The following is a 57,671-nucleotide window of genomic DNA, read 5'->3' on the forward strand; positions in this document are numbered from 1 at the left end:
GCACCGCTGAGTGTCAGATTCATAATTATTTGTCGTAATTTCATGTCCTTGCGATGCGTCGCGTGAAGATTTGAATGGATGCGATAAAGAGCCATGCGGTTGCTGATGCGATCGTCTGCTCGAAGTCTTTAGCGAGGCGGCGGTTCCGGTTGAGCCATGCCAGCGTGCGTTCGACAACCCATCGACGGGGCAGCACCTCGAAGCCATTGGCGGTGTCTGACCGCTTGATGACTTCGACGGTCCATTTCCCCATTCGCCGTAAAGCCTCTCGGAGTTTGTCGCCAGCATAGCCGCCATCGGCGAAGACGTGCCGCAGCCACGGAAAGCGCCGGATGATGTCGCGCAGCACCATCGGCGCGCCGTCGCGGTCCTGAATGTCAGCGGTGTGTATCACGGCATGTACCAGATTTCCTTGGGTGTCGGTCAGGATATGGCGCTTGCGACCTTTCACCTTCTTGCCAGCGTCATAGCCACAAGGGCCGCCGCTTTCCGTGGTTTTTACGCTCTGGCTGTCGATCACACCTGCCGATGGCGAGGCCTCGCGGCCGGCCATCTCGCGCGATGCCATAAGCAGAACATGGTTCATCGTCAGCCACAGGCCGTTGTCACGCCAGAGGTAAAACCAGCGACGCACAGTCGAGACCGGCGGAAAGCATGGAGGCAGCATCCGCCATGGCAAGCCACCACGCAGAAGGAACAGCATCGCTTCGACAATCCGCCGCATCGGCCATTTCCGCGGCCGCCCTACATGCGACGCCGGTGGCAACAGCGGTTCCAGCACTGACCACTCGGCATCCGTCAAATCACTTGGCAAAGTCAGCCCGCGTCGCGCATGAAGCGCGCGAGTGGTATCGGTCCACATCGTTGATCCTTGGTCGTTTTTCGCAAAACTCCTGAATCAAAGAGGTGGCCTAGCAAAACTGCACATCGGGATAAGTGGATTTTCTGCCTGACGGCGGCCAGGATGGCCGCGTGACAGGAGTAGAGATGAGCAAACGACCACGCCGGAATCACAGCCCGGCATTCAAAGCGAAGGTGGCATTGGCCGCGGTGAAGGGCGAGAAGACGCTGGCGGAGCTGGCGCAGCAGTTTGACGTGCATCCGAACCAGATCACGCAATGGCGCGGGCAGCTTCTGGAAGGGGCTGCCGGTGTATTCGGGAGCGAGACGCGGAGCGAGGCTGCCGAGCCAGTGATCGACGTAAAGACGCTGCACGCCAAGATCGGTGAACTGACGTTGGTGAACGATTTTTTGTCAGGGGCGCTCGGGAAGGCGGGACTGTTGCCGAGCGCAAAACGATGATCGACCGTTCGCACGCACTGCCATTGGCGCGGCAAGCCCGGGAGCTGGGGATCAGCCGGGGCAGCATTTATTATCTGCCCAGACCGGTGCCTCCTGCCGATCTCGCCATCATGCGGCGGATCGACGAACTGCACCTGGAGTTTCCATTCGCCGGGAGCCGGATGCTGCGCGACCTGCTCCGGCAGGAGGGCTTCAAGATCGGCCGCCAGCATGTTGGCACGCTGATGAAGACGATGGCGATTGAGGCGATCTACCGCCGCCCGAGCACATCGAAGCCCGCGCTGGGGCACAAGATCTATCCCTATTTGTTGCGCAAGCTGGCGATCGTGCGTCCCAACCAAGTCTGGGCGACCGACATCAGTTACATTCCGATGGCGAGGGGCTTTGTCTATCTCGTTGCCATCGTGGACTGGTTCAGCCGCAAGGTTCTGGCCTGGCGGGTGTCGATCACGATGGAAGCCGATTTTTGTGTCGAGGCTCTGGAAGAAGCATTGGCGCGCTTCGGCAAACCGGAGATTTTCAATACCGATCAGGGCAGCCAATTCACGAGCATGGCCTTCACCAGCGTGCTGCTCCGAGAAAAAATCGCCATAAGCATGGATGGCAGGGGCGCGTGGCGCGACAATGTCGTTGTCGAGCGACTGTGGCGCTCAGTCAAATATGAGGAGGTTTACCTCCGGGCCTACGGCGGGGTCAGCGAAGCCCGCGCGTCGATCGGTCGTTATCTGAACTTTTACAATGGAAGGAGGCCACATTCGAGCCTCGCCGCCAGGACGCCGGATCAGGCGTATTTTGACAACCTGCCGGTAATGATGGCAGCATGAATTTGGCAACCAATACGGGGCGTCACTCCGATCGGGCTACGCCCTCCCTGCATGACGCCCCGTATTGGCAAGGCAAGGAACCCGGCAGACGATCCACTTAACAATTGCCGATCCCTGTTCAGACAAACCCGGCCACCTCTCAACGACAGGCATAGCCGTCAAGCTAACCTGCTGATACCACTCACCTTAATTTCGGATCAGACACTGAGATAGTCAGACCCGATAGTCGGTGAACGTTGGCGGCCGATTGGTGTGCAACACTCAGCCCCGCGCGCCTAGGAAGCTTACGCTGACAAACAGCTGCATACCTAAATAAGTCTCGTTTTCGAGTGTAATGATAACAGGAAAGGTGGAGATGATATGGCCAGTGTGGATGTAGAACGCCAAGGCGCAGCTGGAATTATCCGCTTTAGCAACCCCCCTTATGGCGTGATGGCCACCCCCCATGCTCAGGAAATGCTTACCGCTTTCAGGGCGCTCACGTGTGATTCATCAGTGCAAACTATCATCATCACAGGTGGCCAGCCTGGTATTTTCAACCGCCATTGGGATGTCAGCGAATTCGTGGCGATTATCGATGCCGAGGATGCGGGATTGCCTCTTCCCGATATGGGTGGAGCTGCCGGTCATCAGCCATTCTCGCAGCTGATCGAAGAAATTGCAGAAGCTCCCCAGCCCGTCATCGCGGCCATCAACGGTCTCTGCATGGGTGGCGGATTTGAGCTGGCGTTGGCCTGTGACCTTCGCATAGCGGATCCCAAGGTCGAGGCCATCGGTCCAATAGAGTGCCGCGTAGGGACGCACCCGGCTGGTAGCGGGCCTTCCCGGTTGCCCCGTATCGTTGGCGAAGCCAAGGCTCTGAACATCATCCTGCGCGGCCTGACATTCACGGGCGCCGAGGCTTATGAGATGGGCCTGGTGACTGAACTGGCCGACGATCCGGTCGCGCACGCACTCGAGATTTCGCGTGTCTGGGAAGGGCGGGTTAGCGAGGGGCTCGCGAACGCCAAGCGATTGATCCGCTCTGCGTTCGATCGCACGTTGGCTGAAGGAGTGGCCGAGGAGGGTCGCCTTCATGGCGAGGTAATAAGTTCGCCGGCGGTGCGTAAGAACTTGCGCAGGTTGCTCCCTCCAGCAGATATAAGGGATCTGTAACGCTTGCTCGTCCCGCAGCTTAGAGCCGGATGGCGGAGCCGATGAACCGCCGTTGACGATCGAAGTCGACTTCCTATGTCAAAAGCTCTCTGGCGGAGGGCCTACATGAATGCAGACCGTCTAGCTCAGAGACGGTCTGCATTCATGATCCGGAACAGCTAATGCTTCATGGCTGCCCGACGTATGGGATAGTTGGTCAACCGCTGCTTGCATGATGCCCTGCCAATGGCCGATGAAGCATCGCCAAGTTGCGATGAAGATGATTTGCGCCAAGCATGATCTCGCGCTGATACACTTTCGGCCCGCTGGATGGAATCTGAGGCATAGTGGAAGTGGGGGGGGGGGGGCGCTATCCGCTCGTGCATGGATGGTGCCGCGTTGACGCCCGCGCGGATTGCGTACCTTCGCATATGGGGCCAAGCCCTGTTCAAGAGCCATGCTCAGGCCGTTGCAACGGCTCGGTGCTCCGCATGAGACGCCATGGTCTCTTGCGTGAACTGAAGGAAAAAAGCATCGGTGGTTGATTTCGCCCGCACACCGGCGGGCGGATCTCCGATAATCAGAGCATCAGAGTGCTGCACCCGCTCAACATCGCGATGAAAGCATATTGTAGTTATGATCGGAATGTAACCGGATGGATGTCGCATTAGCGATATCCATCCGATCCCCGATCATTACCTCATTTAGAAATTGGCGCTGACCCGAACGCCATATGTGCGTGGAGGATCCACGAAGCCCGAGCCCGGCCCAGGGAGTGCGCCGACATTGAGCGTCTCGAAGGTCTCGGTATCGGTGATGTTCCGGCCCCAGATCCCTATGCTCCAGCTGCCGTCCTGAGGTCCGTAATCCAAATTGGCGTTGAGCTTGTTGTTCGCTTTGAGAAGCGAGCCGTTGGCGTTGGTGAACACCGCGTACTGCGACGAACTATGGCTGAAATTCGCTGTAGCGCGAATGACTTTGTCGCTGCCGATGTCGAACTCGTGGCGATAGTTGACGTTGAATGCACGCTCGGGCGAGAATGGCAGACGGCGTCCGGCGAAACTACCTGCCGGCGTCAACAGCTTCCGGATGTCCCCGTCCAGCAGGACGACGCTTCCGCTCAGCTGACCCTTTTCGCCGACCTTGACGGATGCATCGACTTGCAGCCCCTTGATCCTGACAGATTCAGCGTTGTAGATCTGGCTCTCGGCGGTTGCCAGATTGCGCGAGGCAACCTGATAATTTTTATAGTCGTATCGAAATACTTCGAGGTTCAGCGTCACCATGTTGTCGAAGAACCGGTTCTTCATGCCCGCAGTATATGCGACCAGTTCGGCCGGAAGATAGGTGGCCGCCGCGCCCGAAATTATGGTGGTCGGAGCCGAACTGAACCCGGCCTGGTTGAAACCGGTGGCGACAGACCCATAGAGCAGCGACGACGATGTCACATCCAGTTCCGCCCCCGCGCGCCAATCGACGCGGTCGGTTTTCAACCTGCCCGCGAAAGGAAGATCGACGAGCTGGACGCCGGACCTGAAAACCATGTTGCGGCCGACTATACTCTTCTTGTCGGACGAATAGCGGATACCGCCGGTCAGACGTGCGCCTGGAAGAACCTCGACCGTTGCTTGGGCGAAGCCTGCATAACCCTTCGCCTTCTGATCGAAGACGTTATCGCGGAATACCGGACCGATGAAGGATTGGGCGACAAAGTCGATCGTGCTGTCGTAATAATAGACGCCTGTCACGAAATCGACGCTACCGAACTTTCCGTTGATTCGCGCTTCCTGGGTGGTGAGTTCCGTTTTCTGCGGAATCAGCACACTGAATGTCGGGATACCCGCATTGGGATCTCCAGGATACACGTCGGTAAATTGTGCGCCCTTGAAGTGGTTATACCCTGCCAGATAGGTGAAGGTCAGATTGTCGCTCAGTTCATGCTGCAATTCAGCGCTGGTGAGATAGGTGTCGTAATCGACGAAATAGCCTAAATCACGAGGGCTGATCGTCAGACGCCGGATATCGTTGAACGGGCGCGGGTTATTCTGACTTTGCCCTCCGGTGCCTCTGTTGCGGGCATAGGTGCCTGCCACAGTGATGCGGGTCAAGCTACTGAGATCCCAGCGCGCGGTCACGCGCAGCGCCGACTGGTCCTGATCGTCTCCGTCGCCGTTGAAAAAGCCGTCACGTCGGCTGATAAGGCCAGCTACACGCACCGCGAAGGCGTCCGAAACGGGCAGGTTGACGGCGGCAAAGGCCTGCACAGCGTCATAATTACCATATTCGAGATAGCCTTCGGCCGTGCGCTCGTTACCCGGCTGCTTGGTCACGACGTTGATGACACCGCCGACTGCGTTGCGGCCATACAGCGTTCCCTGGGGCCCAGTGACGATCTCGACCCGTTCCGTGTCGAACATGGCGCTGCCGGTCATTTCGGCCGGGATGTAAACCCCGTTTACGTTGGTTGCCACGGCTGGGTCTGCATTAGGCTGGGTCACGGCCTGGCCGACGCCGCGCAGATAGACGAGGGTCTGCTGTCCTCGTGTGCTGAACCGAACGGAGGGCGAAATGGCCGTCAGCTGTGACACATTCCGGATGCCCAGCGTCTCCAACTGCTCGCCGCTCGCGACTGCCACCGCAGCCGGCACCCGCTGCACCGACTGCGACCGCTTTTGAGCCGTGACGATGATTTCGCCGTTCTCCGGCTGCTCAGGGGCAACTGCGGTTTCCTGCGCATAGGCTGCTTGGCTCGCCAGTATAGCAGCAGTGAAGCCAGCATAAATGATGGCGTTTCTATATGTCCTCATGTCCACCTCCTTGAACTCTAAGCATTATTGGCTGCTCACTGCAGCATGTCGTCCATATGGTCAGGCGTCGCTTCAGATCGTGAGCTGTTCACGCTTCAGCCGTGAAGGGTGCCCACAACCACTCCCTTGTGTCGCAATATCAAGCCCCATCCAGAAACCGCTTCCTGGAACGACGGGTCTCCCAAACCAATATCGATAATATCGATAATATCAACAATCATTTATGCGGTCACGAAGGCGTAGCTGCGTGGACAAGATGCCTTTGCGTTCTGATAGCATTTGTCTTATAGCCAATACCGTGCACAATGTGCAAAAGAAATCTCCGACGCTTTCACAGGATCGCTTCAATGGCTGAAATACTTGGTATCGGCATATCTCATTATCCGCCGCTGAGCGGCAGCGACGCCGACCTGGCCAATATCCTCAAAGGCCGCCTTTCCGATCCGTTGATTCCTGCCGATAAGAAGGATCCGGCCAACTGGCCTGCGCTCATGCAGGCTGAATGGGGAGGGGACAAAGGCCTTGCGGCTGCGGCCCGCCATCGCGCGGACATGCTTCGCGGCCTGCGCAAGGCCCGTGAGGCCATCGACGCCTTTAATCCGGATTTCGTGGTGATTTTCGGCGATGACCAATATGAAAATTTTCGCGAGACGATCATACCGCCATTTTGCATCATGGCCTATGAAGACCGCGAAGTCCGGCCCTGGGCACAGGCCACCGAATCAGCGATGTTCGCCACGGACGATGCGCATGGCAAGGCGGCGCGGGCTAATATTTGGGGCGAGCCGCACGACCACGCTCTTCTGGTACGCGGGCATCGCCAGGGTGCGCGGCATATTGCCAGCGAGTTACTGACTCGCAGCTTCGACGTCTCATACGCTTACAAGCCGCTCCACCATCCCGGACTGCCACACGCTTTCCTGAATTCCATATTATATCTGGATTATGATCGTCGGGGTTTCGACTATCCCGTTATCCCCTTCCAGATTAACTGCTACGGCAGGCTGGTGATCAGCCACAAAGGCTTTCTGTCGGCCTTTTCGGACACGGAAACCATTTTCGATCCGCCATCGCCGTCGCCGCAACGGGTGTTCGAACTTGGCGCGCAAGTCGCGCGGATCTGCGCAGAGAGCGAGTGGCGGGTGGCTATCATCGCCTCATCCAGCTGGTCGCACGCTTTTCTCACCGATCGAACCTGGCGCATGCAGCCAGATATCGACCTCGACCGCGACCTCTATCACGCTATGGTCGAGGGGAATTACCAACGCTGGCCGCAATTGACGCTCGCCGATATCGAGGCGTCGGGCGAACATGAGCTGTTGAACTGGTTCGCGCTGCTGGGCGGCATGGATGCTCTTGGCAAACGCTGCACATGGTCGGACATGGTCGAGACATATCTCTTCAACTCCACAAAGGTGACCGCAGTTTTCGAATAAGAGGCGGACCGGGTCAGGAGGTCCAATGCATCCAGAGGCGTTCGGCGACATCGCCTTCCCAGGTCGCCCGCTTCGTGGCTTCTTCAAAGGTCATGCCGGGCGCGTCGGCACGCCCGGCGTGCAGCACGTCCAGCTCCACCCGCGCTGCATCCTCAAGATTGACTGCGAGCGCCAGTGCGACCTTGACGTCGGACCCCGCGACAACGGCGCCATTCCCGCGCATGATGAGGGCGCAACTCTCGCCCATCGCCGCGAAGGCTGCGTCGGCGGCAGCGTCGTCACGTACCAGTTGCAGGTTCGCAGAAAAGGCCGGACGCGGCCAGAAATACGCGCCGAAGCCGTGCCTGGGCACTGGGACCAACCCCATCGCCGACAATGAGAGAAGCTTGGGGGATATGAAGCGAATGATGGCGGCTGTTTCTGGTCGGGCCGCATAGATTCGCTGATGCAGGCGCACTTCGCCCGCAACCCCGGGCGGCAGCTGGCTGACGGTATCCACCGTAATGCCGTCATGCCGATCGTCAATCGCGCTGAGGGCGGTGCTACGCGTGACGCGAAAATGACGTTCGTCCAGCCGCACGCTGATATGACCGTAAGGGCCACTGAGTCCGGCCCTTACGACGCCGCGAGCAGCAAGCCTCAGAAGTTCATCACAAAAAGCAGGATCAACCATTTCACCTCACAGATTCGTTTGCATATTAGGCCATGGAATGGATAAAGGAATAAACTATCGGTGATCTACCCTGGAGTTTCAAGATGAAGCCCGTTGTTGCAACTGTGATCGGAGATCCTGCGGGCGTAGGTCCAGAAGTTTGCGTGAAGGCGCTCGCGACTGGGGAGCCGCAACAGCTCGGCCGGCATGTCCTGATTGGCAGTGCAAGGCAGATCGAGCACGCAATCGAGCTGTGTGGTTTGGATTTGGCTGTCCGGACGATCAGTTCAGCCACCGAAGCGATCGACGACGTCAAGGTCGTGAACCTGCTTTGTCCGGAACAGGATATAAGCACGCGCTTCGCGTTCGGGCAAATTTCGGCTGACGCGGCGCAAGCCGCGCTGCGCTGGCTGCGCATGGGGATCGATCTGGCTGAAAGCGGGCAGGTGGCCGGGCTGGTCATGGGCCCGTTCGACAGCAGCGCGCTGAAGCTCGCCGGATACGCCATGGACGGTTCCGAATTTGAACCGGCGGGGACCTGGCAATTTCGGATCGGGGGCGGGCTTCGGGTTGTCCCGATCACGGAGCATGTCCGGTTGCGGGACGTTGCCTCTCATGTCACGACTGACAATATAATCGCGCTCCTGCGGGTTTTAAATGATTCCCTTCGAAAATGGGGCATCGCTCGTCCGCGTATCGGGGTCGCGGGGTTAAATCCCCACGCGATGTTCGAGGAAGAGCGGCAGGAAATCACCCCGGCCATAGCGGCGGCGACCGCCGCTGGCATCGATGCGATCGGACCGATCTCTCCCGACGTCATATTCAGGCAGGGTATCGATGGAGAATATGACGCGATCATAACCATGTATCATGATCAGGGTCAGATCGCGATCAAGACCGTAGCGTTCGACCGCTCCTGCACCGTTTTCCTGGGACTGCCCTATATTCGTATCGGCATTCCCCACGGCAGCGCCATGGACATCGCCGGAACCGGACAGGTTCTGGCCGGATCGACGACCGCTGCCATGACCACATTGGGCGCATTAGCCGCCCGGCAATTCGAACTCGCCTCTGTCTGAGGCCGATAACGCAAACAGCGGCCCATTAAGGCGCGCTGTAAAAGGAATGGAAAAATGACCATAATGTCGCCGGCAGACATGGTGAAGAACGGCATGGTTCACGCTGATGTCTATACTGATCCGGACATATTCGAGTTGGAGATGGACCGGCTTTTTCAGAAATGCTGGATGTTTGTCGGGCATGAATCGGAAATCGCCGAGCCGGGTATGTTCCGACTGCGCCAGATCGGGCGTCAGCCGGTCATCTTCGTGCGTGCCAAGGATGGCAGCGTTGAAGTCCTCGTCAATCGCTGCCGGCATCGCGGTGCAGTGGTATGCGAGCAGGAAGGAAAAGCCAGCAGATTTCACTGTCCATATCATGGCTGGACCTACGCCAATGACGGCAAGCTGATCGGCGTACCCGATCAGGATGCTTATGGCGCTGATTTCCGCCGCCAGGATTATGGCCTGTCGAAGATGCCGCGGGTCGAAAGCTATCGCGGGTTCGTGTTCGCGAGCGGGTCGACCCATGGGCCGGGCCTGGTCGAGCATCTGGGCCGCGCTACCGACGGCATCGATCTGGCGATCGATTTTTCGCCGACCGGCGAGATCGCGCTGGACGCCGGATCCTACAAGACATTCTACAACGGCAACTGGAAGCATCTGGGGATGGACGGTTATCATCCCGGCTTCCTTCACCAGTCCGTCCTGGCGCGATACGCAGCGGCGGGCGAGGGGCATTTCGACAATCCGTGGGAGCTGGACGGGCCATCGGTGACTCGGCATTACGGGCGCGGTCATACCATGCTCGACCTGTCGGCCCACCGACTGGAGCGCGTGGAAGAACGCATCGAGTCCTACCGCAAGCTGGAAGGCGGCGAGCAATATGTCGCGGACATGCATGCGGCCTACGGCACGGAGCGCGCCCGGTTGCTGATCGCGATGGGGGGAGACCCCCATATGGGCTTGTTCCCGAACCTTCAGCTGATCGGCACCCATGTTCGTATCATCAATCCGATCGCGGTCGACAAGACGGAGGTTATCATGCTCCAGATCCGTCTTCCTGGCGTGCCGGACGCGATCAACGAGCATCGGTTGCGCCATCATGAAATGTTTTACGGCCCGGCGGGCGCTGGTTCACCCGATGACATGGAGATTTTCGAGCGTGTCCAGCGCGGATTGGCCGGTGCGTTCGATCCGTGGCTCAATATGCAGCGGGGCATGGGTCGTGAACGCGTGGATAGCGACGGGTCCATCATTGCACAGATCGGTGACGAATTGCCGCAACGTGCTCAGCTCGAAACGTGGCTAACCTATATGCAGTCTGGAGAAGGGGCATGAGCGTCCAGAATCCGGCTATCGGCCCCGACCTTGCGAGGTCGATCGAACAGTTTCTGTACCGCGAAGCATTGTACATGGACGAGCATCGCTATCGCGACTGGTTCGACATGCTGCACGACGACATGCTGTACTGGGTTCCGTGCAACGCAGCCGATGGCGATCCGCGCCAGATGACCTCGATCATCTACGAGCGAAAGCCCCAGATCAACGAACGGTTGAGGCGACTGGAAGGGGGAACGGCCTACGCGCAGTCGCCAAGGTCGGCGCTTGTCCGCATCGTGTCCAACATTGTCATCGAAGCATGCGGCGATGACTCCGCCACGGTAAGCTCGACATTTTCACTCGGCGAGTGGCGACCCACGCGGGAGGTGCACTGGTTCGGGCGCACCCGTTACCGACTGACGCGATCGGGTGACGACTGGAAGATATTGGAGAAGAAGGTCGTGCTGATGAATAACGACGCATTTATGCCCAATATGACCTTCCTTGTCTGAAGCTACTGATCTTACGGAGTTGACGATGGACGACAGCAAAAATCCCGAACTGGGCAAGACGATGCAGGCGGCGGGCATTGCGACCAACTATATCGAGGCAGGCGAGGGCCCGCCTGTGGTTCTGATCCACGGATCGGGCCCGGGTGTGACGGCCTACGCGAACTGGCGATTGACTCTTCCCGGCCTGTCCACGCACTTGCGTGTCCTTGCCCCCGACATGGCGGGGTTTGGCTATACAGAGCGCAAGCCGGGAGTTCGGTACGACCTTGATTTCTGGATCGGCCATCTGCTTGGCTGCCTCGACGCATGGGGACTGGAACGCACTCATCTGGTCGGCAACTCGTTCGGGGGGGGGCTCGCCCTTGCCTTCGCGCATCGCTATCCCGAGCGTGTGGACAAGCTCGTTCTGATGGGTTCGGTCGGCGTCAGCTTCGAACTCACCTACGGGCTCGATGCCGTATGGGGCTACCAGCCGTCGATGGAGGAGATGCGCAAACTGATTGGCATCTTTGCCCATAACAAGCAGTTGATCAGCGACGAATTGGTGGCCTCGCGATACAAGGCGAGTGTCCGTCCGGGCTATCAGGAGAGCTTCTCGAGCTTGTTTCCGGAACCGCGCCAGGCCCATATCGAAGCGCTCGCGACCCCGGAACAGGACATCGCCGCGCTGCCGCACGAGGTACTGATCGTTCATGGACGTGACGATCAGGTCATTCCCGTTTCCAATGCGATCCGGCTGAATGGCCTGCTGCAACGGTCGGATCTGCATATTTTTGGTCAGTGCGGGCACTGGACCCAGATCGAGCGGGCAACGCAGTTCAACCGCTTGGTCAAAGACTTCTTGATCGGTGGTTCAAAATCGGATTGAGCGAGCGTCATTTTCGCGGTTCGATAAAAGGCGGTGGATCCAGTTGACGAAGGAAGTAAATACACGACGCGTCATCCAGTCGGTTGGAACGGGCTTGGAGGTTCTGACCACGGTCGCCGCTTTTTCCGGCCCTTGCTCGTTGTCCGCGATCGCCCAGGGCGCTCAACTGTCGCCCAGCCAGACCCATCGCTATCTGGGCAGTCTGATGAGCGCCGGTATGGTCAAGCAGAATGGTTCTGCGGGTCTTTACGAGCTCGACGCGGGGGCGATCAGGCTCGGTCTGGCGGCGCTGTCACGCCTCGACGTTTTCGCAAATGCTGAAACATGCATAGCCGATATGGTCGAGCGGACGCGCCGCACATTTCTGGTCACTGTCATGGGGGCGGGCGGTCCAACGGTTGTGCGCTGGTATCCGGGGTCTCCCCCCGTCATAACGTCGCTGGCGATAGGGGGCGTACTTCCGCTGTTCCGGTCAGCCACTGGACTGATCTTCTATGCGCTGGGCGATGCGGCGGAGATGGAGCGGCAACGCAAATTGCACGAGATGACGGATCCCAGCGCCGTGCCGGTGAACCTGACCGATTGGCGCGCGGAGATCGAGCAGACGCTGGTTACGACGATTTCAGGCGACCTGACGCCGGGGCTACGGGCCGTGGCTTGCCCTGTCTTTGATCTGCAGGGCAGGTTGCCGGTGGTGGTGACAATGCTGGCCAATGGCGCCTTCCCGCCGTCGGACGACACGCACGCTATCAGCGTGCTTCAAGCCGGTTGTCGCAGTCTGACGGAATCGATCGGCGGGAAATGGCCGATTAGTCGTCAGGCCGCCAAGAGAAGCTGAGGTTCGTCCCCGAGGTCATCCAGCGGTCGTGCCGCTGGATGACCGATCCGGACTATGTCAGAACTGGCAGGAAGGTCTCGTTCAGCTTCTTCTCATAATAGAAGATCGCTTTGCCAACTTCTTCCGCTTCCCATGTCCGTAACGGGTTGTCCGGATAGAAGCTGGAGCCGCCGGCAAACACCTCGTTTCGATTGCCGGATGGATCCCAGAAATAAATCGTCTTGCCCCGCGTGATACCGTGGCGCGTAGGGCCGATATCAACCGCAACATTGTAAAGCGCCATCAAGTCGGCAGCATGACCGATTGCCGCCCAATCCTCGACGAGGAAGGATGCGTGATGGAACTTGCCTGGTTCGGGATGTTCCACGATCGCAATGTCATGGGCCTTGGTCGAAATGCTCATGAACAGAGCCAGTGGTTCGCCTGCGGGATTATCAAGCTTTTCCGCCACGACGAAATCGAACACCGTATTGAGAATATGATGAGCCTCAGCGACATTGGGGCCAAAGACGAGGCAATGATCGAAACGGATCGCGCCCGCGCCTGCGGGAGGTTTGCGGTACAGTTCCGGATTGTGCGTCATGGGGCCGACGTCGGACAGTTCAGCGCCCGCGTAGAAGTCCAGCAGGTGACCGGTCGGCATATGAACCCGCAGACGGCGGCCAAGTCCGGGCTGCTCCCCCGCTTCGATCCATTCCGTTTTCACGTTCAGAGCCGCAAGCTTCTCGGCCGACTGGTCGAGATAGTCTTCGCTCTCGCACTTGAAACCCATGCAGTCCATGCCTGCATCGTCATCCGGCCGAAGCACCACAGAATGGCGATCGAATTCATCGAACGCTCTTAGATAGACCCGTCCGTCCGCGTCCCGCGAAACGATCTCGAGGCCAAGAATATTCTGATAATGCCAAAGCGCCTTTTCCATATCGAGGACACGCAATTGGACAAATCCCGGTCGCAATACGCCTTTCATGGCCATCTTTAGATCCTTCCTATACCAATATTGTCAGGGAGGTTTCTTGGACCTCGCCTTTATTCACGCTTTCCGCACAAACCTACCAGCAGGTCGCTTTGCGGATATAATTGGCATGCCAGCGCAAAGCCGCGTGCCTCGTCTTCGGCGGGCACCTGTCGCCGGCTCATCCGATCGCAGCTATACAGTCCTTCCAGGACCTGCACCCTGCATACGCCACATCCTCCGCCACGGCATCCCGATGGAATAGCTGCCGTCCCCTCGCTCCGCCGGCTGGCTTCCAGCAATGTCCTGCCGGCGGGGCAGGGCAGAACGGTGTCCCGGCCCACAAGGCGAATGGTGAAAGTCAGACCTTCAGAGCCGATGCTGTCACGCAGCCCGACATCCTTGTCGGCCAGGATCATAGCCACCCCCTAAAATATAATTTCGACAATTGTGATGTTCAACGATTTTCTACCACTCGGACCCGTCAATGGCAAGCGCCATAATCAGAGAGGCAGGAGGCCATTTAATCTATGACCCCTAATCAAACGGACGTTCGATAACGATTTACCAAAGGCTCGCAAGTCAGGCTAACGGTACCCGGCGCATTTCCGCTTCGATGAGCTGCGCGGTCACCAGCACATGATCTCGCGCCGCATTGGTGGCCAGATCGGCATCACGCGTGAGCGCTGCCTCGCATATCTTCTTATGCTCCCGATGCACTTCGCGGTCCGTCCGATTAAGCCTGAAGGCTGCGGCGCGGTATCGTTCGTGCTGATCGTACAGCGTCCCAAAAATGCTCACCAACTTCTTGAGCGGACAGGCCGATACCAGCGCCATATGGAAGGCGCGGTTGCGTTTTTCCCGTTCCTCGCTGTCGGAGTCGGGGGCCAGTTCGATTTTCCTGAGCGCATGAAAAGCGCCTTCGACCGAAGATTCCCATGCGTCGTCGCCAGCTGCGATACTTTGACGCAGCGCTTCGGTCTCGATTAGGATGCGCGTCTCCGTCAGGTCCAGAAGCTCCGCATGAGAGAGCGGTGGAACATGGAAGCCCTTCTGTCCGATCGCCGCCACCAGGCCGCCAGACATCAACCGGTTGAGTGCCTCCCGCAATGGACTGGCGCCGACATTATAGCGTTCGCGCAGGTCCGACATGCGCAGCTTCGAATCAGGCGCTAGCCTTCCACGAATGATATCTTGCCGAAGCTGGGCATAAACCGCCTCAACCAGCGTCTGGGGGGAATGATCGTCCATATCGAAGACCTTACAACTCGCTCGCACGAATTGTCAAAAATCGACGTATTGACGAAATATCGAAATTGCTTTAGCGCTTCGGTTAATCGAGGAGCCAACATGCGCAAGCTGCTAAACTTCATAAACGGCCGCTCTGTCGAGGGCCGTAAGAACCACTTTTTCAATAACTTGAACCCTGTTGACGGGTCGGTGCTGAGCGTCGTCAGCGAAGCAGCGGTGGAAGATGTCGACGCTGCAGTTAAAGCCGCACGCGAAGGTCAAAAGCTGTGGGCCAAGATGAGCAATGCCGAACGATCGGCCATCTTGCACAAGGTGGCTGACGGCATAGATGCCCGTTTCGACGAGTTTCTAGAGGCCGAATGCCTTGATACCGGAAAGCCGCGGAGCTTGGCGGCTCATATCGACATTCCACGGGGCGCGGCCAATTTCCGCATATTCGCCGATCTTGTAGGCAATGTGGCGACAGAGGCATTTCAATCTCCCACGCCCGATGGTCTGGGCGCGATCAATTACGCGATACGGGCGCCCAAGGGGGTCATCGGCGTGATTTCGCCCTGGAACCTGCCGCTTTTGCTGATGACCTGGAAAGTCGCGCCTGCGCTAGCCTGTGGTAATGCCGTCGTCGTCAAGCCGTCCGAAGAGACGCCTACCACGACAACATTGCTCGGTGAGGTGATGAACGCGGCCGGTGTTCCGCACGGCGTCTATAATGTCATTCATGGCTTCGGGCCAGGCAGCGCGGGTGAATTTCTGACTCTCCACCCCGGCGTGGACGCGATCACCTTCACCGGAGAGACCCGGACCGGCGCGGCGATCATGAAGGCCTGCGCCGATGATATACGGGATATTTCGTTCGAACTGGGCGGAAAGAACCCTGCGGTCGTGTTTGCCGATTGCGATATGGACAAGGCGATAGAGGGGACGGTCCGTTCCGTGTTCGCCAATTGCGGGCAGGTCTGCCTTGCCACCGAACGGGTCTATGTCGAGCGACCTATTTTTGACACCTTCGTGGCGCGGCTGAAGGCCGAGGCGGAAGCGATCAGGATCGGGTCCTCGTTTGAGCCTGGCATCGCCATGGGGCCGCTGATTTCCAAGGAACATCAGCAAAAGGTACTGGGCTATTACCGGCGCGCGGCCGAGGACGGCGCCGTGGTGGTCACGGGCGGCGGGGTTCCCGAGGTGGCGGGCGATCGAACGGACGGCGCCTGGGTGCAGCCGACGATCTGGACAGGCGTCGATCATTCTCACACCATCATGCGCGAAGAGGTATTCGGTCCTTGTTGCGGCATCATGCCGTTCGACAGCGAAGACGAGGTTGTTGCGCTGGCGAACGACACGGAATATGGCCTTGCCTGTTCCATCTGGACGGAAAATCTCTCTCGCGCCCACAGGGTGGCCGCCCAGATCGACTGTGGCCTGACATGGGTCAACAGCTGGTTCCTTCGTGACCTGCGCACGCCCTTTGGCGGGTCGAAAAAGTCCGGGATCGGCCGCGAAGGTGGTGTTCACAGCCTGGAGTTCTACACTGAACTCCGAAATATCTGCATCAAGCTATGACGGGCACCATCATGACATTGTCGAACCATGATATAGAACAAGCCGCAGCAAGGATCAGGGAGGCCGAGCGAAGCGGCGTGGCCTGCCTTCCACTGACGCCCGATTATCCCGGCTGCACCACTGCGGATGCCTATGCCGTGCAAGAGGCCAACACCGTCCATGCCATTGCGGCGGGGCGCAAGCTCGCCGGACGCAAGATCGGCCTGACATCGCGCGCGGTGCAGGCTCAATTAGGCGTCGACCAGCCCGATTTTGGTGTTCTCTTCGCCGACATGGCCATCGCCGATGGCGAAGAGGTGTCGTATAGCCGTCTGCTCCAGCCCAAGCTTGAGGGTGAAATTGCTTTCGTCCTCGGGAAGACATTGGACAGCTCCGATATCACGTTGACGTCCGTGATCGATGCCGTCGAATATTGTCTCCCGGCGATAGAGATCGTCGACAGCCGTATCGCCGACTGGAAGATTGGTATCTTTGACACGATCGCGGACAACGCTTCATCGGGCCTCTATGTCCTTGGCACCACACCCCGCCGGATCGCCCAGGTAGATTTACGGCTTTGCGGCATGGTCGTCGAGCATCGAGGCGAGGCGGTTTCGACGGGCGCAGGCCTTGCCTGCCTCGGCAATCCACTTAACGCAACGCTATGGCTCGCGCGCAAGATGATCGAAGTTGGCCGTCCGCTTGGCGAGGGCGACACGATCCTTTCCGGCGCTCTGGGACCCATGGTCGCCGCAGAGCGGGGCGAGGTATATGAAGTGAGGATCAACGGACTCGGCAGCGTCCGGGCGATCATGTCGCGCTGACCGGTAATTTCAGGAAACGGACGACTGACATGAAAAAAAGCGAGGCTGCGATAATCGTGCCGGGAAATATCGGCACTGGCCTGATAATCAACGGGAGCCAATATCGCCGCAATATGGCGACGGCTGCGCTGGACATCTTCAAGACAAAAATGGAGACTGCGGCATGACGCGCGACTATGCAGCCATTGCCCGGATCGTCGATGACGCGGCGCATCATGCCACGGCAATCCCTCAGCTTTCCACAACCGGTCATGATCTGACATTGGAGGAAGGCTATATCGTTCAGGCCGCATCCATCGGGCGTCGCGAAGCGCGCGGCGAGCGGCTGATCGGTGTGAAGATGGGCTTCACCAGCCGCGCCAAACAAATCCAGATGGGGCTGTCCGACGTCATCTGGGGGCGCCTGACCGATGGGATGCGCGTCGAGGATGGCGGCGTGATCTCGCTGGACACTTATGTCCATCCGAGGGCGGAGCCCGAGATTGCCTTTCTTCTGAAAAAGCCGCTTTCGGGTAAGGTGACGCTGCTTGAGGCAATGTCCGCTGTAGAAGCAATCGCCCCCGCCATTGAAATCATCGATAGCCGGTACGAAGGCTTTAAATTCAATCTGCCGGACGTGGTCGCCGACAATACATCGTCGTCGGGCTTCGTTACCGGGTCCTGGTGCCTTCCAACGATTGAATGTTCGAACCTTGGTTTTGTTCTGGAACTCAACGGCCGGGCCGCGCAAGTGGGCTCCAGCGCCGCCGTCCTTGGGCATCCCGGGCGTGCGCTCGCCGCAGCCGCCCGCCTTGCTATGCAGCAGGAGGTGGAATTGCAGGCCGGCTGGATCGTGATGACGGGCGGGGCCACCGCCGCGATAGCGCTGTCGTCCGGCGATCATGTTCGCTGCAGCGTGCAGTCTCTTGGTGAGGCGAGCTTCAGCGTCAACTAATCACGAAAGCGCAGCACCATGACTATGACCCAAAAAACGGCTCCGCTGAAATTCTATTTCAATTTCCGTAGTATCTATTGTTATCTCTCCTCCAAGCGGATGTTCGATATCGTAGATGATTTCCACGTCGAGATGGTGTGGAGGCCGCTTGGCGGTTGGGACGGTCGCTCCCCGCCGGAACGGGCTAAAGCCAAAGTGCCTCTGGCGCGACAAGATGTTGCGCGCTGGGCTGCGAAGATGGGAATACCCTTCGTACCCCCGCCACCCACCACGGACCCTACAAACGCAGCGGCTGGATCACTGCTTGCGGAAAGGGAAGGGTTGCTAAGACCCTATATCACTGAAGTCATGCGTGCGGAATGGGCATTCGGGCGCGATATCGGTGATCGACAGTTGTTGAAATCTATCGGCGCCGACATCGGTCTTGATCCCGCAGCGCTTGAGTCCTCTTTCGACGACGCGCGCAACCACGCTGCTCTCAAGGCCAATTGGGAGGAGGCACAGGCCGACGGTGTGATCGGCGTGCCGAGCTTCGTCATCGGGAGCGAGATTTTTTGGGGAAATGATCGAATCGATTTCGTGACCGATCATCTCAAGGAACTGCGTCTCGCCCGTCTTTAGCCGCATAAAGGCTGTTCGAAAATCCAGCTTGGGAAGCGAGTCGGCGCTGCTGTCGGCCAGAGACCAAGCTGCACCACGTCTGGCTGACGAATATGCAACACTGCAACTGGTCGCATGAGCGCTGCGCTATACTCATGCCTTCGTCAGTGCCGGGCTCGAAACGCTCGTTACTCCATTTTTGGCGGAAATTTCAGTGGCTTCTTGCGGCCGCGACATATGGGCAGTGCCAACGATAACAATGCCCCATCACGCAAACTCCTCTTGCCTTTCCAACCTACATGCAGTAAGTACTGTTTCTACCAGCGGAGTATGAAGCTCCCGATGTGTATCAGTCTGAAAATTAGGAGCAGGTCATGAAAGTGGATTTTGGCGTCGTCGATCACATCGATTTTCAGTCCATTCCCATCCATCAAACTTTCGACGAGCGCGTCGAGCAGATCACGCAGTATGATAGGGACGGGTTTTACGCCTATCATCTGACGGAGCATCATTTCACTCCGCACGGGCTGGCATCATCGCCGGTCGCATTTCTGTCGGCTGTCTCGCGGCTCACGACACAGTTGAAGCTGATCCCGACCGTTCTCGTCCTTCCTACTTACCACCCGCTTCGCCTTGCCGAGGAAATCGGCATGCTCGATCAGCTTTCGCATGGTCGCGTCGAGTTCGGCATAGGTCAGGGCGTAGTCCCGCACGAATTGTCATTGTTCGGTATCAATCCCACCGAAGCGCGCGACATGATGACCGAGAACTTCGAGATTCTCATGAAAGCGCTCGATGGCGAGAGCGTCACCCACCGGGGCCATTATCATCGCTTTTTCGATGTGCCCATGGTCATGAAGCCGCATCGGCCTTTCGCCGATCGCGGGTTGTGGATCGTTTCGGCGCGGCCCGAGGCGGTGCGTAACGCCGGACGTAAGGGCGATCATATCCTGACGATCCTGCATCCGGCCAAAGTGAATGCCTTGCTGGAAATCTATCAGGAGGGATGGAACGAAACGCATGAGCAGGGCCCGCCCACCACAAAGCTGGGCATCACGCGCCACGTATTCCTCGCCGATAGCCAGAGCGAGGCGGAAGCGCGCGGCGAATTCGGTTTCGGGGGCTGGTTCGACAATCATAGTTCGATGTGGAGGCGCTACGATCATTCGCGCGGCGTCGGAGATGATTCACCCTATCGCAACAACAAGGCGATGATCTTCGGTACGCCCGATTACGTACGGGCCGAACTGCAGGCGCAGCTCGAAGAGGCCGGTGGGCATGTCAATTATGTTGTTCCGCGGTTCGCCTTCGGCAATCTGACTCAGGAAGAGGTGATGCGTTCATATACCCTGTTCCGGGATGAGGTCATGCCGCACTTCCGGAAAGAGGAAGTGTCCGTTTCGGTCGCCGCCTGATCGATCCATGATTTAAGTCGATGCTGATAAGGTTGGGCATGTCTGGGTACGCGCCGATATTATCAGCATCGATGGGGTGGACGATTTAATATCGAGAAACTGATCGCGTTGTGATAGTGTCCATAAGCGAATTCTTGTCGCGCGGTGTGACGGGAATGGGCCTATGTTGAAATCAACCAGTAACACGCGAATATGCGGTTGAGATCAGCGGATGAGTGGCTCCCGTTGTTGTGGTGACCGGTGGTTGCGCCGTAATTCCAATGCGCTTTCCGCGTAAAAGGCTGTGTCTGCCTTCGCGGACTGGCAGCGTTGTGAGTAATGACGGTTGATCATGTTCCTTCTGCCGTCATTACCAGGATTCATCGGTGCTGATGTTTCCTTGCAGATGGGGATGAGGGCCGGCCGGGCGGTTCTAGCATGGTAGCGCCAGCCTGCAGGGTTGACGTCATCTAGAAGCGGTCGCATTCGAAGAGTTGGGGAGCATCACTGAAGGCGAGGTTAATGGTTGCAGTCTGAGCGGCTAGCCGTTCCAATATCCATAAGGAAAAGGCAGGATGTCTATCGACCGCGGCAAGGCCGTGACATTGTCGGCTATCACCACCTCCAGTACCGACGCCAGATTCGCCGCCGGCGGTAGGCCTATGCCTGTCAATCTTAGTGCGCGCCTGTGCGACGATAGGGGCGACAAGCGTATCGCTTTTCTTTTCTGTCACCCAACTGCTGATTTTAGCAGGCACGGCCTTTTGGATCATCTGGCGCGGCATGGCGTGGCTGCGTTCGGCATGACCACCCGCTATGTCAACAACGACCTTGAACTGCTGATGGAGCGGTGCGTCCAGGATGTGGGGAGGGGCGTCGCGTTCCTGCGTGAGCAGGGGTATGAGAAGATCGTCCTAACCGGACATTCTGGTGGTGCATCCTTATCCTGTCTCTATCAGGCGGAGGCCGAAAACCCGACCATTTCCACGACACCTGATGGCGACGCTTTCGAGATGGGCGCGCTCGACAGGGCTGACGCCCTATTTCTTCTGGCCGCTCACCCCGGCCGGGCGGAGGCGCTGACGAGTTGGCTCGACCCGGCCATCATCGATGAAGCCAACCCTGCACTTCGCAACCCTGAGCTCGACCTTTTTGCCGATCGCCAACTTCCATATGATCGCGAGTGGTTGAAGGAGTATAAGGCAGCGCAGACAGCGCGCAACCGCCGGATATCGGATTACGCGCTAGCAACGCTGGACACGCTTCACCAGTCCGACGGGCCGAATGATGCGATCCTCACTGTTCATGGAACCAGCGCAGACCCCCGCTTCATCGACCTGACACTGGATACCAACGGGCGGCAGGCCCGCACGGCGGATCAGGTCCGGCGGCTGAACGACGCACATCTGAGCATGGGGCGGCTAAGCACCTTGCGTTCATGGCTCAGCCAGTGGAGTCTGGACCATTCGAGGGCCAGTGGACCAGACTGCCTGGGACGCACGAGGGTTCCTGCGTGTCTGATCGAGTTCGAAAAGGACGAGATCGTCCTTCCATCTTACATCCACAGCTATGTGCAAGCCCGGTCAGAGGGTGTGCATAGGGAGGTGATGCCGGATGCGACGCATTTCCTGATCGGACAGCCGGATGTTGAGGATCGCCTCGCCCAAAGACTGATCGCATTGGCCCGGTCCCATTTTTAATCCGGGCCCCAAACCCGATTTAGCCGCCGATTCCGGGACGCGGCGGCAGGCCACAGAGCATTTAGCGGAGCAGCGAACCGTGCATAAGGAAGCGACCGCAATGACCATGTCAGATCCTCACGGCGCCGGACAGGAGCAGTCGCCGCGGCAGGCTTGGTTCATGGTCGGCTTTTTAACCTTGCTCAGCATCGTTTCGCTGCTTGATCGCAACATCATCTCCCTGTTCATGGATGATATAAAATCCTATCTCCAGATAAGCGACTTTCAGGCCAGCCTGATTTACGGCGGGGTGTTTGCGATTACATTCTCGCTTATGGGACTGCCGATGGGATGGGCTGTCGATCGGTTTTCCCGACGCAAGGTGATGTTTGCGGGCGTATCGCTATGGAGTATAGCCACTGCAGCCTGTGGACTGGTTTGGAGTTTTCCGACCATGCTGGCCGCCAGGGCGCTCGTCGGCGCAGGTGAAGCGGCCCTTGTGCCCAGCACCCAATCGATCATTTCGGACTCTTTCCCGCCCGATCGGCGCACGCTGCCGCTATCGTTCTACGCTATGGGACAAAGCGCGGGGGCAGGCATCGCGCTGCTCGTCGGCGGCGCTCTGGCCATGTTCTTCATCCCGGACATGAACTATATTATCGCTGGTCATTCGATGCACGGATGGCAGATAATCCTCGTCATCATCGGCCTTCCCGGGCTGGTGATCGCTTCCCTCGTTTTCGCCTTCGCTGAACCGAAGCGCAGAAATGTAAGCGTGACGGAGCGCCAGCCCGGCTACGGCGAATATCTCCATTTCATGAGGGTGAACTGGCGTTATTTCCTGGGGCATCATGGCGGTTTCATTGCTGCGCAGAGCCTGATTACCGCGATCATGGGCTGGACCCCGACATTCCTGCTTCGCGTCCATGGCTGGACAGTGTCGGAGGCGGGATTATGGTTCGGACTGGCCATCATGGGCGGGCCGTTGCTCGGGCTGCCGATCCACGGCTGGCTCGTCGACAAGCTCTACCAGAGGGGGATACGTGATGCCCATTTGCGCTACCAGCTGATGATCATTCCGCTCAGCGCCGCTCCCCTCGTCGCTGCCTATCTGGTGCCGAACGCCGTCGCCGGGCTGCTGTTGCTGGGCCTGGGGCTGATGATCCTTGTGGGCAGTGCTGCTGCGACCGCCGCTTCCTTGCAGCTGGTGGTTTCCGGAGCGCGGCGCGGGAAGGCAGCCGCGATGTGGCTGCTGGTCGGGGGCCTCGCCACATTCCTTGGCCCCAGCGCCGTTGCGTTATTGCAGGAAAATCTGTTCGGTAACGAGCTGGCGCTTGGCAAAAGCCTGGCAACGTACATGGTGCTGGGAGCAGCAATGGCGGTCGTCCTGTGCCAACTTGCCCGACTAGGTTTTCGTGAAATGGCCGTGGAACGATAGGATCGACACGGCCGCGGCTCTCCCTTAGATGCGTCCCAAAGACACCGCGTTACCTACCGGCAACACATATTTGGGGATCATACATGCGCGTGCGCAGAACACAGGGTGAACGAAGCGAAGAGACACGCAATCGCATTCTGTCGGCCGCGATAGAACTTATGAACAAGCGCGGATATGCCGGCTTCCGGGTGATCGAGGTCATGGAGATCGCCGGTTTGTCGCGTGGCGCACAGCTGCATCATTTCAGAACGAAAGATGAACTGATTTCAGCCGCGTTGGTACGCGTCTTTGCCATCGCCAAGAACGAGGTACAGGCCCGCGTGGCCAAAATGAGGATGAACCCGTCCTGCAGCGCGAGTGACATAGTCGATTTTGTCATCGACGACGCCTGCCAATTTTTCTTCAGTGACAATTTCAAGTTCGCGCTCGACATGACTCTCGTCGGGTCCAGGGATTTAAAGGTCGCCCAGATGGCGAGAGAGACGATCAGCAGGGAAGCCCAACCAAACGAGGATGTGTGGATCGATATTCTTAAGGAAACGGGCCTTGATGACGAATTCGCGCGCGATGCGATCTGCTTTCTTCGGAGCATTGTCAGGGGCCTCATGATCCGGTCGCTGACGATGACTGGCGGCAATCAACAAAAGCGTGTAATCACGATGGCCCGTGATATGCTGCTCGACCGCATAGCTACTCAACAGGGCAAAGGCGAGCGCAAGGCCGCCTGCTGATATATAGCTGAGCAGCCAGCCTGTTCATAAAACGGATCGGGCGCCGCTATGCTGGTCGATATAGGCGTGATGTCGCCTCGTTCGCCAGGCTCCATCGCGCGATCGAAAGCGACACCGCATCGAAAACATGTCGATTTGCCTCGAGGATCGACGAAGCATTCACACGCTTTACGACCGACGCGGTGCCATGGCCATTTCGCCGCGTAGGCATCTTCAACTCAGTCAATGAGTTCCGACCCTAAGTGGCTGTGATTTGTCCCTAGGAGGCGGTGTCGAATCGGACTTCGCGTGCGTCATCTGGGATGAAATCGACTGCATTGGGAGCGCCCTCCTTTGCGCCACATTTCATAGGCGATCTCACGAACGATCTTCCCATCTTTCATTTCAAAAACATGCGCCAGTCTGACAGACATGTCCGTACCTTTTGGATAAGGCAGGTTAGGCATCTCGTCGCCTACGACAGTCAAATGGGCGATCTGGTCATCGAAAACGAATTGTTCGGTCGCGAACCGCCGCAGCGGGATGAACGAACGATACGTGACGGTCCTGAAAATTCCCTCATAAGCAGCCCGGATATCATCCCGGTTGTCCATCACGATTCCCCGGGTCGGCGCTTCCCAGGTCACCTCGTCGGCGTAAAGCTGAATAGCGGCCTGCACCAAATCCGGTGTCTCGTTGTGAAAATGCGCCTCGACGACCTTGATGTTACGCGCGATGATTTCGTCGCGGGTCAGATCACTGTCAGCTATTGTGGTATCGACCAATACCGCCTTGTCATGCTCCCGTTCCACTCCAGCCATCCTACTACTCCTCAATTTTTGATTATAATGGATCGACAGTTGTCACGCCCAACTGTCCAGCCTCATTTCCTGAAGCTATGGTCCACGATCGAATTCGTGATCGAACACACGCCATCCACAGCGACTGTCACTGTCGATCCGGGCATCATGTAGCGACGCGGGTTAAGGCCAAATCCAGTGCCTTCCGGCGTTCCTGTCAAGATGAGATCGCCCGGTCGCAACGTCACATGTAGAGAAATGTAGACGATGAGGTCTTCGACGCTGAACACCATGTCGGCGGTGGTCGCGTCCTGCATGACTTCGCCGTTGACCGTCGCGGTGATGTGGAGGTTCCCGACGTCAACGCTGTCCGGTGTCTCCACGAAGCTGCCGATCGCACAGCTCTTGTCAGGATTTTTGCCGAGCGCCCACTGACCGGTGCTCAGTGACATTGCGTTGATCTGGGATCCGCGTGCGGAGATATCGTTGGCAACCGTATAACCCAGGATGGACGATGCCGCGCGTTCATGGTCTGCATCCAATATCCGCGTCCCGATGATCGCCGCCAGCTCGACTTCCCAGTCCAGACCCTCAGGTTCCACCAGCGGAATCGCAATCCAGTCGCCGTCCGCCACCAGCTCAGATGCCCACCGGGCAAACAGATTCGGAAAGGTCGGCGTAGGCAGCTTGCTCTCGCCGCCATGGGCAACATAGTTGATTGCGGTACAGATCACCTTGGCATCGGCGGGGACCGGGGGCGCGAGGATTAGGCCATCGAGCGGGATTGTCCCGCTAGTCGCAGCTCGCGCCAAGGTGAGATACCCTTCTACGTCCTCATAGAAGGTGCCCAATTCGGCGATCGGAGCAACCATATCGCCGAGGACGATCCCAATGGATCGCTTGGTGGACGATATATCTGATCGATAGGCTACTAGCCGGATCCTGTATTTCTCCATGTCATAATTCTGCAAGGTGGCCCGCAGATAAATCTCTGTTTATTTAAAACACAGGACAATATCGAGTGAATTGAACTACGACAACATGAGTGTCTGGTAGCCGCCGTCCTTCACCTTGCCGATTTCAGCACGATAATTGCCCAGTCCTCCCATATAGAAATAGACGCCGACCTTTTTGCCAGGGATATTCGCGCCGAAAATCCAGGAATCTGTTTTCGCGAAGAGAGTCATACCCGCAATTGCGCGACAAGTCTCCACCCATACATCCTCGGCGTCCTGGCGCGGTTCAGCGCTTTTGACGCCCGATGCTTCCATATGTGCGATAAGGTCAGATATCCAATCCGCCTGCGTTTCGATTGTGGGCGGTATATTTGTAAATGGTCCATTGGGCCCAACGACCATGAACAGATTTGGGAATCCCGATTCCATCATGCCCAGATAGCCCAGCGGTCCGTCGCGCCATTTCTCACTCATCATGACGCCTTCACGGCCGGTTATCTTCAGTTTCGTGTAGTTGCCGTCCACGGCATCAAAGCCTGTCGCCATTATCATGACGTCAAGCTCATGCAGATCGCCATTGCCGAGAAGAATTCCCTCCTCTGTGAATTCGACTATTGGATTGGCCTTCACATCGACCAGGGCAACATTGTCACGATTATATACTGCATAATAATCGGTGGCGCACAAGGGGCGCTTGGCGTAAAGATCGGTTGGGGTCAGTTTCCGCCTCGTCTCCGGATCTTGGACCACTTCTGCGATCTTCATCCTGATGAATGCCGCTGCGGCTTCGTTAGTCTCCTGGCTGATCGCGACATCGGAGAAAGTTTCGAACATGAATCGAAACCCTCCGCCACGTTGCCATGCCCTTTCGAACACCCTGTTCCGCTCTTCGGGGCTGACTGACTCGCCGGAAACCACGCTTTCCTCGAAGCCGAATGCAACCGCCGACTGCCGGATCTGCGCCCATATCTGATCATAATCGTCGATATATTCGCCAATCACGGCGCCGGGCTCGGGCCTGTTTACGATTGGGACGACATATTGGGGCGAGCGCTGGAACACGGTCATATGACCGACCGTCGGCGCCAGCGCGGTAATAACCTGGACACCGGTCGATCCGGTGCCGACAACGCCCACCCGCTTGTTTGCGAGGTCAAGTTCGGCTGGCCAGTCAGCAGTGTGGATGATCTTGCCGCGGAAACGGTTTTCCCCCGGAATACTCGGCTTGTTTACAGCAGAGAGAACGCCCAGGGCCGACACGAGATATTTGGCTGTTACGGTGCGTCCGTCGTCGGTCACAACGGACCACAGGCCAGTCCCTTCGTCGAACCGGGCATCCGTCATACGCTTGCGGAACTGGTAGGACCGGCGTAGATCATACCGGTCCGCGAACATGTTGAGGTAGGAAAGTATTTCGGGTTGGGTGAGATATCGGTCCGTCCAACTACCCTCTTGAAGTAGTTCCTTGTCGAACGAGTAGCGATAGCAAAAGCTTTCGGTATCCGACAGTGCCCCGGGATAACGGTTGTGAAACCATGTTCCTCCCACGTCGCTGGCGCTGTCATAGCCTAGAACGCGCAAACCCTGTTCGTTTCGGAGCTTGTGAACGGCATACAGGCCAGCAAATCCGGCTCCGACGACCACTGCATCAAAATCTGCCTGCGGCAGCTGTACGGCATTGGTGATATCAACCACGGACAAATTCCTTCTTTATAGACTAAACTACTGTCCAGTTCAGCCTAATCGGATGAGAGGTTTCTGAACCAACTTCCCATGCGTGCGAACTCTTCGTTCGCCTCGGCTGCTCGACCCGCCAAGGCAGGAAATACATGCTGCATGCCTTCGACGATGGTCAGCGTAACGTTTCGGCCCGCGGCGTGGACCCTATCTCGCAACGTTTCGGAATCGCTCAGCAGGGTCTCCAGAGACCCGGCATTGATGTAAAGGGGAGGAAAATCCGTGAAATCATTCTCCAGGGGGTTGGCCAACGGGTCCAGCGGATCAGCGCCATTCAGAAACATCGCGCTCATGGCCTGGAGGACCGGCATTTTTACCAGCGCATCGGTTGCCTCGTTCTTTTCGATCGTATTGCCGCGCAGCGCCATGTCCAACCATGGCGAGATCGCCACCACCGCCCCCGGGAGCGGAAGGTCGAGATCCCGCAGCTTCATCACCGTGGAGATGGCGAGATTGGCCCCCGCGCTGTCGCCGGCCGTCAATATGTTTGCCGGTTTGAACCCGCGCGCGAGCAACGCGCGATATGCCGCGATGCTGTCTTCGATCTGCGACGGAAATGGATGTTCCGGCGACCGTCTGTAATCCAGAGCAACGGCGGTAATTCCCAGCGCCTTTGCCAGGTGACCGACCAATTTGCGGTGACTGTCGGCGGAGCCCACAGCGAAGCCGCCTCCATGGAAATAAAGGGCAACGCGGGTCGCATCCGCGTCGACCGGCAATGCCCAAAGGGCGCTGCAGCCCCCCAAGTCGTCACTCCGATATGTCACTCCTTCCGGTTCGAACGTGGGCTTGCCCCATTCATCGAACATGCTGCGCATCGCTGCTAGCGACATATTGGGATCGGCTATCGAGCGATCGGTCCACTCCTGGTACAGCTCGCGCAAAAAGTCGGCTTCTTTCGTTATCTCCGTCATATTGTCTCCCATGGTGAATGGCGTCGGCCAAGTCTGCTGGGTCTGATTATGGCGATGGTCATCGGATCACTGCCTCGGCAGGGTGAGCGGTAACCTGTATGACGGCATCCAGAGCGAACGCGCCTCCGCTGCCCGGCTGGACGACTACGGGATTAAGATCGATCGAACTCAGACGCGGGCCGGCCTTGGCCGCGAAAATCGACAAGCGTGAGAGCATGCTGGCAAGCGCACCAACGTCCGCCGGCGGCCGGCCGCGAGCGCCGGTGAGGATAGAACAGGCCTTGATCGAGCCAATCATGTCGCGTGCGGCGTCCTCATCGAATGGACATGCGCGGATGACCACGTCATTGAGTATTTCGACGAATATTCCGCCAAGCCCGAAAACGGCCATGGGCCCAAAACCGGGATCCTGCTTGATCCCCATAAAGCATTCAATCCCACCGGATATTTGCCGGGCGACCAGAATACCGTTGATTTTCGTACCCGGAACGCGCTTTTGTACGGTGGCGCTGATGTCGCGATACGCGAGGCGAACCTCTGCTTCATCGTTCAAGTTCAGTCGTACGCCGCCGATGTCCGACTTGTGCACAATGTCTGCCGACAGCACCTTCAGCACCACCGGAAAGCCCAGTTCCTTGGCTGCGACGGCGGCCTCATCCTCAGTGGCGGCACGCTTTTCAGGTGCGGCCATTACACCTTCCGCCGTGAGGAGAAGCTTTGCGTTGTACTCGTCAGGGCTTTCGGCCGGGAGCTCGACGCAGGAGTCCCCGAGGGCAAGCGCCTGCGCCTGCGGCGCGTCGATTTCGCTGCCTATCTGCCCCATGGCATGCAGCGAGCGCACCGCACGATTGGGTTCCTGAAACATCAGAAACCCCGCATCCTCGAACTGGCGCTGCACATCAGCGGGCGTGGTCGCGCAGAACGCGATGAGACGATCTGGATAGGCTGCACGCAGCGGTGCCATTTCCTTGAGGATGATCCGGGCCAACTCGCGATTGCCCAGGACGTAAGTTACAAAACAGATGACGGATCCATATCCGCCTCTTTCAAGGGCGGCGCGCATGAATGTGGTCAGCAATGTTGGATCGTTCAAAGCCTGCGCAGTGCAATCCAGCGGATTGATTGGAGACGAGATTGGCATCCGAGTTTTGAGTTCTGTCTGTGCATCTTCGGGCATGGGCGGCATTGGCATGCCCAGCCGCTCGGCCTCGTCCGATGCTACGATACCTGCGCCCCCGCTGATTGTGACGAAGCCCAGGCCTTTATCGATCGGGTAGATTTTTTGATGAGCGGCATAGGCGAAATCCAGCATCTGCTCGCTGTCGCGCACCAGTATGGCGCCATGACTGCGCAGCATGACATCGGCGATCGCGGCATCACCGGTAAGGGATGCGGTGTGCGATGCCGCAGCCAGGGAGCCGACCAGACTACGGCCCGCCTTCATTACCAGAACTGGCTTGCCTGCGGCGCGCGCGGCGTCAAGGGCGGCAAGCAAGGTTTCCGGTTCGTTGATGCCTTCAAGATAGGCGCAAATGACGTCGATCGTGGAGCTTTGCGCCATCCAGCCGATCGCCTCTCCAACAGTTATATCAGCTTCGTTGCCAGTCGTTATGAGCACCGATGCACCCAGGTGCCGGTCGCGCGCGAGAGTAGCGATATGTGCCCCAAAAGCGCCTGACTGGCTTGCTAACCCAATATTTCCGGGCAGGGGAAATCCGCCATCGAGCGAGGATGAGAAAGTGCCGTAATAAGAATTCTCGACGTTGAACACGCCCAGGGTGTTGAGGCCAAGAAGCCGCATTCCGTAACGTTTGGCGGTCTCAAGCAGCCTTGCCTGTTCGAGGCGTCCCGTCTCGCCGGCTTCCGCAAAGCCGGACGAAAATAATGTTGCGGTGCCACAGCCGCGCTTGCCGAGCGCCTCCACGATTTCGACCACATCTGCGGCTGGAACGGCAATGAGCGCGGTGTCCGGCGCATCCGGCAGAGCATCTACCGAAGAGTAGCATGGCAGACCCTGCACCTGTTGGCGCGTCCGGTTCACCGGCATGATCTGGCCTCGATAGCCGGCCCTCAGCATGGCAGCGATCGGCCTGCCGCCAATGCGGCCAGGATCCGCTGACGCACCGATTATCGCGACCGACCGTGGAGAGAGAAGGCTAGAGCATTTTCATGATGACCGTTGATAGCCGGCGGCGTGGAAGAAGTTGGCGCATTCGTTAGGATGGAAGCGATCGAGCAAGCTGCCGATATGTTTGACGAGTGCGTCGACGCTTCGCGCTGGCTCTTGGCGTAGGAGGGCTTTGAGCTTGGAGAATGCCATCTCGATGGGGTTCATATCGGGGCTGTAGGGTGGCAGGTAGAAGATCTGGGCATGACGTGCGGCGATCGCCTCGCGGATGCCGGCGACCTTGTGGGCAGGCAGGTTGTCGAGGACGAGAACGTCGCCCGGCTTGAGAGTTGGCGCGAGGACATGCTGGACATAGGTGCGGAAGGCATCCCCATCCATCGCGCGATCCAGCACCCAGGGTGCAGTCATGCCGGTGAGACGTAGCCCGGCGACGAAGGTCATCGTTTTCCAATGCCCGAACGGTGCTTTGTCGCGGCAGCGCTCGCCGACCGGAGACCAGCCATAGAGGCGCGCCATCTTCGTGTTTACCCCGGTCTCGTCCAGGAAGACGAGGCTTTCAGGGTCCAGGAAGGGCTGTGCTGCTCTCCACAGCTTGCGGCGCGCCGCTACGTCCGGCCGATCCTGCTCTGCGGCTCGCAGCGCTTTTTTTAAACGACAGGCCAAGCCGTCTGGCTGCATTCCAGACCGCACCGGTGCTGAGCTCCACGCCATACTCGGCCAACAGCCACGCCTGGGCTTGCGCCAGCGTGATCCCCGGCCGCGAGCGCATGTGCGCCGCCAACGCAAGCTCCTGCTCGCCCGACAACTTGCGCGGGGCGTGTCCGCGGCTCGGGTTGATCCTTGCATCACCGGTCACACGACGCCGGATCAACGCCTTGTAGATGTAGGCGATGCTCACCTGGAACGTCGCCGCCGCTTGCCGGACCGGCACTCCGCCATCCACCGCCTTCAACACTCTATCACGCAAATCCTGCGAGTAGCTCTGCCCAGACCGCCAACCCATTGCTGCCTCCATCAACTCGGCAGCTATGAATCACACGATCATCGTCTTGGGAATCCCCCGCCGATTCCGGTCATCGTGGAAGTGCTCTAGATATCGAGGTAAAATCCATCACATATTCTTTCCGACCGCCGATAAGCTATTTTTCCTTGAGATCCGTCGTGATGACCCCATCAACTAAAGTATCTGTTGCCCAGTTAGGGGCGCCCCCAGTGTGTTTCTGACGAAGGCGGGCGGCCTGCCGGATGGTTGACCTCGGCTGGCCGGGTGCTGGACGGAGGAGGCCGCTTTCATCAAGGCGGCATCAGATCGCAGCCTGCGTGACCAACTTTGTCACCAGGTAGGCTTCGATGGCCTCCGCGCCACCTTCGGACCCAATTCCAGAGTCCTTGACGCCGCCCAAGGGCAATTCCGGTAGACCGAGCATCGTATGATTGATCGCCAACGTTCCAGTTTCGAGTTCGTTCTGAAGTATTTGGGAAATCCGGATCGACGAGGTGAAAGCATAAGCGGCAAGGCCGTAAGCAAGGCGGTTGGCCTCTTCGATCGCCTCTTCGATAGTATCGAATGGACGCATGATGGCGATGGGGCCGAACGGCTCTTCATTGAGAAGCCGCGACCCTATGTCCACATTCTCCAGCACGATTGGACTGAAGAACCAGCCCTCGCCAGCCCCGTCCCTTGCGCCTTCTGCGACCACCTGCGCGCCTTCACTCGTCGCTTCGCTGACGAGCGTCGAGACCGCGGCCAGCCGACCGGCGCTGACCAGCGGACCCATTTGGGTCTGGGAGTCCAGACCGGCGCCGACGCGGATCGTTTCGACATGACGGCGGAATGCCTCTGCGAAGCGTGAATAGACGCTGCGCTGGACCAGAAAACGCGTCGGCGAGATGCACACCTGCCCCGCGTTGCGAAATTTCATCGCCGCAAGCTGACGGGCCGCCTCCTCAATATCCGCGTCTTCGAAGACAAGTGCCGGATTATGTCCGCCCAGCTCCATCGTGATACGTTTCATGTGCATACCGGCAAGAGCGGCAAGCTGCTTTCCCACTTCCACCGATCCGGTGAAGGAGACCTTGCGGATCGATGGATGAGGGATCAGAAAATTGGCTATGTCCTGCGGCACGCCGTAGACGAGGTTGAGAACGCCTTGCGGCAGTCCCGCATCCATCAGCGCGCGCGCCAACGCCGCTGGTGCCGCAGGAGAAATTTCGGGAGGCTTTGCTACGACGGTGCAACCGACGGCCAGAGCCGGGCCCAGCTTGCGGACAAGCAGCGACATCGGGAAATTCCACGGTGTGAACGCCGCCACCGGGCCTACCGGCTGTTTCAATACGATCTGGCTAACCTTGGCCGACCGTGCGGGAACCACGCGGCCATATGCTCGCTGCCCCTCGCCTGCAAACCAGTCCAGCAGGTCTGCGGAGGAGAGGATTTCTCCCCGGGCCTCCGCAAGCGGTTTGCCCATTTCCATTGTCAGGATAGGCGACAGCGCTTCACATCGCTCGCGGAGCAGTGTGGCGGCCCTGCGTAACAGCGCTGCGCGTTCAAACGCCCCCACATCGCGCCAGGGGCCGAACATGCGCCGGGCCGCAGCCACGGCGGCTTCGAGATCCTCTTTTTCTGCGACCGCGACGCAGCCGATCTGCTTCCCGCTACTCGGGTCCAAGACGTGGAGCCGTCGTCCCGTAGCGCCATCTCGCCAAGACCCGTCTATCAGAAGTTGCGTATCAGGGTACATGAACTATTCTTCCTGTGAAAAACTCCCGGCTGCGGTCAATCGAGCGAATAAAGCCGGTAAAGATGCCAAATATTTTCCATCCTGATAGTGAAAACGATTAATTAACACTCGTGAGGCAATAGAAGGGCCCGTCCCATCACCTTGCCTTGTTCGAGTGCATTCAGAACCTCTTCAGCCTGCGCGAGCGGATGGGTTTTCGTGGGAATCGATGCAATTGACCCACTGCGTGCCAGTTCCATTAGTTCGCTGAAATCATTAAGGGACCCTGTGTAGCTACCACGAATAGTCGCCACCTTCAGGGCGATCATCGGTAGCGGCCATGGCGCCGCGCCCCCGAACAACCCCACAATCACGAATATCCCTCCCTTGCCGAGGGCATCGAAACCCAGGTTCGCCGTCGCTTCGGCGCCGACGAAGTCGATCACGGCCTGCGGCGCGCCATTGCAACAGGCCGCGATCTGGGCGACGGCATCCGGCGCATCAGGATCGATCGTGGCGGCTGCGCCCGCCAGCCTTGCAGCTTCGCGCTTCGTCGGGTTGATATCGACAATTACGGGTGGCGTTCCCCCCAGGGCTTTGATGAGCTCCAGGCACATCAGACCAAGGCCACCCGCACCGATCAGCAGGATTGGCTGTGCACCCTTGACGACACCAACTTTTTTGAGCGCAGCGTAAGCCGTCAATCCCGAGCAAGGCAGCATGGTGGCGAATTCGGGAGCGAGGTCTCCTGTTTCAAAGAGGTGGGCACCCCCAATAACCCTGGCGTGAACCGGCTGGAGATGATTCACTGCGCCTGACGATGGAGGCTGTGGATGCGTCAGGCGGGATTGTTCGGACTATCGGACCAATTGAAGCGGTTGTCGGATTGCGGCGACCCGCTGGAGACGATGGCGCGGGTGGTGGATTTCGAGCTGTTCCGGCCTGCGCTGGAGAAGGCGTTGGCATACGGCAACGGCGCGAAGGGCGGCCGGCCGCCCTATGATCCGGTGGCGATGTTCAAGGTGCTGATCCTGGCGGCGCAGAACACGGTGAGCGATGCGCGGATGGAGTTCCTGATCCGTGATCGCTTGAGTTGGCTGCGGTTCCTGGGGTTCGATCTTGGTGCAGCCACGCCGGACGAGAACACGATCCGGCTGTTCCGCGAGAAGCTGACCCGCGCCGGCGCGATCGACACGCTGTTCGCCGCCTTCGACCGGTCCCTGCGTGAGCGGGGGTATCTGCCGATGGGCGGACAGATCGTCGACGCCACGCTGGTGGCTGCCCCCAAGCAGCGCAACACCGCAGCCGAGCGGCAAGCGATCAAGGCGGGCAGGAGCGCGGCGGAGATCTGGCCGGACGAGCCGGCCAGGGCGGCGCAGAAGGATACGGATGCGCGCTGGACCCTGAAGTTCGCCAAGGCCCGCGCGCTGCCCGATGGCCGGCCGGGGATCGACATCGCCATCCCCAGCTTCGGCTACAAGAGCAGCATCGCGATCTGCCGGCGCTACGGTTTCATCCGTCGCGGCAAGGTCACCGATGGCGCGCGCTTCGACGGGCGGATGCTGCGCGACGTGGTGACGCGCGACAACACCGCCTCCGACGTCTGGGCCGACACCGCCTATCGCAGCCGCGCCAACGAGGGCTGGCTGAAATCAATGGGCCGGGTCAGCCGCATCCATCGCAAGAAGCCCAGGGGCAAGCCGATGTCGCCCCACACCGCTGCAGCCAACGCGAAACGCTCCACCGTTCGCGCCCGCATCGAACACGTCTTTGCCCGGCAGAAGGACCAGATGGGGCTGTTCATCCGCACCATCGGCTTGCGCCGCGCCGAGGTGAAGATCGGCCTCGCCAACCTGGTCTACAACATCGACCGCCTGATCTTCCACGAACGGCGTGCCGCCATGGAATAGCTGCGCCCGGCGCGAACGCTCCCCGGCAAGGAACAGCCGAAAACGGCTCGCTCAGACCGACGACGACGTACCTCGTGCTCTCGTCAGCCCGTTGTCATCGCCGGGCAGCACGTTGATAGGGGTGCCCAGGTTGAAGCGATCACGTCAGCCTGTCGGGCAATGGCGCGATCGCTTCACTCATGGCCGGATATCAGTAGCCGAACGTCGCCCGAAGGCCGAACGTGCGCGGCGCCTGGAGCGCTGCAGCAACGGGCCCCGGAATACCGCCGGATGCCGTTGACGCCTGCACAGCTTCATTCTCGATATTTTTGATCCAGACACCAATGCTCCACTTGTCGTTGCTGTTGAATGTCAGTGACGCGTTGGTCATCGTATACGCCTTTTGCCTGGCGCCGACGGTGTGCAGATAGTCCCCGAAGAATGATGATTCATACCGGCTGTCAACGGCCGCTCGCAGATAGCCGCCGCTGAACTGGAAGTCGTGCGAATAGCCCGCGCTTATCGTCCAGTCAGGCGCGTTCTGCATCTGCAGCCCACTAACATCCAGGCCTGATGGTGTAACGGCATCCGTCTGGCGAGCATGAAGATAACCAACCGAGAGCTTCAGATTGTCGTTAGCGGTCGGCTGGAACACCACGTCGAGCTGATTACCATAAATCTCCACACGCTCAGCGTTGAAGATTGCGTTCAACTGGAGCTGGAGATCGAATGCCTGCAGCGGCAGTCCCTTATATATGTAGTAGAAGGCTTCGGTATTGACCTGCAGCTTGTTATCCAGGAACCGGCCCTTCAAACCGGCAGTAAAGGCGGTAATAGTCGGAGCATCTACCAGGGCGCTGGCCGTCGGAGTGCTGGGAGCCGCGTTGTATGTCGCCGGCTGATACCCGCTCTGCGCAATGGCATAGGCCATCACCCGCGGCGCAACATCATATTCAATACCCGCCTTCCAGTCGAAACGACTGGAGCTGACAGCGTTCTCCCAGGGGATCGTATTCAGCCCGGCAGAGTCGGTCGCCAGGCCGAACCCTTTACGGCTGTCATCGCTATACCGGCCGCCCGCGAGCAGACGAAGCGAGTCGCTTAGGCTGTACGTTAGGTGCACGAAAGCGCCGAGACCCTTTGAACGATTGGTGGTATCGTAGAAGTTAAGTGGAATGGGGCCCAGCGACAGCCTCTGATTTACCGAATTGGTCGCTCGATACGCATTTAGACCTACGACCCAGTTTAGATTGCCCGTGTTGCCGCTGGCCCGCAATTCACCAGAATATTGCTCCAGATCGTAACTAAGGTCATTAAGAAGCGCCGTGATATAGAATATGTCGTGGTAGCGAAGCTTACCATAGGACGGTATGAAGGTGATGGTCGCATCGTCGCCAACATCCAAATCGAACTGACCGCCCAGGATCGTGCCATTATAGCGTTTCGGAACTGCACGGACGGGACCTGAAAGACCGGTATACTGGGCATCGAGCCTGTCGTCCCAGGGGTCGTCTTTCAGGAATGATTCTCGGTCGATCTGGAAAGTATTGGGATTGAAACCCTTATTGACCAAATTCTGCCCGGCTCCACGCCCCCTGGTGTGCTGACCGAAAAGGAAAGCAGTAAAATTGTCCGTCGGCTGGATCAGAAATGACAGTCTGCCGCTGAGGGCATCCACCGCCCCAGCTCCGGTTTTCAAATAGCCGTCACGGTTCGTGTAATCCACCGCGGCGCGAACCGACATCTTATCCGAAACCGGCAGATTCTGTATCCCCGTTACATGCACCAGATCATAATTGCCCAATTCCACTACACCCTTGGTTTCAAGGGAATCAGAGGGGCGTTCCGTGATGATGTTGACTGCGCCGCCCAGGGCGCTTCGGCCATAAAGCGTTCCCTGCGGCCCCGGCAGCACTTCTACCCGCGCGATATCGTACATCGGCTGGCTCGCAAGCTCGCGCGCGAGATAGATTCCGTTGAAGTTGAACGCCGTAGGCGGCTCGGAATTGGGAACCTCGAAGGTTTGCCCGATGCCGCGGATGTAAATTTCGACAGCCGAACCTTGCGTCTGGAACCGTACTGAAGGCACATAATTTTGCACGGCAACCAGATCCGAGACGCCCGACCGCACAAGCAGTTCGCCACCGAGCGCAGTCACCGCAGCAGGTACGCGCTGAACATTCTCGCTCCTCTTCTGGGCCGTCACGATGATATCGCTGACTTGCCCTCCGCTGCCGGTGTCCGCGCGACCAGCAGAGGCAGTCTGTGCAACCGCCGGCTGCGCCGCAAGGCACGCCAAAAGCGAAACGGCTCCAAGGTATTTCGCATCGCTAAGGCACTTGGTCATTTAAAACCTCCCATTTTATATCATAAAGCCGGTTTACTTATACAGCCAAATGACGATTGACGCTTATTAGATTTAATTAAGCGTTCTGTAATTGATAGTTCTATCTGTTAAGAGAACTATATTTCACGCGGACAATCGTGATACTAATTGTACCGCGCCAATACCTAAATAACAGCCTATATTGACGACACATAATAGATTTTATTCAGGCATAACACCGATCAGCTCACTTTGCACCGCTCATTTCAGCCGATTGCGGATCGATCGTCATGGCACCGATCTTATCTACATAGCCACACCTACCTGTCTAGATTGATCACGCAGTTTCGAGTCGAGGGAACGTCCGACACATGGAGCCAAGCGTTAAAAGTCAGATTTTCAATCAGATCATGGCGTTTACGCGAAAAGCTATGACCAACTATCCGGACCTTTTTCCAAATCTTCGGCATCGAATTATTTCCGAGTACCCCTTGCTTCAGACGGACAAATTCTAGATACATCGCTATAGAGGTATTTGCAAGTAGCGATCTGCTGATGCCGGACAATTGCATAGAAATTAGCAATCTTGCCATCTGGCCAGCCTTATTATCCAGATTTTGCCCAGACAATGCAGAGATTTCCGTCGTCATGGCCTTGATCCTCTAAATCGTTACCGGGTCAAACTGAATGGATTATGATGTTGCTGCTTGCGCTCCTGGGTTTTGACTGTCCATCCGGCAAGCGCTTCCTTGGAGTGCGCCTGCTCCCTGTCCAGAATGCTCTCGTGCTCGGCAACCTCGTAGGTGATCTCGAGCATGACTCCGTTGGGATCTTTGAAGTAAACAGAGCGTACGAAATCATGATCGAGTGGCCCAATGCCTTGAATATTTGCTTTCTCAAGGCGGCCCATCCACTCCTCCATCTCACCTTGCGTCGCGACTTTCATGCCCAGATGAAAATCGAGAGGGGTCAGAGTATCGAACCTGTTAGCATGATCCTCGTTCGCTACATCATAGAAGGACAGATAGTCACCGCCCGCCATTCGAAAAAACAGATGGAGCGCATCGACCGGCTTGCCGGTAGGATCAACCGAAGTTGGAAATGCCCCGGTCAGTTCTAATCCGAGAAAATCCTCGTAAAACTGACGCGTTTCTTCGGCATCGCGGCCCTGATCGTCAAATGGTGTATCGATGTAATTAATGGTCCCTGGACATCCGGATTATCGACCTGTCTAGAGAGCTCTATCGCATCAGCCATGATCTTCTCCATTTTCATCCGTAATGAGAGATTATGTTATTTGACCAGCATCTCGTCATTGGATTTGGTCGAGACGCTCAACGTGTCGAGGATCGCAAGAATTTGTTTTTCCGCAGCCTCAATCCCTTCCTGCCGCGGACCCTCGCCCAGGGCCAATCCTTCGGCATAGACGAAGTGCAGGTCCGAGAATCCGACGAAGCGGCATATTTGAGAGAGGTAGGCGGTAACAAGGTCGTCATCCGGACCATAAATCCCCCCGCGAGTGGAAACGATTACTGCCGTCTTGCCAGGCAGCAGTCCTATCGGGCCGGTGGGCGAATATTGGAACGTTTCTCCGGCGCCGACAATATAGTCGAGATACGCCTTCAAACCAGAAGGAACCGACAGGTTGTACATTGGTGCGTCGATAAGAACGATGTCCGCGGCCCGCAGTTCAGCGATCAAAATATCGGACTGCTGGACAATGGCCGACTGCGCTGGCGTCCGCATGTCCGGCGGCGAGACAAATGCCTTGAAGCCATCAATATCGAGATGTGGGATTGGCGCGGATGCCAGGTCACGGATGGTTACCACATTGCTGCTGTCGGCCGCCAGCCAGGGTCCAGCAAATTGATCGGTCAAAATCGTTGACATGCCTTCATCATGAAAGATGCTTGTCTTAATGTGCAGAAGGTGGGTCAATCGATAATCTCCCAAAGCTAGAACCGGCTGGCAATGCAATTTGAAAAACGGTGTCAGAAAATGGAGATGGACTCGATCAATCGGCTCGCAACGCGATGCTCAAGTCTTCACTCGCACATGCCGTCCCCCAGCGTATGTATCTTGCCCCCAATATGCATCGTTATAGAAGAAACTGCAATAGATGACGACTTGCCCAGCAGCGTCGCAGCCCAGCGATTTCGGGCTGGGCGATATGGGTGCGGACAGATGCAACGCCCGCCCATCCGGCGTCTTGGAGGGGCGCCTCAGTCGCGCGAGGAGCGGGGGCGATGCAGTCGCCTGATCGGGGCAGGCAAGCAGTAGACTAAGGCCTCATGCCTTTGCCCTGCGCAAAATCCGCGATCATCGATCGAGGATCCAGTTCGGTCGCGCGGCGGCTCGACTCGATCAGTGCAGCGCAGCAGGCTACCGTGTCGAGGCCCCATTGCCCGTCGTGGACGGGGTTGATGCCCGACAGAATGGCTTCCGCGAAATCATCGATAACCGCTGCCCGCGCCAGCTTCGGCGGAGCGATGGGCACGAGATCCCGCACATCATCGGCGTAAATCTCTAATCCGGTGGGCAGCAATTTGATATCCGCCCGCTCGCAGCTGACCAGAACAAAACCGAAATGTTCGTGGTGCGGCGCTGAGGGTGGCAGCGCGCCACCCGGCGCGCCGTAGGTTCGCGCGAGCTTCGCGTCCGTTTCATCGGCGACCGTCAGCGCGGCCAGAGCCCGGCGCGCATCGCCATACCGAGCCGGGTCCTTGACCTGACCTAATTCCGACACCCATCCCAGCAGGGCGTCGCTATCATAATGGCCATAGCCGCTATAGGTGAGCGTAGCGGCCGCGCCGCCTTGGAACGTCATGAAGGCAGCATAGGCACCCTCGGTCGGGCGATCGGCGTCCCAGTTGCCTGTGACAGCGCGGATGGAGGCGACAGGTCGCCCGATGATGCGTCGCACAACGTCAATCTGGTGCGCGGCTTGGCTATAGACGACGCCGCCGCCCCGGCCGCTGTCCAATTCTTCAGGACGGCGCAGCCGATACAGAAAATCTGTAAAATTGAAGGCTGTGACCAGCCGAACCGGGCCATAGCGGCCAGAGGCCACCAGCGCCGCCGCCTGCCGCACCGGCTCGTCGAAGCCATGGCTGGGGCCGACCATCAGAACGCGCCCGGCGGCGGCGGCGGCGCTCGCCATGGCTCCGCAATCCGCGACCGATGTCGCCATGGGCTTCTCGACCAGCACATGCTTTCCCGCGCGCAGCGCCGCGATCGTCTGCTCTGCATGCAATTCATGCGGGGTCGCTATGTAAACCGCCTGGATGGATGGGTCTGCCAGCAGCGATTCGATAGTGCCATGCGTGGTCCCCCCATAATCCTGAGCGAACCGTTCCAGGGCATCGGCGCGCAGGTCGAAAGCGGCGGCCAGCCGGACGCCGGGATGTGCATTCAGGGCAGGGAGGGTGAGCATGAAGCCCCGGCCGAGGCCAATGATTCCAAGGTTGATTGCGTTCATTCTGCTCCCTTGCCCGCGCCGGGGGTTGAACTGAAGGTTACATCCATGTAGAAGTATTTGCAAGCTGGCGTCACCAGGGGACGAGGCGCTGCCCGGTATATAGCGATAGCGAGGAAGAAGCGGAATAATGACTCCTGAACAGAACGACCTTCTCTGCCGCGTTGAGGGCACCGCACCAATGGGTCGCATCATGCGTGCACACTGGCTGCCCGCCTGCATGATCGAGGAAGTGGCCGAACCGGACGGGACGCCGTTGCGCGTTCGCCTGTTGGGCGAGGATATGGTCGTGTTCCGCGATACCAATGGCCGTGTCGGCGCGCTGGATGAGTTTTGCCCCCATCGCCGCGCATCCCTTGTTTTCGGCCGCAATGAGGAATGCGGACTGCGGTGCCTCTATCATGGCTGGAAGTTCGATGTAGACGGCAACGCCGTCGATATGTCGTCCGAACCGATCGACGCGAAGCTGCGCAGCACCATGAAGACCAAAGCTTATCCCGTTGAGGAATCCGGCGGTTTCGTCTGGGTGTGGATGGGCGATCCCGATAATGTCACGCCCTTCGACCCGCCTAATTGGGCCGTCGCGCCCAACGACAAGATCAGCATCGTCAAGATGCACGGAGCGTGCAACTGGGCGCAGGTCCTGGAGGGTTCGATAGATTCCGCTCATAGCAGCAGCCTGCATTCGAGCAACATGCCGACCGCGACCGAAGTGAGTGGCTCGACCGCGACCGAAACAGCCTGGCTGCGTCCTACCGCCGATAAGGCGCCTCGTATTGAGGTGCAGCGCACACCTTTCGGTTTCCGCTATGTAGCGATTCGCAAACCGATCGTCGATGCGGACTCTACTGATTATATCCGCATGACCCTTTTCGTCGCGCCTTATACTGTCCACATTCCGTCAAACGACCAATATCATCTCAGCCAGATGCTGGTGCCGGTCGATGACGAGAACGTGATGTTCTATTGGGTTGCGTGGCATCCTGAAAAAGGCATATCCCAGGATGCGTGGCGCAAGTTCTGCGGGGCCGAAATCGGCAAGGATGTCGAGCCGATTACTTTCAAGAAGACCCGCACCTTCGAAAACAACTATCTCCAGGATCGCGAAGCGATGAAGTTGGGTGACTTCACCGGCATCTACGGCATCCCGGCGCAGGACATGGCGATGTGGGAATCGATGGGCAAGATCGCCGACCGCGGCGACGATCGGCTTGGATCGAGCGACAAGGCGATCTTTACCTTCCGAACCTTGATGTATCGCGCCGCGCAAGCTGTTGCGAGGGGTGAGCCCGCCATCGGCACAGGTACTGGCATCCCGCACGCCAAACTTATGTCGTTCGAGGGCATCGTGCCCAAGGCCACAGATTGGCGACTGCTCAACGTATCGGACGAGGAAAAGTCTGCGGGAGCGAAGCAGAATGAAAATGTCGAGCTTGATGAGAGCATCGCCTAGGGGCATGGATCTCTCCTGCAGGTTCTCGTAATCGGTCTGCAGCAAGTCACGCGAACAACCAGCTGAAATAAGTCTCTGTTTTCCACATTCTCGTTGCAGCGAGAATGTGGACAGAGCAGCAACTGCTGCAAAGCGCAGTGATTTTACATATACCAACACGCTCAAATTACTCGATCCCATGGGCCTTGTTGTAAGGTCGAGACAGGTATGACGTCTGGTTGGGCGCACTGCATCGGCAGGCAGCCTTAAGTCTAGGAGCGATCACCAGGCCGTCCTAATTCAAGCGGTGTTACCGCAGTTTACAAAAAAACGATAAACTGCCATAACATTGCTATGGATGCTCGAAGGAACCCGTTCGCCCCCGGCGCTGGCACACCGCCGCCCGAACTCGCAGGGCGCAGCGCTCTGCTCCAGCGCAATGCCGTCGCTCTCGATCGAATCCGCATGGGTAGGGCAGCCCGCCCCAGCATCCTCTATGGTCTTCGCGGGGTAGGCAAGACCGTGCTGCTATCGACCATGCGAGACGCAGCAGAGGCCGAGGGAATGGTCATCGTAGCGATTGAGGCACCAGAGAACCGGTCACTGCCCGGCATACTTGTCCCCGCATTACGAGCATCCCTGTTGCGGCTTGACCGGGTGAAACAGGCGTCTGCAGGAGTGAAGCGTGCGCTTCAGGCGTTAGCCGGCTTTGCCAAGCTCAAGGTCAAATATGACGACCTGGAAGTCGCGCTGGACTTCGAACCTGAACCTGGCCTCGCCGATAGCGGCGATCTGGAAGCGGATCTTGCGGACCTGATCGTCGCGGTGGGTGAAGCGGCCAGAGAGCGCAAAAGCGCGGTTGTCCTTGTCATTGACGAGCTGCAATATGTGCCGGAAGAACAATTGGCGGCGCTGATCAGCGCGCTTCACCGCGCCAATCAGAAGCAATTGCCCGTGACGATGCTTGCCGCTGGGCTCCCGCAGCTGCTTGGGCAGATGGGGCGGGCGAAGTCCTACGCCGAGCGTCTGTTCGAATTTGTGGCCGTTGGGCCGCTTGATAGTGACGCTGCCCGAGATGCCATCCGCCTGCCGATCGAGCGTGAAGAGGAGGCAATCGAGGCGGCGGCCCTGGACAAAATAATCGCGCAGACACAAGGCTATCCCTATTTCCTCCAGGAGTGGGGAAAGCATGGATGGGATGTCGCGGATGCTTCGCCGATTACGGCTGAGGATATCGAAGCGGCGACAGCCAGCGCGCTGGCCGAACTGGACGCCAGCTTCTTCAGGGTGCGTTTTGACAGGTTGACCCCGGGCGAGAAGCGCTATCTTCGGGCCATGGCGGATCTCGGCCCGGGCCCGCATCGATCAGGGGATGTTGCCGAATCCATGGATGTAAAAGTGTCGAGCGTCGCGCCCACTCGCAGCAGTTTGATCGTCAAGGGCATGCTTTACAGCCCCGCGCATGGAGAAACCGCTTTTACCGTGCCACTATTCGACGCCTATATGCGACGCGTCATGCCAGAGAACAGGCCATAACGGATGCGATGACGCCCCACCTTGAGGCGATAGATTATCCACCCACCTGATTGCGTTCCGCCCGGGGTCGGCTATTTTTCCAAGACCAAATTGGCCTGGAAGGCAGATCAGCGGCAGCAGGGCCGCGGTCAGTGCATCCATTTTTAGCCGGATCGGCTGGCATGCCATCGGCGTTAATCAACTTGTCGACGGCATTGCACCACGATCGCCCGCATGGCTGGGCATTGAGTAGAACACTCTGCGCCGCCGGGCAGGGTGTCGTCACGGACGAACCGGTCCTCAGCGTCCGAAACGCAGGGGCAAGAAATGGTGTTATAATGGCATTCGGATGTGCCTATCGGCAAATTTGCCGCTCGAAATCAGTGCCTTGGGTATGATGCTTCTGGTGATCGCCGTGCTCCGGGGATTAAACGGTAGATTTATGAGGGCACATCCGCCATCCAGCGCATAGTCATAGCGCGCCGTCTTTGAAGGAAGTTCACGTCATGTCACATGATCCTGTCGTCATCGCTGGCTATGCCCGGACACCCATGGGCGGCTTTCAGGGAGCACTGTCGCCGCTAAAGGCCACGGACCTGGGCGCTGCTGCCGTCCGAGCCGCCGTCGAGCGCGCAGGGGTTGCCGCCGATGCGGTCGATCGCATCTATATGGGTTGCGTTCTGCCGGCCGGACTGGGTCAGGCGCCCGCGCGGCAGGCGGCGCTGGGTGCCGGGCTTGGCCTCAATACGGAGGCGACCACCGTCAACAAGATGTGCGGCTCAGGCATGCAAGCCGCGATCATGGCGCATGAGGCGCTCAGCGCAGGCGCCGCCGACGTGATCATTGCCGGGGGCATGGAGAGCATGACCAACGCGCCCTTTGCCCTGCCCAAGCATCGTGCCGGCGCGCGTATCGGTCATGACCGGATAATCGATACGATGATGATGGATGGCCTTGAGGACGCTTATGAACCCGGCAAGGCGATGGGCGTCTTCGCCGAGGAAGCCGTGCGCGATTATCAGTTCAGCCGCGCCGATCAGGATGCCTATGCACTGCGCTCCCTGTCCCGCGCCAATGAAGCGATCGCCAGCGGCGCGTTCGTCCAGGAAATCACGCCGGTTACGATATCGGCCCGGGGTGGCGACACTATCATCGATACCGACGAGCAGCCTGGCAAGGCGCGCCCGGACAAGATCCCCTCGCTCAAGCCCGCCTTCGCCAAGGACGGCACGATTACGGCCGCCAATGCTTCGTCCATTTCGGATGGCGCCGCCGCGCTCGTCATGGCCCGGCAGAGCGTCGCGGACAAGCTGGGCCTTCCGGTCATCGCCCGCGTGGTCGCCACAGGCGCGCATGCCCATGAACCTGCCGCCTTCACCACCGCTCCGGTTCCGGCCATGCGCAAGGTGCTGGAGAAGGCCGGCTGGTCGGTGGAAGATGTCGATTTGTTCGAAGTGAACGAAGCCTTCGCCGTGGTCGCGATGATCGCCGCCAAGGATTTGGGCATTCCGGCGGACAAGCTGAATGTGAATGGCGGGGCAACCGCGCTCGGCCATCCGATCGGCGCATCGGGCGCGCGGATACTGGCGACATTGCTGGGCGCGTTGCAGCATCGCGGCCTCAAGCGCGGCGTCGCCAGCCTTTGCATCGGCGGCGGTGAAGCGACTGCCATGGCGATCGAGCTGGTGCCGGCAGAATAGGCGATGCAGATTGAAGGTGGCCGCCATCGTCACCGGCAGGGCCAAGTGACCGTGGGAAGGCGACCACCAGGTTACTGGCGGCGCAGTGCCCCGGTACGATCTTCGGCTGGAACGAGGAAGCGGGGGCGACGCTTTTGTCAACGTCAACGTGGCCGACCATGACAACGTTACTTGGGCGGGCAGGGTGGGGCGGAAGAGGCGAACGGGGTAGCGCGTATCTTCGTCACCTGTGCCGGATTCGTGCCGACGACAAAGACCGTCCCTAGCAGTCGGGCCAGTAGAGGCGCATCGGGTTATCGACGAGCAGCTTTTGCTGAAGCGCGGCGGTTGGGACGATGCGCGGGATCATGTCGACCAGTGCGCCGTCGTTGGGGATCGCGTCCTGCATATTGGGGTGCGGCCAGTCGGTGCCCCACAGGACGCGATCGGGATAATCTTCCACCAGAGGGCGAACGGCATTGGCGAAGTCGTCCCAGGGCGGTCCCTTGGCATCGAGCCGATCGGGACAGGTCACTTTGGTCCAGATGTCGTCGCGGCTGTCCAGCAGCGCGCGAAACGCCTTCATGTCGGTGCCGCCCGGTCCCTGTGTAACATCGGGACGGCCCATATGATCGACCACCACCAGCGTGGGAATGGCGTCCAGGAAGGGGCGCAGTTCTTCTAGAATATCGGCCTCGAAATAGATCACGACGTGCCAGCCGAGCGGCTGGATGCGGCGCGCGATTTCCAGGAACTTGTCCTTGGGCGCGTCATCGACTAGTCGCTTGAGGAAGTTGAAACGCACGCCGCGAATGCCGCCGGTGTGCAGGGCCTCCAGATCGGCGTCGCTGATGGCGGGATCGACCACGGCGACGCCACGCGCCTTACCCTGGGATCTGGCGATGGCGTTCAGAGTGGCCCTGTTATCGGTGCCATGGCAGCTGGCCTGCACGATGACGTTGCGCGAAAATCCCAGCCGGTCACGCAGCGCGAACAGCATGTCAGGCCCGGCATCCTCGGGCAGATATTTCGCCTTCGCACTGAAGGGAAATTGCGCCATTGGGCCGAACACGTGGCAATGCGCGTCCACCGCGCCGGGGGGCGGGGTGAAGGCGGGGACTGACGGGGCGGCGTGCCAGCTCGTGATGCGCGGGGCAGTATCGGTGGTCATGCGAATATTACTCCGTCCATCAGCTTGCGGGCGGTCCGCAACATTGCTGCGCTGGTCACCAGGCCCTCGTCGTCCAGTTTCATGACGCAGGTCGTTTCGCCCGTGGGGTGTTCGACCGACAGCGTCTTGGAGCGGCCGTCAGGGATGGAAGCCACCTCCGCTGCGGGCGACCCTTCGATCAGACAGGCGGTGGCGACGCTGACTGCGCCCAGCACGCCAATTGACGCATGGGCTGGATCGCGATTACAATGCCGCGCTGGATGAGGGTGGCAACATCTATTTTCTCGCCAAGATTTTCTTCACTGACGAAATCAGCTTCCTGCAGGCGGTCGGCACGATGACCGGCATGAGCGCGGAAGATTATCAGGCGATGATGATCGCTGGCGGCCGCTCGCCGGTCGGCTTGCGCTCCAAGAAGGACCCTTATTGATGGCCCGCATAACGGCAGGTGTAGCCTCCAGCCATATTCCCGCTCTGGGCGCGACAATGGATCATGGCCGCACGCAGGAACCCTACTGGAAAGACTGCTTCGCCGGGTTCGACTGGACGCGGGCATGGGAAGCGGCGGAGAAGCCCGACGTCGTCGTGCTTGTCTTCAACGATCATGCGACCGCCTTCGACATGAACTTCATCCCCACCTTCGCAATCGGCTGCGCCGAACGCTACAAGAGCGCGGACGAGGGCTGGGGGCCACGCCCGGTGCCCGACGTGATCGGCGATCCAGATCTGGCCTGGCATATCGCCCAGTCGTGCATTCTGGACGAATTCGACATGACGATGGTCAACAAGATGGACGTCGATCATGGCCTGACCGTGCCGTTGAGCCTGATGTTCGGCCAACCTGCGGCCTGGCCGTGCAAGGTGGTGCCCCTGGCGGTCAATGTCGTCACTTATCCGCCGCCGTCGGGCAATCGCTGCTACGCGCTGGGCGAGGCGATTGCGCGTGCGGTGGAAAGCTACCCCGAGGACATCAACGTGCAGATCTGGGGCACGGGCGGCATGAGCCACCAGTTGCAGGGCCCGCGCGCCGGCCTGATCAACGCGGAATGGGACAATCGCTTCCTTGACGACCTGGTCAACGATCCGCAGCGGCTGCGCCATATCCCGCACATTGAATATCTGCGCGAGACCGGATCGGAGGGGATCGAAATGGTCATGTGGCTGATCATGCGCGGCGCACTGGGCCGCGATGTACGAGCGCTTCATCGTCATTATCACGTTCCCGCTTCCAACACCGCGGTCGGGCATATCGTGCTCGAACCCGTCGCCTGACTTTCAGCTTCAAGGAGTATCCCATGCGTATAGCCCTGGCCGGCGCCGGCGCGTTCGGCGAAAAACATCTCGATGGCCTCAAGAAGATCGACGGCGTCGAAATCGTGTCGATCATCAGCCGCAGGAGCGAACAGGCCGAGGCGGTCGCCGCCAAATATGGTGCTAGGCACAGCTCGACCGAGCTGGCCGATGCGCTGGCTCGCGACGATGTCGATGCCGTAATCCTCTGCACCCCCACGCAGATGCACGCATCCCAGGCGATTGCGTGCATGGAGGCGGGCAAGCATGTTCAGGTCGAAATTCCGCTTGCCGACAGCTGGGCGGATGCCGAGGCGGTCGTCGCCAAGCAGAAGGAGACGGGCCTGGTCTGCATGGTCGGCCATACCCGCCGTTTCAATCCCAGCCATCAATATGTGCATAACAAGATCGTTGCGGGTGAACTGAACATCCAGCAGATGGACGTCCAAACCTATTTTTTCCGCCGCAAGAATATCAATGCGAAGGGCGAGGCGCGTAGCTGGACCGACCATCTGCTGTGGCACCACGCCGCGCACACCGTCGATCTGTTCGCCTATCAGGCGGGCAAGATCGTTCAGGCCAATGCCATCCAGGGGCCGATCCACCCTGAACTGGGCATCGCGATGGACATGTCGATCCAGCTCAGGAGCGAGAAGGGCGCGATCTGCACCCTGTCGCTGTCGTTCAACAATGACGGGCCGCTTGGCACCTTCTTTCGCTACATCGGTGACACCGCGACCTACATTGCTCGCTATGACGATCTGGTGAACGGCAAGGAAGAGCCGATCGATGTCAGCCATGTCGATGTGTCCTTGAACGGCATCGAGCTGCAGGATCGCGAATTTATCGCCGCTATCCGCGAGGGCCGGGAGCCTAATAGCTCGGTGGCCCAAGTACTCGATTGTTATCGCGTGCTGGGCGACCTCGAAAAGCAGCTGGAGGCCTGACAGGATCAGCATGTTGCGGTGCGCAAAAGCGTTGAGGTGACAGGTTCACCGTGTTCAAGGATCGGGCATCAAATCTGCCCGATCCATTTCTCGCTGAGTAGCAAAGTATCCAGCCGCGCATGGCCGATGAACATCATCGTGAAATCCGGTCTGTTCGATCACTGGCGCGCCGAGACTACGTGGGTTGTCCTTGTGCGACCGCCATTCAGGGCCTCCAGAGTGATGGATGTCTGATTCATCAGGATGCTCAACGAATTTGTTCTCCGGCCTGAGTAGTAAGATGATAGCGCCGCTTAACTGGTCGTCGATGAGCGCTGGATTAGACATAATGCTTATTATCGATTAAAGGATCTGTAAGCGCTAGATAGAAATGTCACCCCTCCGCTAGTTAGAGATGTCACTCTCGACGTCACCACGCGGCTCATCGGTGGCATGGTCATCTCCTGATTCAGGAGTTGGCGCTTATGATGGTGATTGGCATGAGCCACGGCGAGCTTTCCCGTTACGATACGCTGCTGCGGGTCGAGCGCGGCGAACTGCGTGTTGAGGATGCGTCAGCGCTATTGGGCCTTTGCCGAAGGCAGATATTTCGGCTGCTGTCACGATTACATGCAGCTGGTCCCGAAGGATTGGTCTCGTGTAAGCGTGGCCGGCCAAGCAACCGACGGTATGATGACAATTTCCGCGAGCGCGTCGTCGCGATCGTGCGCGAGCATTATCATGATTTCGGGCCAACCCTGGCCCGCGAGTATCTGGCGGAGCGGCACGATATCCACCTAGCCTCCGAGACGCTACGCCAATTCATGATAAAAGCGGGGCTCTGGAAAGATCGCGATGCCCGTCGCCCTCGCCCGTATCAACCGCGTTATCGGCGGGACTGTCGGGGTGAACTGATCCAGATCGACGGCTCGAAGCATTGGTGGTTTGAGGATCGCGGGCCGCAATGCACCCTGCTCGTCTATATCGATGACGCGACCAGCGAGCTGATGCATCTCAAGATGGTCGAGAGCGAGAGCACCTTCGCCTATATGGAAGCGACGCGCGAGTATATCGAACAGCACGGCAAGCCTGTGGCCTTCTATTCCGACAAACACACTGTCTTCCGCAATCCGAGGCCCACAGCCAATGGCGATGGCATGACCCATTTCGGGCGGGCGCTGGATGCGTTGAACATCGAGATCATCTGCGCCAACTCGCCGCAGGCCAAGGGCCGGGTCGAACGGGCCAACGCCACCTTGCAGGATCGCCTGGTCAAAGCGATGCGCCTGGAAGGCATTTCATCGATCGAGGACGCCAACGCCTTTCTCGACAGCTATATGGCCCGGCACAACGAGCGGTTCGCCCGCCCCGCCTTCGATGCTCGCGATCTGCACCGCCCCCTCGCCCTGCATGACGATCTGCGTTCGATCATGGTCTGGCGTGAGCAGCGGACGGTGACGGCGGCACTGACGCTGCATTACAACAAAGCGATGTTCATTCTGGAGCCGAACGATGTCAGCCAAAAACTGGCGCGCAAGCGGGTCACGGTCTGCGAATATCCCGACGGCCGACTGGAGATCGAGCATGAGGGCCATGTGCTGCCTTATCGCCAGTTCGACAAGATGCGGCAGGTCAATCAACCTGCGATTGTAGAGAACAAGCATCTGGACGCAGCCTTGCTGCTGGCCAGACAAATGCAGGCGATGATGCCGCATCACCGCAAGCGCAACAACGACGCCCCTGCCCGCCGTGACCAGCCTATGCATATTTTCCCCGAACCAGACCCGCCACCAAAGATCGATCGGCGCACACTGGGTGGCTCGAAGCTCAAGCGTGGTCCCCGGCTCAGTGATGAGGCGTTGCGCGAACGCGGCACGCTCGCCTTCGTACAGAGGACATGACCGTGCCCACTGCTAACGCAGTGGGTCCATGGGTCTACTACCCCCAGGTCAGCGCATCAGCAGGGGCTGCGCTGCGCTGTGTCGATGGCTCCACGCAGCCCCTGCTGTACTCACAGGTGGGACATTTCTATATGGCACAGATAGTGACTTCTCTATTTAGCGAGAACAGGATCGTCGATTAGGTGATTTTGGGTCGAAGTGCTCGCTTTGACGCATGCGGTAAACGGCTATCGGCAGTTTCATTGGGGTCACCGCAACGGCGACGCAGCCCGAGCAACCCCCGGGCCGCGTAATACTTCTCAGCACATCGCGCATTAGCGTCAGAACTTCACCTCCAGCGCCACGCCATAGGTGCGCGGCGTACCATATTGCTGAAGGATCGCCTGCGGCTCCTGAAGCACCTGCGCCAGATATTTGGTGTCGGTCAGGTTCTCGCCATACACCCCTACGGTCAGGTGCCCGTCCGGTGTCGTCCAGTTCACCCGAGCCGCCATCAGCCCATAGCCCTTCTGCTCTGTCTGGTGGCCCGCGTCAAAGTAGAAGTGCGAGGTGCGGTAATAGCTCGCCGTCGCTAGGAAGCGGCCGCCGCCCAGATCGGTTTCGTAGGTAATCGCCGCGTTGCCGGTCCAGTCGGGCGCGCGCGTCATCTGAAAATTGCGGGCGTCCACGCTGGCGGTGCGGATCGGATCGCCGGGAAAGCCGGTGCCGAGATAGGTGGGTGCATCGGAGAAATCCTGATAGCGCGCATGGGTATAGGCCCCCCCCAGTTCGATGCGCAGCGGTTCGGCGACTTTTACGGACAGCTGGAAGTCGCCGCCATAGATCCGCGCCTTGGCCGCATTGACCAGGATCGATGCCGTGTTGGTGAAGCGGTTCACCTGCAGGTTCTTGAAATTATACATGAACGCCGACGTCTCGAACCGCACGCCCGGGCGCGACATCTTGAAACCGACCTCGAACGCGTTGATCTGTTCCGGCTCGACGGCGTCCTTGCTGAAGCCGGTAGCATTGAACACGCCCGACTTGTTGCCGCGGCTGGCCGAGGCATAGATGCTGGTATTCTGGTCGATAGCGTAGCGCAGCACGGCGCGTGGGGTGAAGGCGCGGAACGTCCGGGTGGCACCATCATAGGGCGCCGGGGGGAATGCGGCGAATCTGTCGCGCAGCTTGTCGATACTGTACCGTGCACCCAATGTGAGATAAATCTTGTCATTGAAATTGTAGGTGCCGTCGAGGAAAGCGGCATAGGAGACGGCATAGTTGGTCGCATCGAACACGTTGAGCGGCGCTGCGCCGTTAAACGTCGCCAGATAGCTCGGGTAGCGTGACTTGTCGTTATAGTAGAACAGGCCCGCGACATATTGCAGCGGGGAGCTGCCGTTGGACGCGACGTTCAGTTCCTGGGAAAAGGTCTTTTCCTCCGGCGGGAACACGCCGTGGAACAGGGTCAGGTCCGTCGCGTCATAATCCTGCGAGATCAGCACCTTCTCGTCGCGATAACCTGTGTAGGACGTGACGGTGGCGCCTTCCAGCTCCAGCCGGGAGCGGAGGGTGATTCCGTCAGCGTTGACCCGGAAGGCGAGCGGCGCGTTCAGATTCACGATGCCCCGCTCCTGCGGGATGACGACCGGCAGCGGCGTGCCCGGCAGCAGCGCCTCCACGACCGCAGGATCGTTGGCAAGAGAGTAACCACGATAGGCGCTGTAAGTCGCCGACGAGTTGTCATTGATGCTCGTGTGCTCATAGGTCAGCAGGAATGACAGCGTGTAGGTGGGCTTGAACAGAAGCTTGGCGCGCGCGTTCCAGTTGTCGGCGGTGTCGGCGTTCCGGCCAGTGAACAGATTATACTGGAACCCGTCGCTACGGCGGTGCTGGACCGAAAAGCCGACCGCCAGCGTGTCCGTGATGCCGGTGGACGCCACAGCCGACGTGCGGATCTCGTTAAAGCGGCCATAGCTGAGCTTGACGTCGAGTGACGGGATAAAGGTCGGCTCCAGCGTCGTGACCAATATCGCTCCGCCCGTGGCATTCTTTCCGAACAGCGTGCCCTGCGGTCCTTTCAGCACCTGGATGGACTCCACATCCGCGATGTCGAAATTGTTGGATAGCTGGCTCGGCCGATAAAAGCCGTCAACATAGGTCGCCACCGATGCATTGAGGCCGGCGCCCGCGACGGAACTGCCGACGCCGCGCAACGTCGGTTGGGAGAAACCGCCCGAAAGGTCGAGGCGCAGACCCGGCACGACCTGACCGAGCTGCTGCGTGGCGGCGACGCCGGCGCCCGATAGCTGATTGCTGGTGACCGCCGTGATCGCGATCGGGACATCCGTCAATCGCTCCGTGCGCCGCTGGGCGGTAACGACAATGTCGTCGAGTGAGGAATTACCCTGATCGGCGGCTTGTCCGGCGGATTGCGCAGTCTGCGCATGCGCGTTGCCGATGGCCATCAACGACGCCGACACGCATAAAATCGCTCTGAAACCCTTCATCATCCACTTTCGGTAGGGCGATGCGGTCGAGCGGATAAGCATGAAGCTTCGCCAGCTCCTCCACATATTGCCTATAGATCGTGAAGCGCCGGTCGGCATCCTCCAGCGCGGTGAGTTCGGTCTCGCCGGGCAGGAATTCCATCAGAATCCAGCCAAGGTCGCGGTTCTGCCCGTAATAGCGCGGCAGCTTCACCGGAACGTCCTGCAACGCCGCGAGGAAGTCCGCCTCCCGCGCCAGGAACGCGCGCGAACCGCTATGATCCATCTCGGTATAGCCGGGATTGCGGTAGCCGCGCAGCAGCACCTTCTTCACCCCGCCTACGCCCAGGTCCATGTCGAGCGTCCAGTGCGGCCGCCACCTGTTCTGCCGCTCCCGCGCGACGACCCGCCCGCCCATCTGCGCCTCTGCCCAGACAATGGCTTCCTCGTCACGGCGGTGGTCCAGCATCAGATCATCCTTTCCTCCGCGCTCTCGCTCCTGACGGGAGGGCTGCGGTTTTAATGCACTTGCATGAAATTTCTAATGCAGCTGCATTGTCGAGTCAATCGCTGGCCGCTATGAGGAAGAGGCATGACGATAGACGCCCCCCTCCTCAAGGCCCCACCCCCCACCCCCGCAGCGCCGGAGCGGGAGGGCAAGCGCGCGCATATCAAGGCGGTGGCGGTGGCGCTGTTTGCCGAAGGCGGGCTGAACGCGGTCGGCACGCGGGAGATCATGGCGGCGGCGGGCTATCGCAACACGACGCTGGTCAACTATTATTTCGGATCCAAATCCGGGCTGATCGACGAATTGATCGATGACGCGGTCACCGCGCTCAGCCAGCACCGTCTGGCGGCGCTCGCGGCTATGAAGGCGACAGGCGAACCGAGCGTGCGCAGCCTGGTCGAGCTGCTGGCCACGCCCGCGCCACCACCTGCTCTCCCTACCGACGCTGCACGCAGCCATACCCGCTTCGTGGCCATGCTGATGATCCACCACAGCAACAGCCTGCTCCCGTCCGGCCTGTTCCGGAAGGATGCGGGCACGGCCTCCTGCATTCGTGAACTGCGGCGGCGACTGCCGCGCAAAAAAGGGCTGAACGACCGGATTAACATCATGCTGCTCATGCTGGTCGCCGCGCTGGTCAACGACGAGGTTCAGAGTGGGAGCGAGCGGCGCGGCGGGGCGCTGCATGTTCGGGACAAGCAATCGGTCATCGAGGCCGCCCTGGCGATCTTGGGAGCGGAATAAAGCACGTTTCCCGATCTCACTGGAGAGGGCTTTCGGCCGCCGGCCGTATCGATTGATCTCCTGACCCTATGCAGCTTGTGCATTTGACCGCGGCCGCCGCAGTGTCGGAGATTGGGAACGCGACAACCTGACCTTCAGGAAAGAGTTCAGGCGGCGGTGAGGATTATTTGACGGACGGCGTCATGTGGCGACGATCGTGAACACATCACCGATCTGACCGAAATGTGTACCGCGGCGACAATCGCAGCCTGCCGGTCAAGCGCGGGTTCGGCGTACGGCCTCCGCCGCGATCGGTGACAGCGTATCAGGCCTTTCAGCCGCCAGTTCCACAATCCGCCGCCGCATTTGTGGGTCCCAAAATCGGGCGATATGGTCAACAGTCGCGGCCACAGCCTCGTCCCGCCCCTTCGTTTCAAGGTTCCGCGCGATTTGGTTCGCCATGTAGATGAGCCGGTCGCCAGTCAACATCACAGCATTCTCATCGGTCATATCCACCCCTATTCCCCCACAGCCATTGGCGCGACACGGCGGCTCTGGCGGGCCTGTTCCGCATAGTCCTGCTGCCAGTCGCTACGCAGCTGAGAGTGTTGACCACCTTTCCAGTGGATCGTCAAAATGACTTCACGTTGCTCTTCGTCAACATCGGCAACGATATCAGTCACGAGAGTGCGCAGGAGTTGCTGGCGACACCGCGTATCGACGTTTGGTGCGCTCCAAGCAGCCTCCAAGTCAGTGGCAATGCCAGCGAAATCGGGGATTGGGATGCCCGCGTCGATTTGTCTTGCCTGCGTCAAAGCAGCTTCACAGGTTTCCACGCGCCTAAGCGCGGATTCCCAACTCTTCTCAAGTTGAGCAGCGATCAGGCGGTTGTCAGGGTCGCAAGCGGCATAGCGGCGTTCAGCAAGAGATGCCTCGTATCGCGCTTGCTGCAAGTCCAGCTCCATCATGCGATGTCGCTCTTCCAGATTATCCCGATGCACCCGGTCAGCTTCCATTGCGGCCTCGATTGCCATTGGCGTTACGGCGCTCAGTATTTCTTTGCCAATAGTAGGGTCGATCCGAGACGCGCCAAAAGTCATGCATCGGGGTTTGGCCAGCATTTGGTTGATACTTTTGCATTGATAATAGGGATGGCTTGGCCGCCCCCTATAGGAAACAGACAATCGCCTTCCACATCGGCCACAGGTGAGCAGACCAGCAAGCAAAGCCTGGCCGCCACGACCCGATTTGATGCCGCCTTTCTTTGCAAAGGTATTGACGGCAATAAGGCTCTGGTTCCTCTCAAACTCGGCCCAATCAATGTAGCCTTCATGATGCTCCTGGAGCAGCACTTCCCACGTTCCAAATGGCTTGCCGTGGCCGTAGCTTTTGCGAGCCCTGCCATCGACAATCTCTGTCCGCTTCTCACTTTTGCCATAGGCGTACGCCCCAGCGTAGAACGGGTTCTTCAGGATCGAAATGACGCTCCGATAGCGAAGCGGCACCCAATCGAAGGACACTCTTTTGCGCCCGTCAGAAGGACGGAGGAAATGGAAATTGTCCTCGGTGAGCGAAATCAGCACCTGGCGGGCGCTACCAAGCTCGCGGAAGCGCGAAAAGATAAAGCGGATAGCCTCCTGCACCCGAAGATCAGGATCAAACCCCAGACCATAATCGCGGTGCCAGATATAGCCGATCGGAACACTGAGGCGCAGTTCCCCCCGTCGTGCTTTGGCGCGCGCCGCGTCGAGCATGCGCGTTCGCAAAATGCCGAGCTCAAACTCGCTGATGCTGCCCTTCATGCCCAACAACAAGCGATCATTCGGTCGACAAGGATCATACACGCCATCGAGATCGATCACGCGCGCTTCCACCAGGCCGCACAGTTCCAGAAGGTGATGCCAGTCTCGACCATTACGGGAAAAGCGCGATGCGTCCAGGCACAGCACCGCACCAACCATACCTGTGCACAGGCCGCTCACCAGTCGTTCGAAACCAGGGCGGTCGGCAGCGCCACTGGCGGTACGGCCGAGGTCATCGTCGATCACTTCGACATCACGGAACCCCCAGCGGCGCGCAACATCGACAAGTTCATATTGACGCCGCTGGCTCTCCAGGTTGTTCTGGACCTGGCCCGGGGTGGACTGCCGAACGTAGACGACAGCTTTGCGATTAAGCACCGTGGCCGGAATGAGATTATTGCCCGTCATCGCTCGGCTCCTTCGCCGCGACGCCGGCCGCCGCCATCAGGAGGGTCGCCAACCTGGCGACGACCGTGCTGCGTTCCGCGTCGGTCAGGCCCCGAATCTGCGGCATATCGAGCGGCATGCTCAACTGACGGGCCAGCATCGGTAACGTCGAGGGTGGTGGTAATGCCTTCACAGGGCGCCTCCTGGATGGGGGTGAGACCATCCGACGAAGTCTGCCTGAAACCGCGATCGGTAAGCAGTCTATGAAGCTCCACGAGGCCAGTCACCGCAATCCGCGGTTCGCCCATCGCCATACCAGCGCAAAACGCCCTATCCAGCATCCACTCCGAAACCTGAATGATCTCGCCCGGCCTGATCTCTACCCGGACAATCGCACCACTGGCCCGATCCTCGCGGCCTTCATACCGAAAACGGCCGCCGTAATATGGATGCCAACGGTAATGAAACTTTACCATCTGCCCGACATGGGCAGAATGAACATGTGATAGCGATCGGCCGCAAGAACTGGATCTTTGCCGGATCGAAGGCTGGCGGCGAACGGGCTGCCGCCATCTATTCCGTCATCGAAACCGCCAAGCTCAACGGCATCGAACCGCAGGCCTACATCGCCGATGTCATCGAAAAGATCGCTGGCAACTGGCCCGCTACTCGTTGGAATGAGCTCATGCCCTGGAACTGGCATCCAAGCCAGCAAGACGTCGCCCAAGCCGCTTAACTGTGGTGCTCAGGCCACGCTTACTGCTTTGCCGGCTGGAGCTGTCGTTCACCCAAGCACCTGGAGCGACATGAGCTGGCCGGCGGGGGGGACGGGGCATAGCTGTCTGTCGG

49 protein-coding genes and 4 pseudogenes are annotated in these 57,671 nt (G+C 59.0%); 27 read left to right on the plus strand and 26 right to left on the minus strand.

Annotation, left to right across the window (positions count from 1 at the left end; translation table 11 throughout):
- Window positions 1-40: 40 nt before the first annotated feature.
- Window positions 41-862, minus strand: a complete 822-nt coding sequence (locus sphantq_RS22480) for an IS5 family transposase (RefSeq protein ID WP_272800664.1) — start codon at window positions 860-862, stop codon at window positions 41-43.
- A 125-nt stretch (window positions 863-987) separates the two neighbouring features.
- Here sphantq_RS22480 and sphantq_RS22485 point away from each other — a divergent pair.
- Window positions 988-2,126, plus strand: a protein-coding gene (locus sphantq_RS22485; RefSeq protein ID WP_443021536.1) for an IS3 family transposase whose coding sequence is annotated in 2 segments (ribosomal slippage) — window positions 988-1,254 and window positions 1,257-2,126 — 1,137 coding nt in all. Because the reading frame shifts where the segments join, the coding sequence is not laid out codon by codon here.
- A 360-nt stretch (window positions 2,127-2,486) separates the two neighbouring features.
- Window positions 2,487-3,281, plus strand: a complete 795-nt coding sequence (locus tag sphantq_RS22490; RefSeq protein ID WP_272800694.1) for an enoyl-CoA hydratase/isomerase family protein — start codon at window positions 2,487-2,489, stop codon at window positions 3,279-3,281.
- A 683-nt stretch (window positions 3,282-3,964) separates the two neighbouring features.
- Here sphantq_RS22490 and sphantq_RS22495 read toward each other — a convergent pair.
- Window positions 3,965-6,067 (minus strand): TonB-dependent receptor, encoded by a 2,103-nt coding sequence (locus sphantq_RS22495; protein ID WP_272800695.1) that lies wholly within the window; start codon window positions 6,065-6,067, stop codon window positions 3,965-3,967.
- Between the two features lie 347 nt (window positions 6,068-6,414).
- On the opposite strand from sphantq_RS22495, the gene sphantq_RS22500 reads away from it, so the two are divergent.
- Window positions 6,415-7,503, plus strand: a complete 1,089-nt coding sequence (locus sphantq_RS22500) for a hypothetical protein (RefSeq protein WP_272800696.1) — start codon at window positions 6,415-6,417, stop codon at window positions 7,501-7,503.
- 13 nt (window positions 7,504-7,516) lie between these two features.
- Here sphantq_RS22500 and sphantq_RS22505 read toward each other — a convergent pair whose 3' ends face one another.
- On the minus strand, window positions 7,517-8,176 hold the full coding sequence (locus tag sphantq_RS22505; protein WP_272800697.1) for a class II aldolase/adducin family protein: 660 nt from the start codon (window positions 8,174-8,176) through the stop codon (window positions 7,517-7,519).
- A gap of 83 nt (window positions 8,177-8,259) precedes the next feature.
- Between sphantq_RS22505 and sphantq_RS22510 the strand changes: the two genes are divergently transcribed.
- From sphantq_RS22510 to sphantq_RS22530, 5 genes are read left to right on the plus strand one after another with little or no spacing between them, the layout of a single operon-like run.
- A complete protein-coding gene (locus sphantq_RS22510; protein WP_272800698.1) occupies window positions 8,260-9,234 on the plus strand; it encodes a PdxA family dehydrogenase in 975 nt (324 codons plus the stop codon).
- 54 nt (window positions 9,235-9,288) lie between these two features.
- Window positions 9,289-10,554: an aromatic ring-hydroxylating oxygenase subunit alpha gene (locus sphantq_RS22515; RefSeq protein WP_272800699.1), complete on the plus strand. Its 1,266-nt coding sequence runs from the start codon at window positions 9,289-9,291 to the stop codon at window positions 10,552-10,554.
- Window positions 10,551-11,048: an aromatic-ring-hydroxylating dioxygenase subunit beta gene (locus sphantq_RS22520; protein WP_272800700.1), complete on the plus strand. Its 498-nt coding sequence runs from the start codon at window positions 10,551-10,553 to the stop codon at window positions 11,046-11,048. The genes sphantq_RS22515 and sphantq_RS22520 overlap by 4 nt, the downstream gene beginning before the upstream one ends.
- Before the next feature lie 25 nt (window positions 11,049-11,073).
- Entirely contained in the window at window positions 11,074-11,916 is an 843-nt protein-coding gene (locus tag sphantq_RS22525; RefSeq protein WP_272800701.1) for an alpha/beta fold hydrolase, read from the plus strand.
- Entirely contained in the window at window positions 11,897-12,754 is an 858-nt protein-coding gene (locus sphantq_RS22530; protein WP_272800702.1) for an IclR family transcriptional regulator, read from the plus strand. Before sphantq_RS22525 ends, sphantq_RS22530 begins: the two co-directional genes overlap by 20 nt.
- Before the next feature lie 52 nt (window positions 12,755-12,806).
- On the opposite strand, the gene sphantq_RS22535 is transcribed toward sphantq_RS22530, so the two are convergent.
- The 3 genes from sphantq_RS22535 to sphantq_RS22545 all read right to left on the minus strand — a co-directional run bounded on the left by sphantq_RS22535 (window position 12,807) and on the right by sphantq_RS22545 (window position 14,960).
- On the minus strand, window positions 12,807-13,730 hold the full coding sequence (locus tag sphantq_RS22535; protein ID WP_272800703.1) for a catechol 2,3-dioxygenase: 924 nt from the start codon (window positions 13,728-13,730) through the stop codon (window positions 12,807-12,809).
- A 53-nt stretch (window positions 13,731-13,783) separates the two neighbouring features.
- On the minus strand, window positions 13,784-14,128 hold the full coding sequence (locus sphantq_RS22540; protein WP_272800704.1) for a 2Fe-2S iron-sulfur cluster binding domain-containing protein: 345 nt from the start codon (window positions 14,126-14,128) through the stop codon (window positions 13,784-13,786).
- 163 nt (window positions 14,129-14,291) lie between these two features.
- Entirely contained in the window at window positions 14,292-14,960 is a 669-nt protein-coding gene (locus sphantq_RS22545; RefSeq protein WP_272800705.1) for a GntR family transcriptional regulator, read from the minus strand.
- A gap of 99 nt (window positions 14,961-15,059) precedes the next feature.
- On the opposite strand from sphantq_RS22545, the gene sphantq_RS22550 reads away from it, so the two are divergent.
- The 9 genes from sphantq_RS22550 (at window position 15,060) to sphantq_RS22590 (ending at window position 24,096) form a co-directional block, all read left to right on the plus strand.
- Window positions 15,060-16,517: a 2-hydroxymuconic semialdehyde dehydrogenase gene (locus tag sphantq_RS22550; RefSeq protein ID WP_272800730.1), complete on the plus strand. Its 1,458-nt coding sequence runs from the start codon at window positions 15,060-15,062 to the stop codon at window positions 16,515-16,517.
- On the plus strand, window positions 16,514-17,320 hold the full coding sequence (locus sphantq_RS22555; RefSeq protein ID WP_272800706.1) for a 2-keto-4-pentenoate hydratase: 807 nt from the start codon (window positions 16,514-16,516) through the stop codon (window positions 17,318-17,320). Before sphantq_RS22550 ends, sphantq_RS22555 begins: the two co-directional genes overlap by 4 nt.
- A 29-nt stretch (window positions 17,321-17,349) precedes the next feature.
- Window positions 17,350-17,487 (plus strand): hypothetical protein, encoded by a 138-nt coding sequence (locus tag sphantq_RS22560; RefSeq protein WP_272800707.1) that lies wholly within the window; start codon window positions 17,350-17,352, stop codon window positions 17,485-17,487.
- On the plus strand, window positions 17,484-18,254 hold the full coding sequence (locus sphantq_RS22565; RefSeq protein WP_272800708.1) for a 2-keto-4-pentenoate hydratase: 771 nt from the start codon (window positions 17,484-17,486) through the stop codon (window positions 18,252-18,254). Before sphantq_RS22560 ends, sphantq_RS22565 begins: the two co-directional genes overlap by 4 nt.
- 18 nt (window positions 18,255-18,272) lie before the next feature.
- Entirely contained in the window at window positions 18,273-18,875 is a 603-nt protein-coding gene (locus tag sphantq_RS22570; protein ID WP_272800709.1) for a 2-hydroxychromene-2-carboxylate isomerase, read from the plus strand.
- A gap of 353 nt (window positions 18,876-19,228) precedes the next feature.
- On the plus strand, window positions 19,229-20,269 hold the full coding sequence (locus sphantq_RS22575) for an LLM class flavin-dependent oxidoreductase (RefSeq protein WP_272800710.1): 1,041 nt from the start codon (window positions 19,229-19,231) through the stop codon (window positions 20,267-20,269).
- 554 nt (window positions 20,270-20,823) lie between these two features.
- Window positions 20,824-21,948, plus strand: coding sequence for an alpha/beta hydrolase family protein (locus tag sphantq_RS22580; protein ID WP_272800711.1), 1,125 nt, complete (start codon window positions 20,824-20,826; stop codon window positions 21,946-21,948).
- Window positions 21,949-22,048: 100 nt separating this feature from the next.
- Entirely contained in the window at window positions 22,049-23,365 is a 1,317-nt protein-coding gene (locus sphantq_RS22585; protein WP_272800712.1) for an MFS transporter, read from the plus strand.
- Between the two features lie 83 nt (window positions 23,366-23,448).
- Window positions 23,449-24,096 carry a TetR/AcrR family transcriptional regulator gene (locus sphantq_RS22590; RefSeq protein ID WP_272800713.1) on the plus strand — a complete coding sequence of 216 codons (648 nt, stop codon included), beginning with the start codon at window positions 23,449-23,451 and terminating at the stop codon, window positions 24,094-24,096.
- A 293-nt stretch (window positions 24,097-24,389) separates the two neighbouring features.
- Here sphantq_RS22590 and sphantq_RS22595 read toward each other — a convergent pair whose 3' ends face one another.
- The 8 genes from sphantq_RS22595 to sphantq_RS22630 form a co-directional block, all read right to left on the minus strand.
- Window positions 24,390-24,896 carry a nuclear transport factor 2 family protein gene (locus sphantq_RS22595; RefSeq protein ID WP_272800714.1) on the minus strand — a complete coding sequence of 169 codons (507 nt, stop codon included), beginning with the start codon at window positions 24,894-24,896 and terminating at the stop codon, window positions 24,390-24,392.
- Window positions 24,897-24,958: 62 nt separating this feature from the next.
- Window positions 24,959-25,846: a fumarylacetoacetate hydrolase family protein gene (locus sphantq_RS22600; protein WP_272800715.1), complete on the minus strand. Its 888-nt coding sequence runs from the start codon at window positions 25,844-25,846 to the stop codon at window positions 24,959-24,961.
- Window positions 25,847-25,906: 60 nt separating this feature from the next.
- Window positions 25,907-27,526, minus strand: a complete 1,620-nt coding sequence (locus tag sphantq_RS22605) for a flavin-containing monooxygenase (protein ID WP_272800716.1) — start codon at window positions 27,524-27,526, stop codon at window positions 25,907-25,909.
- A 44-nt stretch (window positions 27,527-27,570) separates the two neighbouring features.
- Entirely contained in the window at window positions 27,571-28,482 is a 912-nt protein-coding gene (locus tag sphantq_RS22610) for an alpha/beta hydrolase (protein ID WP_272800717.1), read from the minus strand.
- Between the two features lie 58 nt (window positions 28,483-28,540).
- A complete protein-coding gene (locus sphantq_RS22615) occupies window positions 28,541-30,613 on the minus strand; it encodes an acetate--CoA ligase family protein (protein ID WP_272800731.1) in 2,073 nt (690 codons plus the stop codon).
- Window positions 30,614-30,649: 36 nt separating this feature from the next.
- Window positions 30,650-31,613, minus strand: a protein-coding gene (locus tag sphantq_RS22620) for an IS630 family transposase (RefSeq protein WP_272800718.1) whose coding sequence is annotated in 2 segments (ribosomal slippage) — window positions 30,650-31,246 and window positions 31,248-31,613 — 963 coding nt in all. Because the reading frame shifts where the segments join, the coding sequence is not laid out codon by codon here.
- 301 nt (window positions 31,614-31,914) lie between these two features.
- Window positions 31,915-33,351 (minus strand): NAD-dependent succinate-semialdehyde dehydrogenase, encoded by a 1,437-nt coding sequence (locus tag sphantq_RS22625; protein WP_272800719.1) that lies wholly within the window; start codon window positions 33,349-33,351, stop codon window positions 31,915-31,917.
- 101 nt (window positions 33,352-33,452) lie between these two features.
- Window positions 33,453-34,139 (minus strand): zinc-binding dehydrogenase, encoded by a 687-nt coding sequence (locus tag sphantq_RS22630; RefSeq protein ID WP_272800720.1) that lies wholly within the window; start codon window positions 34,137-34,139, stop codon window positions 33,453-33,455.
- A 24-nt stretch (window positions 34,140-34,163) separates the two neighbouring features.
- Here sphantq_RS22630 and sphantq_RS22635 point away from each other — a divergent pair, with 24 nt between their 5' ends.
- Entirely contained in the window at window positions 34,164-35,240 is a 1,077-nt protein-coding gene (locus sphantq_RS22635; protein WP_272800721.1) for an IS5 family transposase, read from the plus strand.
- A gap of 190 nt (window positions 35,241-35,430) precedes the next feature.
- Here sphantq_RS22635 and sphantq_RS22640 read toward each other — a convergent pair whose 3' ends face one another.
- The 5 genes from sphantq_RS22640 to sphantq_RS22660 all read right to left on the minus strand — a co-directional run bounded on the left by sphantq_RS22640 (window position 35,431) and on the right by sphantq_RS22660 (window position 41,023).
- Entirely contained in the window at window positions 35,431-37,566 is a 2,136-nt protein-coding gene (locus tag sphantq_RS22640) for a TonB-dependent receptor (RefSeq protein WP_272800722.1), read from the minus strand.
- A gap of 299 nt (window positions 37,567-37,865) precedes the next feature.
- On the minus strand, window positions 37,866-38,195 hold the full coding sequence (locus sphantq_RS22645) for a hypothetical protein (RefSeq protein WP_272800723.1): 330 nt from the start codon (window positions 38,193-38,195) through the stop codon (window positions 37,866-37,868).
- Between the two features lie 20 nt (window positions 38,196-38,215).
- Window positions 38,216-38,746: a VOC family protein gene (locus sphantq_RS22650; RefSeq protein ID WP_336314466.1), complete on the minus strand. Its 531-nt coding sequence runs from the start codon at window positions 38,744-38,746 to the stop codon at window positions 38,216-38,218.
- A gap of 92 nt (window positions 38,747-38,838) precedes the next feature.
- Window positions 38,839-39,483: an FMN-dependent NADH-azoreductase gene (locus sphantq_RS22655; RefSeq protein ID WP_272800724.1), complete on the minus strand. Its 645-nt coding sequence runs from the start codon at window positions 39,481-39,483 to the stop codon at window positions 38,839-38,841.
- Between the two features lie 343 nt (window positions 39,484-39,826).
- Window positions 39,827-41,023 carry a Gfo/Idh/MocA family protein gene (locus sphantq_RS22660; protein ID WP_272800725.1) on the minus strand — a complete coding sequence of 399 codons (1,197 nt, stop codon included), beginning with the start codon at window positions 41,021-41,023 and terminating at the stop codon, window positions 39,827-39,829.
- 190 nt (window positions 41,024-41,213) lie between these two features.
- Between sphantq_RS22660 and sphantq_RS22665 the strand changes: the two genes are divergently transcribed.
- The 3 genes from sphantq_RS22665 (at window position 41,214) to sphantq_RS22675 (ending at window position 45,667) form a co-directional block, all read left to right on the plus strand.
- Entirely contained in the window at window positions 41,214-42,473 is a 1,260-nt protein-coding gene (locus tag sphantq_RS22665) for a Rieske 2Fe-2S domain-containing protein (RefSeq protein ID WP_272800726.1), read from the plus strand.
- 333 nt (window positions 42,474-42,806) lie between these two features.
- Window positions 42,807-43,988, plus strand: coding sequence for an ATP-binding protein (locus sphantq_RS22670; protein ID WP_272800727.1), 1,182 nt, complete (start codon window positions 42,807-42,809; stop codon window positions 43,986-43,988).
- 485 nt (window positions 43,989-44,473) lie between these two features.
- Entirely contained in the window at window positions 44,474-45,667 is a 1,194-nt protein-coding gene (locus sphantq_RS22675; protein ID WP_272800580.1) for an acetyl-CoA C-acyltransferase, read from the plus strand.
- A gap of 262 nt (window positions 45,668-45,929) precedes the next feature.
- Here sphantq_RS22675 and sphantq_RS22680 read toward each other — a convergent pair whose 3' ends face one another.
- Together sphantq_RS22680 and sphantq_RS22685 are read right to left on the minus strand one after the other, a co-directional pair.
- Window positions 45,930-46,817 (minus strand): amidohydrolase family protein, encoded by an 888-nt coding sequence (locus sphantq_RS22680; RefSeq protein ID WP_272800581.1) that lies wholly within the window; start codon window positions 46,815-46,817, stop codon window positions 45,930-45,932.
- Window positions 46,814-47,050 (minus strand): annotated as a pseudogene (locus sphantq_RS22685) (PrpF domain-containing protein); the annotation flags it as partial. The gene sphantq_RS22680 and the pseudogene sphantq_RS22685, both read right to left, overlap by 4 nt.
- Between sphantq_RS22685 and sphantq_RS22690 the strand changes: the two are divergent.
- The 4 genes and pseudogenes from sphantq_RS22690 to sphantq_RS22705 all read left to right on the plus strand — a co-directional run.
- A pseudogene (locus sphantq_RS22690) lies at window positions 47,050-47,247 on the plus strand (protocatechuate 4,5-dioxygenase subunit alpha); the annotation flags it as partial. The pseudogenes sphantq_RS22685 and sphantq_RS22690 sit on opposite strands and share 1 nt — an antisense overlap.
- Window positions 47,247-48,089 (plus strand): class III extradiol dioxygenase subunit beta, encoded by an 843-nt coding sequence (locus tag sphantq_RS22695; RefSeq protein ID WP_272800582.1) that lies wholly within the window; start codon window positions 47,247-47,249, stop codon window positions 48,087-48,089. The pseudogene sphantq_RS22690 and the gene sphantq_RS22695, both read left to right, overlap by 1 nt.
- Window positions 48,090-48,112: 23 nt before the next feature.
- On the plus strand, window positions 48,113-49,054 hold the full coding sequence (locus sphantq_RS22700) for a Gfo/Idh/MocA family oxidoreductase (protein WP_272800583.1): 942 nt from the start codon (window positions 48,113-48,115) through the stop codon (window positions 49,052-49,054).
- 479 nt (window positions 49,055-49,533) lie between these two features.
- The gene (locus tag sphantq_RS22705; RefSeq protein WP_443021562.1) at window positions 49,534-50,934 is read left to right on the plus strand and encodes an ISNCY family transposase; all 1,401 of its coding nucleotides are present in this window, start codon (window positions 49,534-49,536) and stop codon (window positions 50,932-50,934) included.
- A gap of 320 nt (window positions 50,935-51,254) precedes the next feature.
- Here the strand turns inward: sphantq_RS22705 and sphantq_RS22710 are convergent, their stop codons facing one another.
- Window positions 51,255-53,381, minus strand: a complete 2,127-nt coding sequence (locus sphantq_RS22710; RefSeq protein ID WP_272800584.1) for a TonB-dependent receptor — start codon at window positions 53,379-53,381, stop codon at window positions 51,255-51,257.
- Window positions 53,317-53,871 (minus strand): phosphotransferase, encoded by a 555-nt coding sequence (locus sphantq_RS22715; protein ID WP_272800585.1) that lies wholly within the window; start codon window positions 53,869-53,871, stop codon window positions 53,317-53,319. Before sphantq_RS22715 ends, sphantq_RS22710 begins: the two co-directional genes overlap by 65 nt.
- A 123-nt stretch (window positions 53,872-53,994) precedes the next feature.
- Between sphantq_RS22715 and sphantq_RS22720 the strand changes: the two genes are divergently transcribed.
- Window positions 53,995-54,654 (plus strand): TetR/AcrR family transcriptional regulator, encoded by a 660-nt coding sequence (locus sphantq_RS22720; protein ID WP_272800586.1) that lies wholly within the window; start codon window positions 53,995-53,997, stop codon window positions 54,652-54,654.
- Window positions 54,655-54,909: 255 nt separating this feature from the next.
- On the opposite strand, the gene sphantq_RS22725 is transcribed toward sphantq_RS22720, so the two are convergent.
- The 3 genes and pseudogenes from sphantq_RS22725 to sphantq_RS22735 form a co-directional block, all read right to left on the minus strand.
- Window positions 54,910-55,143, minus strand: coding sequence for a formate dehydrogenase subunit delta (locus tag sphantq_RS22725; protein WP_272800587.1), 234 nt, complete (start codon window positions 55,141-55,143; stop codon window positions 54,910-54,912).
- An 83-nt stretch (window positions 55,144-55,226) separates the two neighbouring features.
- Window positions 55,227-56,843: pseudogene (locus sphantq_RS22730) on the minus strand (recombinase family protein); the annotation flags it as partial.
- Window positions 56,830-57,015 (minus strand): hypothetical protein, encoded by a 186-nt coding sequence (locus tag sphantq_RS22735; protein WP_272800588.1) that lies wholly within the window; start codon window positions 57,013-57,015, stop codon window positions 56,830-56,832. The gene sphantq_RS22735 and the pseudogene sphantq_RS22730, both read right to left, overlap by 14 nt.
- Before the next feature lie 312 nt (window positions 57,016-57,327).
- On the opposite strand from sphantq_RS22735, the pseudogene sphantq_RS22740 reads away from it, so the two are divergent.
- Window positions 57,328-57,558: pseudogene (locus sphantq_RS22740) on the plus strand (transposase domain-containing protein); the annotation flags it as partial.
- Between the last annotated feature and the right edge of the window lie 113 nt (window positions 57,559-57,671).

The sequence above is a fragment of the Sphingobium sp. AntQ-1 genome (genome assembly GCF_028538045.1).
Lineage (GTDB): Bacteria > Pseudomonadota > Alphaproteobacteria > Sphingomonadales > Sphingomonadaceae > Sphingobium > Sphingobium cupriresistens.

Excerpts from the sequence above, each read along its gene's own strand:
- sphantq_RS22480 (WP_272800664.1), bottom strand. The coding sequence starts at position 862 with ATGTGGACCGATACCACTCGCGCGCTTCATGCGCGACGCGGGCTGACT.
- sphantq_RS22490 (WP_272800694.1), top strand. The coding sequence starts at position 2,487 with ATGGCCAGTGTGGATGTAGAACGCCAAGGCGCAGCTGGAATTATCCGC.
- sphantq_RS22495 (WP_272800695.1), bottom strand. The coding sequence starts at position 6,067 with ATGAGGACATATAGAAACGCCATCATTTATGCTGGCTTCACTGCTGCT.
- sphantq_RS22500 (WP_272800696.1), top strand. The coding sequence starts at position 6,415 with ATGGCTGAAATACTTGGTATCGGCATATCTCATTATCCGCCGCTGAGC.
- sphantq_RS22505 (WP_272800697.1), bottom strand. The coding sequence starts at position 8,176 with ATGGTTGATCCTGCTTTTTGTGATGAACTTCTGAGGCTTGCTGCTCGC.
- sphantq_RS22510 (WP_272800698.1), top strand. The coding sequence starts at position 8,260 with ATGAAGCCCGTTGTTGCAACTGTGATCGGAGATCCTGCGGGCGTAGGT.
- sphantq_RS22515 (WP_272800699.1), top strand. The coding sequence starts at position 9,289 with ATGACCATAATGTCGCCGGCAGACATGGTGAAGAACGGCATGGTTCAC.
- sphantq_RS22520 (WP_272800700.1), top strand. The coding sequence starts at position 10,551 with ATGAGCGTCCAGAATCCGGCTATCGGCCCCGACCTTGCGAGGTCGATC.
- sphantq_RS22525 (WP_272800701.1), top strand. The coding sequence starts at position 11,074 with ATGGACGACAGCAAAAATCCCGAACTGGGCAAGACGATGCAGGCGGCG.
- sphantq_RS22535 (WP_272800703.1), bottom strand. The coding sequence starts at position 13,730 with ATGGCCATGAAAGGCGTATTGCGACCGGGATTTGTCCAATTGCGTGTC.
- sphantq_RS22540 (WP_272800704.1), bottom strand. The coding sequence starts at position 14,128 with ATGATCCTGGCCGACAAGGATGTCGGGCTGCGTGACAGCATCGGCTCT.
- sphantq_RS22545 (WP_272800705.1), bottom strand. The coding sequence starts at position 14,960 with ATGGACGATCATTCCCCCCAGACGCTGGTTGAGGCGGTTTATGCCCAG.
- sphantq_RS22550 (WP_272800730.1), top strand. The coding sequence starts at position 15,060 with ATGCGCAAGCTGCTAAACTTCATAAACGGCCGCTCTGTCGAGGGCCGT.
- sphantq_RS22555 (WP_272800706.1), top strand. The coding sequence starts at position 16,514 with ATGACGGGCACCATCATGACATTGTCGAACCATGATATAGAACAAGCC.
- sphantq_RS22560 (WP_272800707.1), top strand. The coding sequence starts at position 17,350 with ATGAAAAAAAGCGAGGCTGCGATAATCGTGCCGGGAAATATCGGCACT.
- sphantq_RS22565 (WP_272800708.1), top strand. The coding sequence starts at position 17,484 with ATGACGCGCGACTATGCAGCCATTGCCCGGATCGTCGATGACGCGGCG.
- sphantq_RS22570 (WP_272800709.1), top strand. The coding sequence starts at position 18,273 with ATGACTATGACCCAAAAAACGGCTCCGCTGAAATTCTATTTCAATTTC.
- sphantq_RS22575 (WP_272800710.1), top strand. The coding sequence starts at position 19,229 with ATGAAAGTGGATTTTGGCGTCGTCGATCACATCGATTTTCAGTCCATT.
- sphantq_RS22580 (WP_272800711.1), top strand. The coding sequence starts at position 20,824 with ATGTCTATCGACCGCGGCAAGGCCGTGACATTGTCGGCTATCACCACC.
- sphantq_RS22585 (WP_272800712.1), top strand. The coding sequence starts at position 22,049 with ATGACCATGTCAGATCCTCACGGCGCCGGACAGGAGCAGTCGCCGCGG.
- sphantq_RS22590 (WP_272800713.1), top strand. The coding sequence starts at position 23,449 with ATGCGCGTGCGCAGAACACAGGGTGAACGAAGCGAAGAGACACGCAAT.
- sphantq_RS22595 (WP_272800714.1), bottom strand. The coding sequence starts at position 24,896 with ATGGCTGGAGTGGAACGGGAGCATGACAAGGCGGTATTGGTCGATACC.
- sphantq_RS22610 (WP_272800717.1), bottom strand. The coding sequence starts at position 28,482 with ATGACGGAGATAACGAAAGAAGCCGACTTTTTGCGCGAGCTGTACCAG.
- sphantq_RS22625 (WP_272800719.1), bottom strand. The coding sequence starts at position 33,351 with ATGTACCCTGATACGCAACTTCTGATAGACGGGTCTTGGCGAGATGGC.
- sphantq_RS22635 (WP_272800721.1), top strand. The coding sequence starts at position 34,164 with ATGCGTCAGGCGGGATTGTTCGGACTATCGGACCAATTGAAGCGGTTG.
- sphantq_RS22640 (WP_272800722.1), bottom strand. The coding sequence starts at position 37,566 with ATGACCAAGTGCCTTAGCGATGCGAAATACCTTGGAGCCGTTTCGCTT.
- sphantq_RS22645 (WP_272800723.1), bottom strand. The coding sequence starts at position 38,195 with ATGACGACGGAAATCTCTGCATTGTCTGGGCAAAATCTGGATAATAAG.
- sphantq_RS22660 (WP_272800725.1), bottom strand. The coding sequence starts at position 41,023 with ATGAACGCAATCAACCTTGGAATCATTGGCCTCGGCCGGGGCTTCATG.
- sphantq_RS22665 (WP_272800726.1), top strand. The coding sequence starts at position 41,214 with ATGCGTGCACACTGGCTGCCCGCCTGCATGATCGAGGAAGTGGCCGAA.
- sphantq_RS22670 (WP_272800727.1), top strand. The coding sequence starts at position 42,807 with ATGGATGCTCGAAGGAACCCGTTCGCCCCCGGCGCTGGCACACCGCCG.
- sphantq_RS22675 (WP_272800580.1), top strand. The coding sequence starts at position 44,474 with ATGTCACATGATCCTGTCGTCATCGCTGGCTATGCCCGGACACCCATG.
- sphantq_RS22680 (WP_272800581.1), bottom strand. The coding sequence starts at position 46,817 with ATGACCACCGATACTGCCCCGCGCATCACGAGCTGGCACGCCGCCCCG.
- sphantq_RS22695 (WP_272800582.1), top strand. The coding sequence starts at position 47,247 with ATGGCCCGCATAACGGCAGGTGTAGCCTCCAGCCATATTCCCGCTCTG.
- sphantq_RS22700 (WP_272800583.1), top strand. The coding sequence starts at position 48,113 with ATGCGTATAGCCCTGGCCGGCGCCGGCGCGTTCGGCGAAAAACATCTC.
- sphantq_RS22705 (WP_443021562.1), top strand. The coding sequence starts at position 49,534 with ATGAGCCACGGCGAGCTTTCCCGTTACGATACGCTGCTGCGGGTCGAG.
- sphantq_RS22710 (WP_272800584.1), bottom strand. The coding sequence starts at position 53,381 with ATGGCCATCGGCAACGCGCATGCGCAGACTGCGCAATCCGCCGGACAA.
- sphantq_RS22715 (WP_272800585.1), bottom strand. The coding sequence starts at position 53,871 with ATGCTGGACCACCGCCGTGACGAGGAAGCCATTGTCTGGGCAGAGGCG.
- sphantq_RS22720 (WP_272800586.1), top strand. The coding sequence starts at position 53,995 with ATGACGATAGACGCCCCCCTCCTCAAGGCCCCACCCCCCACCCCCGCA.
- sphantq_RS22725 (WP_272800587.1), bottom strand. The coding sequence starts at position 55,143 with ATGACCGATGAGAATGCTGTGATGTTGACTGGCGACCGGCTCATCTAC.